Below are 49197 nucleotides of genomic sequence, written 5' to 3' on the forward strand. Positions count from 1 at the left end.
GCGGGCAACAGTGAACTGACTGCGGGCTCGCTGACATTCACCGACCTGCAGAACCACATGGACTATACGGCCAGCTCCGGCAGCATCAGTGGTGGTGCGGGCGGGCAGATGGATGGCTGGGCGCCCAAGCCGGGAACTGCCCGATTTGTCTCTCAAACAACCTGAATCCGTTCTTCAGGCGTACTCGCAAAAGCGAATTGATGACCTCGCACACCAATACAATAGCAAGTCATTGGATCCTAAGGATTTTCAGCTTAATCTTGGTTCAAAGGTCTTGAAGGCCGATGCTCAAGTCAGTACGGGTGCTCCGGTTTATATTGGTGCAAGCACATCCGATGTCATGCTGTATTTCAGACAGCTGACTGGAACTGATCGCATGCCTGTCGCGAAGGTCGTACCTGGAAAGGGTCTTCTTTATACGGCAACCACGAGCTCTGGTGCAAAGATAACTCTTAGAGATTTTTCAACGAGCGCGCAGAAGACTGGTGCTAGTTGGACAATTGATGTGCAGGATAAATCCATAAATAATGGAAAGCGAGTAGAGGTGAAGTTCAAATGAAAGACGGGATTCATTGTGCAGTGGTGACTTCTTCGTTTGGGTTATCAATGGGTGCCGTCTGGCAGCACATGACGATGGAAATGGGAGGTGTTGGGATCTCCGAAAGAAAAGACGCGTTCTTCGAGTTGATGGGTCGTTTGTTGAGGGAAGGGAAAGTGAGGCTTGCAACGGACGGGGTGTTCTTGCAAGGCGACTGGAGGGAGCAGCTGACGCTAATCTCAAACGCTTGGCCCGAAAATCCTGGTGAAGATGATATCGATGGATTCGGCCTCTGGTTCTTGACCGATGCTCCGGCGGGTCTGGTTTGGATCGGCGCAGATGGCCGTGAACAGTGGACGTAGTAGTCCGATTCATGTCGGTGGCGCCCGATGATCCTGACGAATGGGTCAGGGCTTGTAACGACACCGAGCTTTGATGAAGCTTGCTTGAGTCGAAGCCGGTGCCGATCTGGGTTTCGTGCTGCGCGCTCTGGACTCGATCCAGGCCGTACTCCGACGGTGCCGACGGCCTGCGTGGATATCTTCCAGCATCCTACACCGGCTTCGGATTCAGCATCGTCGACCCGCCGGAAGCTGTCGTTGCGGAAGGGATTGAAGCCAAGTGGCAGGTCGGCCTGCTCGGCTCGTTTCATTTCCGCGCGAGCGGGTTTGAAAGTGCCTGGGAGGAAATCTGCCGCTTCATCAATCGTTACGCTGCGGCGTGCGAGTTCCGGTTTGTGCTCTCCTTCCAGTTCGAGAGCATCTATGCGGCAAGGCTCGGGAAGGATCTGGTCTTCCCGGGGCCTGCTGCTCCGTAATGCTGGATGCCGGGGCGGCAGGCCCGGGCCTGATCCCATTCTCGGTACACATGGCGATATGCCTTATGGATATAACGCGTTCGTGGGTTTTCTGATTTCACACCTGTCTGCACAGTTCCAGAGTTTTAGATCGATATAATAATATCGACCCATAAAGTTTCCCCTGCCTGCGCCGCCATCGATCATACGGCCATGATCAAGGGAATTGAGATGCTCGCCTTACGCAACCTTCGAGTGGGATCCCGGCTGGGTGCCGGGTTCGGTTTGCTGCTGCTGTTCATCGTGGCCATCGTTGGCCTCGTGCTGTACGGAAACCACCTGAAGTCCGCCCAGTTCGAGAAAGTGGTGGACGTCAACATGGTGAAGATGCGGCTGTTGAACGACATGCTGGATACCAACAACGCGGTGCTGATGCATCGCCGGCTGATGGTGATCAAGCGCGGTGAGGATTTCGACAAGGATTATCAGAAGGCGCAGGAGCTGTCGCAGACCTACGACGGTATCTGGGCCAAGTACATCAAGATTCCACGCGACGCCACTGGTGATGCCCTGGTGGCGAAAATCGACGCGGCACGCAAGGCCACCGACGCCTCCACCCAGCATCTGCACGAGCGCATGAAGGCCGGTGATTTCAACGGCGCGGCCAAGGAACTGCTCGCCGAGCACGGCTTGGCCACCGCATGGAATGAGGCGATCTCGACCCTGCTGCGGCATCAGGAGACACTGACCGAGCGCAGTCGCGAGGAATACCGTTCAACCGAATCCTGGACCGGCACGTTGTCGATCGTGTTCGGCGCGTTGAGCCTGCTACTGGGCTCGCTGGCCGCGTGGGCCATCACCCGCAGCCTGACCCGCCCGCTGGAAGGTGCGGTGAAGCTGGCCGACGGCATCGCCAACGGGCGGCTGGACAACAGCATCGACGCGTCCGGCAACGATGAGGTGACGCAGCTGCTCAGGTCGATGCAGCGCATGCAGGCGCAGTTGCAGTCGGTGATGGCGGCGCAGGGCGAGCTGGCCCGCCAGCACGACGCGGGCAGCCTCAGCTATCGCATGGACGAGAGTGCTTTTCCTGGCGACTACGGGCGCATGGTGCACGAGACCAATGCGCTGGTCGGCTCGCATGTGCAGGTGCAGAACCGGCTGATCGAAGTAATGAAGCATTACGCCCGCGGTGATCTGTCAGTGGACATGGATCCGTTGCCGGGCGAGAAGGCCGCAATCACCCAGGCCATGGACGAAACCAAGACCAGCCTGTCGGCGATCAACGGTGAGATCCGCCGCCTGGCGACGGCCGCAGCCGCCGGCGACTTCAGCCTGCGCGGCGATGAAGATCGCTTCGCCTATGATTTCCGCGACATGGTGGCCGGGCTCAATCGCCTGATGCAGACCACCGACGAGAACCTGGTGCAGGTGTCGACCCTGCTGCAGGCGATCTCGCGCGGTGACCTCACTGTACGCATGCAGGGCGACTTCCACGGCGTGTTCGCCCGCATGCGTGATGACTGCAACGCCACCGTCGATCAGCTCAAGCAGATTGTCGGCCGTATCCAGTCCAGCGCGTCCAGCATCAACCTGGCGGCAGGCGAGATCGCTTCGGGCAACAACGATCTGTCGCGGCGCACCGAGCAGCAGGCGGCGAACCTGGAAGAGACGGCTGCGTCGATGGAGGAACTGACCTCCACCGTGAAACAGAACGCCGAGCACGCACGCCAGGCCAACCAGCTTGCCATCGGTGCGCATGGCGTCGCCTCACAGGGCGGCGAGGTGGTCGGCCAGGTGGTCACCACCATGTCGGCCATCGAAGCCTCGTCGAAGAAGATCGCCGAGATCATCAGCGTCATCGACGGCATCGCGTTCCAGACCAACATCCTGGCCTTGAACGCGGCGGTGGAAGCTGCTCGTGCCGGCGAGCAGGGCAGGGGCTTTGCGGTGGTGGCCAGTGAGGTGCGCACGCTGGCGCAGCGCTCGGCCGGTGCGGCCAAGGAGATCAAGGGCCTGATCGAGGATTCGGTCGGCAAGGTCGCCGATGGATCGGCGCTGGTTCGTCAGGCCGGCACCACGATGGGCGAGATCGTGGCCTCGGTGCAGCGCGTGACCGACATCATGGCCGATATCTCTGCCGCCTCGCAGGAGCAGAGCTCGGGTATCGAACAGGTGAACCAGGCGGTGGTGCAGATGGACGAGACCACGCAGCAGAATGCGGCGCTGGTGGAAGAAGCCAGCGCGGCGGCACGCTCCATGGAGGAGCAGGCCAACCTGCTGGCCGAGGCGGTGTCGGTGTTCCGCACCGGTGCAGCCGCGGCAGCCGTATCGGTCCCGCGCGCGCTTGCGGCGGTAGCGGCCTCGGTCACGCCGGTGAGACGCCCGGCGGTGCTGTCACCGCGCATCGAGCCGACGTTGGCTGCCAATGCGGGTGGCTGGGAAGAGTTCTAGCAAGGCAGCACGCCGGTAGGGAGACGGCGCCCATCACGATGGCTGATCGTGATGGGCGCGGATTCTCTTCCTGAACGCGCGATGGCCGATGAGGCGGTGGACACGCGCATTTCACTTCCGGTTGCCAACCGCAGGAGGACACTTGCGCCATACCGGAACTCAGGAGATGGCCATGAAGACCTCGACCCGATTGCTTGTGCTGGGCACGCTGCTGGCGGCTTCGTCGGTGGCCGGTGCGCAGACGTATGGGCCGCGCGATGAGGGACGCAAGTTCAATGACGGCAGTCGCGTGGTCTGCAAGAACGTGGAAGTGCAGCGCAACTCGCGCGATCCGAACCGCATCACGGGTACCGCTACCGGCGCAGTGATCGGCGGCCTGCTGGGCAACCAGGTGGGCGGCGGTAACGGCAAGAAGCTTGCAACCGTGGCCGGCGCCGTGGCCGGTGGTGCGGCCGGCCGCCAGATCCAAGGCAACCAGCAGCAGAAGAACGGTGACCGCGTGGTTGAACGTCGCTGCGAACGCGTCTATCGCTGATCGATCGCCGAAGGCCCCCGTTTCCCCTTCCACACCGCAGTACCCGAACGCCGGCCCCACGCCGGCGTTCTTCGCTGCAGGAAAAAGGGTCGGAGGGAATTAAGTCGCCATCCCCCAAACCGGCCGTTTACGACTTAATCCCCTCCGTCCCCTTTTTTGCGAGGAGGCGCCAGGTGGCGAGGCTGCCGTAGAGCAGCAGCAGGACGGTGAGGGTGATCAGTTCGTGGCTGACGTCGGCCAGGCTGGCGTCCATCTGGTTCAGGCGCACCATCAGGTTGATGCCGGAGGTGGTAGGCAGCAGCTGCGCCAGCCAGACCAGCGGTTGCGGCGTCATCACTGCCGGCCACGACAGGTTGGCCAGGAAGAACAGCGGGATCGAGGTGGCGATGATGTACTGGAAGGCGCGTTCGCGGGTGCGGAAGAAGCTGCCGACGAACAGGCCGAAAACCACTGTAGCGGCGATGAACAGGGTGCCGCCCAGCAGCTGGCCCAGTGGGTTCCCGCCGCGCGGATAGTCCTGCACCCAGGCGGTGAACCCGGCGTACCAGAACAGGCCGAACAGGCCGATCAGGCCGAAGCCCATCGCCATGCCGGCCAGGGTCGGCAGGTCGAAGCGCAGGCGCCGGCCGAGTGCAAGACGACGACCACCGAGCAGCACGCCGATGCCCATCAGCAGGGTCTGGTGCACGATCAGCTCGGCCACGCCGGGCACGATGGCGCTGCCATAGCCTTCCTGGGTGTTGTACAGCGGGCGCTGCACCAGGGTGACCGGCGGCGCCTGTGGCGCGCCCATGAAGGCGGCCTGGCCGACCACGGCGTCACGCCCGAACGCGCCCAGTGCGTCGGCCACGCTGCCCAGCACCCAGCTGGCACGGCCCAGGTAGGCGCCGTTGCCGAGCAGCACCAGCTTGGCCGGGTGGCCGCGCAGGATGTCGCGCTCCAGGTTGGCCGGGATCAGCACGATGCCTTCGGCATGGCCGGCTTCCAGCTGCTGACGCGCACTGTCGATGTCCGCCGGTTGCCCGACCACGCGTGCAACGCGGAGTGCATCGAGCTTGCGCAGCAGCTCGCGGCTGGTCGCGCTGTGGTCTTCGTCCACCACCAGCACCGGCAGGTTGCCGGCCACCTGGTGACGGTACGCGGCCGGGTAGAAGAACGAATACAGGATCACCGCGCCGACCATCACAACGATCGCGTAGCGGTCGCACAGCACCGCCATCAGGGTCTGCCGCAGGCTGCGCCACAGTGCGCTCATGCGTCGGCTCCCGCAGGCTGCGAGGCTTCCGGCGTGCGCGCAAAGGCGATCAGGCGCAGGCCGCCAATGCCTCCTGCCACCACCGCCATCAGCAGCAATGTGGCCAACGGCCACACCGAAACCTGCAGCGGCGAACCGATGAACTGCTGCTGGGTCTGCAGCTTGATGTAGGCGCTGAGTGGCAGCAGCTGATGCCAGATGCGGGTGAACAGGGGGCCATCCAGCACCGGGAAGGTAGCGCTGGAGAACGCCAGTGCGGTGCCGATGCTGAGGCCGACCGCGGACAGCGCGGTACCCATGTCGCGGGTGACGCCGACGAAGAACAATGCGTAGGCGGCCGTGGCCAGGTAGAACAGTGGCTGTGCGAGCAGCAACAGGAGCGCGCTGCCGGCCACACCATCGCCGCGCAGCCAGGCCAGGTAACCGATGCCGAGCGCGCCATACAGCGAAAACAACAGGATGTACGGCGTGACCTTGCCCGCAATCACCGACCACGGCGTTCGATCCAGCCAGGCGGGCAGGGTGCCGTCGCGGATCTCGCGGCCGAGGCTGCCGGCCACCGCAAGTGCCAGTACCAGCGACAGCACGGCTGGGAAGATCAGCGGCAGCAGGAACAACTCGTAGCTGCGCGCAGGGTTGTACAGGATGTCCGACTGCACCGCGATCGGTGCCGCACGCAGCTTGCCGGGGCCGACCTGCAGGCCGATGCGTTCGCGCAGCAGGCGTGCGTTCCAGGCCGAGACTGCGTCGCCGATATCGCGCGACGCAGATTGGCCGGTGGTCATGTAGGTGGCGTTGTAATAGGCGAACACCGTGCCCTGGCGTCCACGCAGCGCCTGCCGGGTGACATCGCGCGGCACCAGTACGATGGCAAACACGTCCAGCCTGCGCAGCTGCGAACGCGCGTCCTCCAGGTCCGCCGGCTGGCTGGCGATGCGTACGCCGGGGCTGGCATCGAGCATGCGCAGCAGCAGGCGGCTGTCACTGCTGTGGTCGAGGTCGACCACGGCAATGGGGATGTCGCGCATCACCGACGGCGAGAACATCCACGCCATCACCGCCAGCATCAGCAGGGGCAGCACGGTGACCAGCAGCAGGTCGGCACGGTTGCCGCGCAGCGACTGCAGCTCGCGCCGCCAGGAAGCAGCGAAGCCGTTGCGGTCCGGGCTCAGTGCTGGGGCCATGCGAACAGCACGCTCATGCCGGGGCGGAAGCCCTCGATGCGGCGTACCGGGCGCACCCGCACCTCGAAACTGCGGACGTCGTAGCCGGACGACTGGCGGGTGGTACGCCAGGTCGCATAGTCGCCGGCAGGGTTGATGAAGTAGACCTCGAACTCGCCGTCCAGGCCGAGTGCCGGCACGTTGCCCTGCAGCTTGCTGCCGACCTTCAGGCCCTGCATCTGTGATTCGCGCAGGTTCATCGCCACCCACATGCGATCAATGTCGACCAGGGTGAATACCGGGTAGCCGGCCGGCACCAGCTCGCCCGGGTCGGCCATGCGCTTGTTGATCTCGCCCGCCACCGGCGCGCGTCCTTCGACTTCGGCACGGGCGGCGTTGACTTCGGCCACCGCGCCCTGCGCCTGCTGCACCTGGCCCTGCGCGGCACGCTTGTCCTGCTCGCGTGCGCCGGCCAACGCCATGTCGTACTGCGCGCGCGCGGCACGGGCCAGTTCGCGCGAACTGGTGGCCTGGGCATGCGCTTCATCGCGCTTCTGCCGGGTCATCACCCCTTCGTTGAACAGGTTCTGCACGCGCTGGTACGTGGCTTCGGCCAGCGTCGCACCGGCTTCGGCGCGCTTCCAGTTCGCTTCGGCGGCGCGGATGTCTTCGCTGCGCGCGCCTTCGTCGGCCTTGTCGGCCACCGCCTGTGCGGCGGCCAACGCGCCGTGGGCCTGCTGTTCCTTGGCGGCCACTTCGGGGCTGTCGAGCAGGAACAGCACCTGCCCGGGCTGCACGCGGTCGCCCTCGCGCACCTTCAACTCCGCCACGCGGGCGGTGATCTTGGCGGCCACGTTGATGGTGTCCGCGTCGGCCATGCCCTGGATCTGGTCGGCCGGGCTGCGCCAGGCCAGCCACAGGCCGAGCACCACCGCGACCAGCAGCGCCACTACCAGGATCGGGCCCAGGCGGCGCTTGGCCGGGGGTGTTGTCGCATCGTCGTGCAGCACATCACTCATGGTCGATCACCTCGTCCGCACGGCGCCGGAATTCTTCAAAACGGTCCATCTGTCCACTGACCTCCAGCAACTGTGCCAGCGCAATATCGTATTGGTAGGCGGCCTGTGCGCGCTCTACACGGGCACCGCCCAGGCCGAGCCGCGCGTCGATCACATCCAGCGAGGTGGCCTGGCCCTCGCGGAACGCCAGCTCCTGCAGGCGCAGGTTTTCCTGTGCCTGGGCAATGCTGCTGTCGAGCAGCACGTACTGCTGGCGCGCGGTTTCCAGTTCGTTCCAGGCCTTGCGCACGCCCAGCGCGACCTGGTTCTCGGCCTCGCGCAGGCCCGCTTCGGCCTGGTCCTGCTGCGCGCGCGCGGCGCTGATCTGCGCCGGCCGCGAGTTCGGCGACAGGAAGGTGTACTTCAGGCCGATGCCAAACGCCCAGTCCGGATCGGTCAGCATTTCGTCGCGGCGGCGGAAGTCGTACTGGCCGAAGGCAAAGATCTGCGGTTTCAGCTTGGCCTGCTGCACGCGCACGCCCTGTTCGGCCTGCGCCACCATGGCCCGCAGGCGTGCGATCTGCGGCTGGCGCGCCTGCGCAGTACGCTCGAAGCTGGCCACCGGTTCCAGCGGCACGCGCTGCACGAACAGCGGCGAAACCGGCTGCACCTCGCCACCACTGCGCAGCAGCGTGGCCAGCGCGGCCTTCAGCGTTGCCAGGTCGTTCACCGTCTTCTGGTATTCGCGCTCGGCCTTGTCGCGGGCCACGGTGGCCTGCAGGCGCTGGGCGCGGGTGGCGAAACCCTCGCGTTCCAGCTTCTCCGCATCGGACAGGTGGCGGTTGAGGCCATCGCGCACGTCACGGCGCACGTCCACCGCCTGCTCGGCCAGGCGCTGCCCGAAGTAGGCCTGGGCCAGCTGCACGGTCAGCGATTGACGTTGTGCTTCGCGCTCGGCGCTGGCCTGTTCGTGGGCGGCACTGGCCGCACGCTGCGCGGCCGGAATCACGCCGCCGGTGTACAGCGGCAGCACCGCGGTGACCACTGGACGGGTGCGCCAGTCGCGCTCGGTGAACGACAGCGGCGAATCGATGCCGAAGGCTTCAGCCACCGGCGCCAGTGAGCCCAGCGGCAGAGTGAGCGTCTTCTGGAACTGCAGGCGGCGCACTTCGCCGGTGATCTCCGGCAGGCGCAGCAGCCGGGTGGCGTCCTGCAGGTCCTGCTTGTTGCGAACGGCTGCATCGGCAGCGGCCAGCGCATCGGAGACCTGCTCCAGGCGTTGCCGCGCCTGTTCCCAGTCCAGTGCGGGTGCATCGGCACTGCTCTGCGCTGCCGCCGCAAGCGGCATGCAGGCTGCCAGGGTCAACGCGACTTTCGCGCGGTGCATCCTTGTACGTCGGCCGATCACGCCCATGCCGTCCCAGTGGTAAAGAAGTGCGCAAACGGTAGTGCGCATGGTGTGAAGCCCGGGTCTGCGGTCATCGGTCTTTCCTCAACGAAGGGTGCCGCTGGCCGCAGTACGCAGCGCCTGGGTGATGTGCTGCAGCGTGCTTGAGCGCACGGCGGCATGCTGCCAGTACAACGGCACATCGAGCCAGCGGCGGGGTTCCAGTACCACCACGCGGCCGGCGCGCACAGCGGGCGCGGCCAGGGTTTCCGGGGCCAGGCCCCAGCCGAGTCCGCACGCGGCGGCTTCGACGAAACCGGTGGAGGAGGGCAGGTAGTGTAGCGGCGGCTGCAGCCTCGCGCGGGTCAGGCGACGCACGAAGCGCCACTGCAGTTCATCTTTGCGGTTGAACACCAGCATCGGTGCGCGTGCCAGCGCCGTGGCGTCCATGCCATCGCTGAAGTACTGGCGGGCGAAGCCGGGCGAAGCAATCGCTTGGTAGCGCATGGCGCCGAGAGGATGCACGTTGCAGCCCTTCACCGGCTGGCTTTCGGCGGTGACCGCACCCAGCACGCTGCCGTCGCGCAGCAACCGCAGGGTGTGGTCCTGGTCGTCCATGCGCAGGTCGAACAGGTAGCCATGGCGCTGGTGCAGGTCGGCGATGGCCGGCACGAACCACGTATCGAGCGAATCATCATTGACCGCCAGCGGGATCGGGGTGCGCGCAGCGTCGCTGCTGCCACGCTCGGGTAGCAGCTCGGCCAATGCCTCGGCCTCCAGCGCCTGCATCGGTCGCACCCGGCGCAGCAGCGCCTCACCGGCGGCGGTGGGGCGGCACGGCGCCTGGCGCACCACCAGCACCTGCCCGAGCCGGTCTTCCAGAGCCTTGATCCGCTGCGACAGTGCTGATGGGCTGATCGACAGGCGGCGTGCCGCAGCCTCGAAGCTGCCTTCCTCCAGCACCGCGGCAAACGCGGCCAGTTGCGGGTGTACCAGGTCCATGCCGGTGCCTCTTCAGTTTTCCTGCGCAGGATAAAGAAAAATCAGTTTGTCTAAACAAGGCTGTTGGCCGCACCCTGCGCGTCCCCTCGCTGCCTGGCCTGTCCCGATGTGGATTGCCGCTACCGTCGCCGGCCTCTTCGCGGGCGCCGGCCTGATCATCGCCATCGGCGCACAGAATGCCTTCGTGCTGCGCCAGGGCCTGCAACAACGTCATGTGGGCAGGGTGGTGCTGGCCTGCGCCGGCGCGGATATCGCGTTGATCCTGGCCGGCGTGGGCGGCATGGGCGCGCTGGTGCTGCAGTGGCCGTTGCTGCTGCAGGTGCTGCGCTTCGGTGGTGCGGCCTTCCTGCTCTGGTATGGCCTGCAGGCGGGCCTGCGCGCGTGGCGAGGTGGCAGCGCGCTGGCCGCCGCCGAGGCGCAGGGCGGCAGTGGGCGCCAGGTACTGCTGACCTGCCTGGCCTTCACCTTGCTCAACCCGCATGTCTACCTGGACACGGTGGTGTTGCTCGGCAGCCTGTCGACGCGCTATCCGGGCGATCTGCGCTGGGCCTTTGCCGCCGGTGCGTGCGTGGCCAGTGTGGCCTGGTTCTGTGCACTGGGCTATGGCGCGCGGCTGCTGCAGCCGGTGTTCCGCAGGCCGTCTGCGTGGCGGGTGCTGGATGCAGGCGTGGCGATGTTCATGCTCTGCCTTGCCATGCTGTTGCTGTTGCGTCCGCTCTAGGCGGCATCCACCGCGCACAACGGTGTTTCGCCCGGGCGCAGGGTCAGCACGCGCACGCCGCTGCCGGTGACCGCGACGGTATGCTCGAACTGCGCCGACAGCTTGCCGTCGCGGGTGTAGACCGGCCATTCGTCCGGCTGCTGGCGGATGGCCGGCTTGCCCTGGTTGAGCATCGGCTCGATGGTGAACACCATCCCTTCTTCCAGCACCACGCCGGTGTTGGGATGCCCGTAGTGCAGGATCTGCGGTTCCTCATGCATCTCCTGGCCGATGCCGTGGCCGCAGTACTCCTTCACCACGCTGTAGCCGTGGCTGCGTGCGTGGCGGGCGATGGCGTGGCCGATATCGCCCAGGCGTGCGCCGGGGCGCACCGCGGCGATGCCTTTCCACATCGCCTGGTAGGCGGTCTGCACCAGCCGGCGCGCGGCGTAGTCGACCTCACCGACCAGGTAGGTGGTGCTGGAGTCGGCGATGTAGCCGTTCTTTTCCAGGGTGATGTCGAGGTTGACGATCTGGCCGTTGCGCAGCACGTCGGTGGTGCTGGGCACGCCGTGGCAGATGACGTTGTCGATCGAGGTATTGAGCACGTACGGGAAACCGTACTGGCCCTTGCTGGCCGGCCGCGCCTGCAGCTCATCGACGATCATGCGCTCGACGAATTCGTTGATCTCCATCGTGCTGCGGCCCTGCAGCGGCAGCTGGTCGAGTGCGGCGAACACCTGCGCCAGCAGGCGACCCGATTCGGCCATCAGCGCGATCTCGTCGGGGCGCTTGATGATGCCCATCGGCTCAGACCTGGCCCGGAGGCAACAACGGCGGCTGCACGCCGGCCGCGCGCAGCTCGCTGGCGACGATGTCCTGGAAACTCAGCGTCGGGTTCATCTCGCACAGCATGCCGACCCGGATCCAGAAGTTGGCCTGGGCGTTGATCGAACGGCTGGAGACGGTGCAGGCACGGCGCAGCTGGTCGTGCAGGGTGTCATCGATGTTGACGATGCCCATGGGTGGCCCTCGAGTATGAATATACGAATCGTATATGTTCCGTATATCCATCTCAAGCCGACGTCATTCAGTCCGTGTGGGTGGCGAAGCGCAGCCGGTTGCCATCCGGGTCGCGCAGCAGCATTTCGCGGCTGCCCCATTCGGTGTCATGCGGGGGCTGCTCGATTGGGACGTTGGCGGCACCGAAGGCGCGGTGCAGGCTGTCGACGTCGTCAACGATGAAGTACACCGCGCCGCCGACCTCGCAGTCGCCGCTGTGTTCGGTAAGGAAGATCGTCTGGCCGTCGCGGGTGAGCTGGGCAAACAGTGGGAAGCCGGGTTCGAAGCGATGTTCCCAGTCGACCACGAAGCCCAGCCCCTGCACGTAGAACGGCAGGGTGGTGTCGGCGTGGCGCATGCGCAGTTGCGGGATGACGGTCTGGGGCATGGCGAGGGCTCCTGGGGTAGGCGCCCAGTGTAGTGCCGGCCGCTGGCCGGCATTGGTCTGGTAGATGCCAACCTCGGTTGGCATTGCCGGCCAGCGGCCGGCACTACCGAAGCCACGCCGGCCCGCGGCCGGCATTACCGGCGCGGTCAGCAGGCCGTCGGTACGGCGGCGATTGCCGCCAGCAGTTCGCGGTTCACCTGCTGGTGACGCGCCTGCCAGGCGGGAAGATCATCGGCGCTGATGTCCGGCTGGCCATCCAGCGACGACAGCCAGCGCTTGAAGCGGCTCTGGTAGGTGGCCAGCGACACCTCGCCGGTGATGTCACTGCCGACCAGGCCGCCGGCACGCAGCGCTTCGATCACCACCAGCGCGTCTTCCAGCTGGAATCGGCCCTGGTCCCAGTTGCTGCGCGCGACGTCCTCGGCGAACACGTCCTTGTCGATCGACAGGTAGGCCGGCTGCGGCGACTTGGCCTGTTCGGCAGCGAACGCGGCCACCAGCGCTTCGGGGTGCTCGAAGCGGCGGAACGCGTGGCCCATGCCGAGGCGATGGCCCCAGCTGACATCCACGTCCATGCACCAGTACGTCAAGCGACCGCCCAGCAGCGGGCGCCAGTGGTTCTCCCAGGCATGGCCGAGGCCGATGTCGCTGGAGGTAATGCCGAGCACATGGATGTGCGAGATCTGCGGCAGCTTGCTGGCGGCATTCACCCATGAGCCACAATGCATGCCGAACGGAAAACGCATGTTGTCCGGATGGTTGTCCAGCACTACCAGCTGGAACGGCACCTGTGTGCGCATGCGGCGCAACAGCGGCAGGCTGAGGTGATGGAAGTCGCCACTGCCCAGCATCACGGTGCCGAGCTGCGCGGGCAGCGGCGCCAGCACTTCGGCGGCGAAACGGTGCAGGGTGGCAGTGCTGCAGGCGAAGCGCAGCGGGTCGTGCCACTGCGGCAGGGCCAGGGTCTGCGCCTGGGGCAGCGGCAGCACGCCACCGTCCAGGTCGAGGATCAACGGAGAACGCAACGGCATCGTTCAACCGCCTCCATCGGGTTCGCCCTGCAGGTACGGGGCCAGCCGGCGCAGGGCGGCGCGCAGCAGCGGGGAACGGGCGTGGATCGCGTGCCGGGTGGAGGTGAAGCGGGCGCCCAGTTCGGCCTTGATCCGCGAGTCGGTCCAGCCGGCCACGTAGTGGCTCAGGCCGTGCAGCAGCGCGTACTCGAGGTTGTGCATCCAGCTCACCGCGTACAGGTTGTGCTCGCGTGACTGCGGGTAGGCCAGGCCGATGTACTTGTCCACCAGCTTGCCGGCATGCACGTAGCACAGGTTCCAGCCGATCAGCTGCCCTTGGTGGCGGTACAGGAACATTCGTCCCTGGCCCTGGCTGTCGGCCAGCAGGTACTGGAAATAGGTCAGGTCGAGCTGGTCGAAATGCACCGCGCTCTGCGCATACACGCCCAGGTACAGCGCATACAGCTCGGCCAGCAGCCGTGGGTCGGCCAGGGCCGGATCACCGGTGGCGATGCAGTCGATCTGCAGGTCATCACGCGAACGGAGCTTGCGCCGGATGTTCTTGCGGCGCGAGGGCGACAGGCGGCCGAGGTAGCCATCGAGCGAATCGAAATCGATCGCCACCCAGGCAAGCGGCATGCCTTCCAGTTCAACGAAGCCGCGCGCCAGCAAGGCCTGCAGGAACGCCGCGCTGTGCGCATTGGCCGCGTCGTCCAGCAGCGGTGAATCGATGGCCAGGTCCTTGACCACCAGCAGCCGGGTATCGCCGATCGCGTGACGCGTCACGTCCTCGGCCAGCGCCTCCGGCGCCACGTGCGCCGGCAGCGGGGTGTACTCGGTGCTGGTGGCGCCGACGAATCGGGTCTTCCAGGTGATCCAAGGCCGCCACAGGCGCGACAGCGGCAGGCCGAGCAGCTTGCTGCGCAGCGCGTCGTCCATCGTGGTGGTCAGGTCCAGCGGCGCACGGAAAGTCGGCAGGCCGCTGGGAAGGCGGCCTGCCTCGAATCCGAGCGGCGGATGGGCCAGGAAGCCCTCCAGCAGCGCGGCCGGTTCCAGCGCGGTGCTGGATGCGCGTGACGTCATCTCCATCGGCACGGGAACCGGCAGCCCATCCAGCCTCAGCCCTTGGCCTTGGTCAGCGCCTGGTCGAGCAGGGTGATCGCCAGGTCGATCTCTTCGTAGCTGATGTCCAGCGACGGCGCGAAGGTGATCACGTTCTTGTACCAGCCACCCACGTCGAGCACGAGGCCCATGCGCTTGCCGTCGTGCAGGAGGTCACCGGCCAGGCCGATGTCGACCATGCGGTCCAGCAGTTCCTTGTTCGGGGTGTAGCCGTCGGCCTGGCAGATTTCGGCGCGCAGGGCCAGGCCCAGGCCGTCGACGTCGCCGATTTCCGGGTGGCGCTTCTGCAGGCCACGCAGGCCGTCGAGGAAGTACGCGCCCTTTTCCGGCACGGTGCGCTCGTAGTCCATTTCCTTGCCCAGCTTCAACACTTCCAGGCCCAGGCGGGTGCCCAGCGGGTTGGAGTTGAAGGTGGAGTGGGTGGAACCCGGCGGGAACACGGTCGGGTTGATCAGCTCTTCGCGTGCCCACAGGCCGGACAGCGGGTTCAGGCCGTTGGTCAGCGCCTTGCCGAACACCAGCACGTCCGGGGTCACGCCGAAGTGCTCGATCGACCACAGCTTGCCGGTACGCCAGAAGCCCATCTGGATCTCATCGACCACCATCAGGATGCCGTACTTGTCCAGCACGCGCTTGAGGCCGGTGAAGAAGTTGCGCGGCGGAATGACGTAGCCGCCGGTGCCCTGGATCGGCTCGACGTAGAACGCGGCGTACTCGGCCTGGCCGACCTTGGGGTCCCACACGCCGTTGTACTCGCTTTCGAAAAGGCGCTCGAACTGCCACACGCAGTGGTCGGAATACTCGTCCGGGGTCATGCCCTTCGGGCGACGGAAGGGGTACGGGAACGGGATGAACATCGCGCGCTCGCCGAAGTGGCCGTAGCGGCGGCGGTAGCGGTAGCTGGAGGTGATCGACGAGGCACCCAGGGTGCGGCCGTGGTAGCCGCCTTCGAAGGCGAACATCAGGCTCTTGCCGCCGCGCGCGTTGCGCACGATCTTCAGCGAGTCTTCAATGGCCTGCGCGCCGCCGACATTGAAATGCACGCGACCGTCGAGGCCGAATTTCTCGTGCATGTCCACGGCAATGGTCTTGGCCAGCTGCACGCGGGTCGGATGCAGGTACTGGCTGGCGACCTGCGGCAGGGTGTCGATCTGGTCCTTCAGCGCGTCATTCAGGCGTTTGTTGCTGTAGCCGAAGTTGCAGGCCGAGTACCACATCTGCAGATCGAGGTAGGGCACGCCCGCACCGTCGAACATGTAGCTGCCTTCGCCGCGCTGGAAGATCTTCGGCGGGTCGACGTAGTGGACGGTATCGCCGAAGGAGCTGTAGCGGGCTTCGTCGGCCAGCAGCTGCGCGTCGGAGGCAGCGGCGTCGGCGTTCTTGTCAAAAATGTTCATGCAGTTCGGTTCCGTGAAGGACGTTCGAAAGGGGCGACGGGGGAGCGTGCTTGGAGGGAGTGCTCAGGCGGTGGCCAGCAGCGGGGGCAGTGCGGCGGGCTGCGGGCGGGCGTCGATGCGACGTGGCTGCAGCAGGCTGCCATCGAGCAGGCGCGGCAACAGTGCGACTGCATCGTGGAAGGTGTCGATGGCGGCATGCTCGATGCCGGCATTCGTGCAATGGGTAATCAGGCGGCGCTTGGCGAACACGAAGTCGGCGTCTTCGGACACGCAGAAATCCGAGCTGCCGTCACCGATCATCAGCACGCGCGGTGCTTCGTTGGCGCGCGCCTGCGCGGCGCAGGTGCACTTGCAGGTGCCACTGCGGCAGCCTTCGGCCTGGTAGGGCGACTCCAGTTCCCAATGGTCTTCGCACCAGCGCAGGTGGTTGGCCACCACCGGCAGCTGCGACAGGCCGTGGTTGGCCAGGATGCGGTGGATCGCATAGTCCAGGCCGTCACTGACGATGCGCAGCGGCAGGCCCAGCTGTTCGGCATGGCTGACAAAGGCGGCGAAGCCCGGGTCGATCTGTACCTGGTCCAGGTGCGCGTCGAGCGTGGCCGGGTCCAGCTTCAGCAGCCGCACCTGGCCCTGCATGCATTCACGCGAGCCGATCTTTCCCGCTTTCCACTGGTCTTCCAGTTCCTGCCAGCCCGGCTGGCCGTACTTTTCCAGCAGCGAGTCGATGACATCTTCGAGGCTGATGGTGCCGTCGAAGTCACACAGGATGCTCCAGTGCATGGGCAGGTCCGTCGATGATAGAAACGCCCGGCCCGATGCCGGGGCAGGCTCAATGTAGGCAGGCCGCCTTTCTCGTTCCTTTCCTGTTGAAAGGCTCTTCTGACAGGCTGGGAAAACGTTCAGGAAGGTGCACGGATGAATGCGCGGAGGGCAGGCCACGCGTGCACGTTCGGGTCAGGCGCGGGCCAGGACCTGCAGGATTTCGGCCGTGTCTTCACGGGTCTGCCAGGCGCTGCTGCCCAGGGTCAGCATGCGTGCGGCGAAGTCGCGCGCGTTGGGCATGTCGTCCTGCGGCACGATGCCGCGCAGGTACGTGTAGTCGGGCAGGGCATGGATGAACATGCGGCTGGCGCCGAGACCACGTGGCCACAGGTCTTTCAGCACGGCATCGCGGGCGCGCTGGCTGGGCAGCAGCAGCATCAGCAGTGGCCAGGTGCCACCGCTACCGGCGAGGCCGTCGACCACTTCTACGGCTGGCAGCTGTGCCAGCTGCACGCGCAGCTGCAACGCACGCAGGCGACCGGCCTGCAGGAACGCCGGCAAGCGCCGCGCGGCACGCGCGCCGATGTTCTGCCGCCAGTGGCTGACCCGGTGCTGCGGTATATCAAGCGGGAAAATGTCACCGACCGCTTCTTCCAGATCGTCGCGTTGAAGCGCACTGCGCAATGGATTGCCATACACCAGCGACAGCAGCGAAGGGCGATAGCAGGCAGCAAGGCCGATCAACTGCACGCTGCGCAGCAGCTCCCAGCGCAGGCTGGAGCGAACGTGCTGGACGGCATGTTCGGCCAGCGCAGCACGCAGTTCGTCGTCACGGCTGACCAGCAGGCCGCCTTCGTGCAGGCTCAGGCCCTTGCCGGCGGCCAGGCTGAAGAATCCGATATCGCCGCGCAGGCCGACACTGGTGTTGCCGACCCGTGCGCCGAGTGCCTGTGCGGCATCCTCGATCACCCAGGCGCCGGCGTTGCGGGCGACTTCGCAGGCCAGTTCGACATCGGCGATGCGCCCGCCCAGGTGGGTCGGCAGGATCGCCAGCGTGCGCGCATCGGCCAGACGCCTGAGCTGGCCGGGATCAAAGTCGAAGTGACCACGACGGGTATCGCACAGTTGCACGCGCAGGCCCAGGCTGTGCACCGCGATCGGCACCAGCGGGCAGGTATAGGCCGGCATGATCACGGTGTCGCGCCTTGGCGCGCGCTTGCGCAGCGTACGCAGCGCGATCAGCAGTGCATGCGTGCCGGAACAGGTCAGCTGCAGTGGCGGTGTGCCGAGCTGGCTGGCCAGGACTTCGCGCAGGTCGCCACCACCGGGCAGGAAATCGCTGGCCTGAATCGGCAGGCCAGCGGTAGGTGGCAGTTCGCGCGCGAACAGGCTCATCGCAGCCCGCTCACGACGCGCTTTCGGCGGGACTGTGCGGGTCGTCCGCTTCAGCGCGGCCGAGGCAGACGATGCCGGCCACAATCAGTACCGCACCGAGCAGATGGTGCAGGGTCAGTGGCTCGTTCAACAGCCACGCCGACAGCAGCAGCACGCTGATCACTTCCAGGTGCGAGGCCGCGAACGCCGGGCCGATCGGCGCATGGCGCAGCAGGCTCATCCAGGTGAAGAACGCACCCACGTAGCCGAGGATGGCGCCATACACCCACGGCTGCGACAGCACGCGCAGCAGCCAGGCGGTGTTGGCCTCGACCGGCAGCGCGGCGTCACCGGCGTACTTGAAGCACAGCTGGGCCAGCGTGTCGAAGGCCATCAGCAGCGGGAAACCGATCACATACAGGCGCCTCATGAGCCGCCCCCCACCACCGCCACGCCCGCGGTGACCAGCAGCATGCCGGTCACCCGCAGCGGCGTGAGCTTCTCGCGGAACAGGAAACGACCGGCGATCATCAACGCAACGATGTTGATCGAGCCCAGCAGCACGCCCTTGGACAGCGGCACCAGCGACAGGAACGCAATCCAGGCCACGAACTCGAGCACGTAGCAGGCGATGCCGATCCACAGCCAGGGGCGGCTGAGCATGTGTTTCCAGCGTTGCAGTCCTTCGCCTTCCTGCGGATCGCTGGCGGCGGCCTTGAAGGCGAGCTGGCCACCGGTATCGAGTACCACATTGGCCAGCCACAGCAGGGTGGCGAGTGCCCCCATCTCAGGCCACCGCCTTGAGCACGCCCGTGCGTTCACCGATCTCGGTGAAAAAGCGCGCGCTGCGACGGATCACATCGCGGCGTTCGCGATCGATGGTGATCATGTGGTAGCTGTCTTCCAGCACCACCAGTTCCTTCGGGCCGCTGACCCGCGACATCACCAGCTCGGCGTTGCCCATGCTGGCCACATCGTCTTCGCGGGCGTGCATCACCAGGCACGGTGCGGTGACCTGGTGCAGGTGGCGGCGGGTCCAGTTGCTCAGCGCACGCATCTCGGCCAGCGCATGCCAGGGATTGCCCGGCAGGCCGGCGGCGGCGCTGTCGCCGGACAGCATGGCGGCGCTGACCTGCGCGCGCAGGCGCTCGTCGCGCAGGCCGTACGGCGGTTCTTCCATGAACATGCGGTCGCGGCCGATGTTGAAGCGCTTGAACCACGGCAGCAGGAACGAGAAGCGGGCCACGGCGGGAATGTTCCAGCCGTCGTAACGGAAAGTGGCGCCGTACACGCCCACGCCGGACACCCACTCCGGGCGACGTGCCGCCAACGCCAGCGAGAGTACCGCGCCCATCGACAGTCCACCCACGAACAGCTGGTCGACCTTGCCGCGCAGGGCGGCCGCCGCATCTTCCACGCCCTGGTACCACTGTTCCCAGGTGGTCGCCAGCAGGTCATCCACGGTGCCGCAATGGCCGGGCAGCTGCACGCCGTGCACCGTGAAGCCGGCATTGTTCAAGCCCTTGCCCAGCATGCGCATTTCCGCCGGGGTGCCGGTCAGGCCATGGACCAGCAGCACGCCCTGGGGGCCACCGGGGAGGAAGAAGTCGTGCGATTCGGTCACCTGGCGGCTCCGGGACGGCAGTGGGGATGGCAGGATCGCAAGCGCGATTTTCACCAGCCTTTCAGCGCGCCGGGCCGGGTCAGGGGGCCTTCAGCAGCGGCAGCGTGATGGCGACCTTGAGCCCCCCGCCCGGGCGGTTGAGGAAGCTCAGGCGGCCGCCGAAGTGCTCTACCGCCTCGTGCGCGATGGCCAGGCCGAGGCCGGTGCCGCTGGCAGCGGTGCCCGGCGCCCGGAAGAAGCGCTCGCCCAGCCGTGGCATCACGTCGTCGGGCACGCCGGGGCCGTTGTCTTCCACATAGAGTTCGACATCATTGTCGTCCAGCGCGTGCACGCCCACCGTGACGGTCGCATTGCGGCCGGCATAACGCAGGGCGTTGTCGATCAGGTTGTCCAGCGCCTCCTGCAGCATGGCGCCGTTGCCGAGCACACGCAGCGGATGGGGGCTGCCGCGGTAGCCGAGGTCGATGCCATCGCGGATCGCCTCCGGCACGCGCATGCCAACCCACTGCGGCACCAGCTCGCACAGGTCCAGTGCTTCCACGGTATCGGGCACGGTCTGCGCCCGGCTCAGCGCCAGCAGCTGGGTGCTGACCCGGGCAGTGCGCTGGTTGAGCCGGCGGATGTGCTGCAGCGCCTCGCGCACCGTATCGGGGTCACCGTGTGCCAGCGCCTGGTCCACGTGCAGGGCCATGCCCGCCAGCGGCGAACGCAGCTGGTGCGCGGCATCGGCAATGAAGCGGTTCTGCAGGGTGATCATTTCCGCCTGGCGGGCAAACAGATCGTCGATGGTGCTGATCAGTGGCTGGATCTCCTCCGGTACGTCGGCGTCGGAGATCGGTGCCAGTTCGCCACGGCGCTGCGCCAGGCGGGTCCTCAGCGGCGTGAGGATGCGCAGGCCGTAGGTCACGCCGAACCAGACCAGTGCTGCGGTGCCCAGCGCCAGCATGGTCATCAGCGGGATGATGATCATCAGGATCTCGCGCGCCCGCTGTCGGCGGTCGGCCATGCTCTCGGCCACGGTCACCGCCAGCTGGTCCTGCGGATCGTTCATCGCCTGCGTGCAGACCGTGGCCATGCGCACCTGCTGGCCATTGAGGTTGCCGTCGTACAGCGCCGGATGCACGCCGGTGCAGTCCTGAGAAGGGGCATACGGGCTGAAGTCGGCATTGCCGCTGAGCGTACCCATGCGGCTGCTGTCGACGTTGAAGTAGCGATGGCCGTCGGGGTCGTACTCGATCAGGAAGCGCGCCTGCGGCGACAGGTCGCTGGTCACCGGCATGGTGCTCAGCATCTGCGCGAACGAATGCGTGTCGTCGATCAGGTTGCGGTCGTGGATGCGGTTGGAATAGTCCAGCGCAACGTAGTAGGCCAGGATCGTGTTGAAGGTGAGCAGACCCAGCATCGGCAGCGCCAGGAAGGCGAGCAGGCGCCGGCGCAGGCTGGGCGGTCCACTGATCACGGGGTGCTGTCGTCCTGCACGTCTTCCAGCATGTAGCCCAGCCCGCGCACGGTGCGGATGCCCATGCCGCCGGGCTGCAGCTTGCGGCGCAGGCGGTGCAGGGCGATGTCCAGACCGTTGTCGGTCAGGTCCTGGCCCCAGTCGCACAGCGCTTCCACCAACTGCGCGCGTGACACGATGCGCTCGGCGCGCACTGCCAGTGCCGACAGCAGGCCGAACTCGCGTGCGGTCAGTTCCAGCGACTGGTCGTCGATCCACACCCGATGCCCGGCCAGGTCGATGCGAAGGCGGCCGATGCGCAGGTCCGGGTTGCCATTGCTGGTGACCCGGCGCAGCTGGGCGCGCACGCGCGCTTCGAACTCGTCCAGCGCGAACGGCTTGACCAGGTAGTCATCGGCACCCAGGTCGAGCACACGCACGCGCTCGGCCAGGCCGTCACGGGCGGTCACCACCAGCACTGCGAGGCCATCACCGCGCTGGCGCAGGCGCTGCAGCACGTCGCGGCCATCCAGCTGCGGCAGCCCCAGGTCCAGTACCAGCAGCGCGTACTGCGTCGAGCCCAGTGCAGCATCGGCGTGCGCACCGTTGTCGACGTGGTCGACCACGTGCCCCTGCCGGCGCAGCGAGGCGCACAGGCCGGAGGCGATATCCGGGTCGTCTTCAGCAATCAGAACGCGCATGCGCGGGGCTCCTGTAACGGTCAGGCCCACCGGATGGACGGGGTGGGCCTCTCGGCTGCCGAGGGTAGCCGCAAACCGGCTGCAGGTGGAGCGCGCCGGCACCTCCCGGCACCGTCGCGCTGTCCCTCCATTCAGTCCTGCAGGCCCGGCTCACCCAGCGCCAGCGGCACCCGCGAACCATCCAGCAGGCCACGGCTGAGCTTGCCACCCTCGATGAACAGCAGTTCGCCGTTCTCGCCGTTCTTGATGCTGCTGTCGATGGCGATCACGCGGTCGCCGTGGAAGCTGCTGACGTGCGGCATCGAGGTATGGCCAACCACGATGCGCTTGAGCTGCAGGCGGTCGAGCACAGCCTGCACACCCGCGGTGTCGAGGCGGCCATCGAAATAGCCGCGGTACCAGATCGGGCTGGTCTTGCCGTCATACAGCGGTGCGGTGGCCGGGTCGGCCTTCACTTCGGCCTTGGGCAGGCCCAGCGAGGCCTGGTAGGCCGCGTTGGTGCGTGCCGGGTCCAGCGCCAGCTGCACCGCCTCGGGCGAGATGCCGCCGTGCAGGAACAGGGTATCGCCGATCTTCAGCAGCACCGGGCGGGTGCGCAGCCACTGGCCGATCACCGAGTCGGCGCCATACAGTTGCGGGTAGCTGCGGCCGAGCAGCTGGGCGCTGCGCAGGTATTTCGGGTTGACGTAGCGCAGGTCGTCGTACAGCACCATGGTCTCGTGGTTGCCGAGCACGAAGTGCACCGCGCCGCCGGCGGCGGCCGCCTGCTGCTGCAGGCCATACAGCAGCCAGAAGGCTTCGGTTACCTGCGGGCCGCGGTCGAACACATCGCCGGCGATGACCAGGGTGTCCTTGCCCAGCGCCCAGCGGTCCTGTGCGTCGATGACCTTGTGGGCACGCAGCAGGCGCACCAGCAGCCCGTACTGGCCGTGGATGTCGGACAGCGCCACGATGCGCGGCACGGCCGGCAGCACGGAGACCGAAGGTGCATTCGGGGCGGCCACGTGCACGCTGTGTTCGTAGCCGCAACGCGGGGCGATGTCGGCGCCTGCGGCCTGCGTGGCAAGTGTGTGCGACTCGACCTTGTCGTCGCAGATCCAACTGGCCTGCAGCTGGTTGCCCTGGCGGAACACATAGGGGCCATCGGCCTGCACGTGGTCGGCGGGCGCGGCAACCTCACGGGCCTGCGTGGTTGCTGTGGCGCAGGCCAGCAGCGGCAACAGCAGGGCGGTCAGCAGGGAAGGGCGACAGCGCGACATCGGCGGCATCCAGCGGCGGAAACATCCGATGCTAACCGGCGCGGGCGTCCGTCGGTGTGCGCGAATGGGCGGATCAGGTGTCGCGCCCGTCGCCCTTGAGCTTGCGCACGCGGGTGGCAGTGGGCTGAAGCGGCTGGCCATCGCGCCCGCGCGGCTGCATGTAGGGCAGCGGCCGCCGCGTCGCCAATTCGATCAGCTGCGAATGGGCTTCGCCTGCACCGAAGCGATGGCGCTCCCCCCACTGGCGCAGTGCGACCAGCAGCGGGAACAGTTCCAGGCCTGCGGCGGTGAGCACGTACTCCTGGTAGGCCGATCCATCGGAGGCTGGCTGCAGCTGCAGGATGCCGGCCTCGACCAGCCGGCGCAGGCGGTCGCTGAGGATGTTGCGCGCCGCGCCGAGGCTGCGCTGGAAATCACCGAAGCGGGTGATGCCGTCGAACGCGTCGCGGATCACCAGCAATGCCCAGCGGTCACCGAGCAGGTCGGCACTGCGGGCTACAGGACAGGGGCTGTCGGCGTGCATGCTGGGTATCTCCGAATGTGGTTGCAGTTTAAAACCAATGGCGATAGCCTGCATCTGGTTTCAAATTGCAACCAAAAATGAGTGCCGCATCTATTCCCCGCCCGTTGCTGGTCCTGCTTGCGGTTGCCGCAGGCGCCAGCGTCGCCAACGTCTACTACGCGCAGCCGCTGCTGGATCAGCTTGCACGCGCCTTTGCGCTGGACCGGGCCGTGGCCGGCGCAGTGCTGGCTGCCACCCAGGCCGGCAGCGTGCTGGCGTTGCTTGGCCTGCTGCCGCTGGCGGACCGCGGCGACCGGCGACGCCTGCTGCGGCTGCAGTTGATCGCGCTGGTGCTGGCCCTGTTGTGGCTGGCGGCGTCACGCACGGCGAGCTGGCTGTTGTCGGGCATGCTGCTGGCAGGCTTGCTGGGCACCGCGCTGACCCAAGGCCTGATTGCCTATACCGCCATGCTGGCACCGCCCGAGCAGCGCGGTCGCGTGGTTGGTGTGGTGCAGGGCGGCGTGTTCATCGGCCTGCTGCTGGCGCGCGTGGTGTCCGGTACGGTGGCGGCGGCCTTTGGCTGGCAGAGGGTCTACCTGCTGTCAGCGGTGGTGATGGCGGCGTTGGCGGCGCTGCTGTGGCGGCGCCTGCCCGCAGTACCGGTGCCGTCGGTCCCTCCACGCTGGCGCGAGCTGCTGGGCTCGATGCTGGGCATGCTGCGCCGCGATCGAACGCTGCGCGAGCGCGGGCCGCTGGCATTGCTGCTGTTTGCCGGCCTCAATGTGTTCTGGGCGGCGGCACCCTTGCCGCTGTCGGCACCGCCGCTGCACTGGTCAACCGCAGCCATCGGCGCGCTCGGCCTGGCCGGCGTGGTCGGTGCGCTGATGGCGGCGCGGGTCGGACACTGGATGGACCGTGGTTTCGCGCATCGGGTCAGCCTCGGCGCGCTGTTGTTGATGCTGGTCGCGTGGTGGCCGCTGCTGGGCCTGCCGCATTCGCTGTCCCTGCTGTTGCTGGGTGTGGTCGTGCTCGACCTGGGCGGCCAGGCACTGCATGTCTCGAACCAGGCATCGTTGCTGCGTGCACCGGCAGAACAGCATGGGCGCCTGGTGGCGTTGTACATGCTGTTCTATGCGGTGGGCAGCGGTGCGGGAGCGGCGGCGGGGCCCTGGATGCAGGTGCGGCATGGCTGGCCTGCCGTGTGCCTGCTGGGGGCAGGCATCGCGTTGCTGGCGCTGCTGTGGTGGGCAGCATGGCGGGTGGCGGCGTTCAATGCATCGGCTGGCGCGCGAACCGGTAGAGTCGACTGTTAGTCGACTGCTCTTCGTTCCGACGGCGAAAAATCCCGCGCTGCGCGCGATAGTCGACCAGCGGTCGACTCTACCTGTCCTGCCGTCATCGCTGCAGTGCACGCCGCCCCGGGGCTTCCTGCAGGTCCGCGCTGGCCACCACCACGCGGTTGCGGCCGCTGCGCTTGGCCTCGTACATCGCGGCGTCGGCACGTGCCATCAACCGCTCGTAGTCCGGATGACCATCGTGACCGGCCACGCCGATGCTGGCGGTCAGCTCCAGCACCTGGCCATTGGCCAGTGCTACCGGTGATTGTGCGATCTGTCGGCGCAGGCTCTCGGCGATCACGGTCGCCTGCGACTCGCTGGCGGCCACCAGCACCACCACGAATTCTTCGCCGCCATAGCGGAACAGGTAGTCGCTGCCACGCGTGAGCTGGCCGAGCAGGCCGGCCACGTGCTGCAACGCACGGTCGCCGGCATCGTGGCCATGGCCGTCGTTGATTGCCTTGAAATGATCCAGGTCGAGCAGCAGCAGCGAGAACGGTGTGCGGTTGCGCGTGGCCAGCTCGATCTCCCTGCGCAGCACGGTGGGCAGGAAGCGACGGTTGAGCAGGTTGGTCAGCGCGTCGCTGCCGGCATCCAGTTCGCCGATGCGCTCGAACAGCAGCGTCATCAGGGTGCGGATGGCGGCCAGGTCCTCGCGGATGGCCGGCAGCACCGCCAGTCGCTGCGCCGGAGCATCGCCACTCGCGCGCTGCAGGTGGCCGTCAATGCGGGCCATCAACTGGCCCACCTGCTGCGTTTCGCTGCTTTCGCCGAAGCTGGGGATGCCCTTGTGGGTGAACCACAGGCCGAACTCCGAGGTGGCCAGGCTGGCGTTGTCGCTGGCCTGCACGTGGCCGGCGAGGGCGTAGAGCAGGGCGTTCTCCCAGTCCAGCAGCAATGCGCGCTGGCGCTCGCGTTCGGTACCGACGTTCTGTACCAGCGAGAACAGCCGGTAGGCGGCGTCGGCACGGGTGGAGCGCTCGCGCGCATGGGTGTAGGCCAGGGTCATGCCTTCCATGGCGATGTCCATGATCGCGCTGAGGCAGGCGATGGCGGCGAACGCGGTCGCGCTGTCGGGCGCGTCGTCGCGCAGGCGCACGAACAGCTCGTGCTTGAGCACGCGCGCACCGCGCGTCACCAGGTCGACCGGGATGCCGACCCGTGCGTGTACGTCGCCGATCACCCGCTGCGAGGCGACCGTGGTGGCGATGCCAGCGGTGTCGGTGGTCAGCAGCTGTACCAGCCAGCGCTGCATGGCCGGCTGCAGGCGCTGCTTGACCTGGTCGTGGGACAGGAAGCGGCGTGCGCGCCCGTCCTGCAGCAGCACTTCGTAAAAGCGCTGGGCCAGCGCGGGTGGGGCATCGGAGGCAGCGGCCTTGAGCAGCGCGGTGGCGGCAGGGCCGGCCTGTAGCAGGCATTGCTGCCAGGCCTCGGCCAGCGGCTGGCTGGCATCGTCCAGTTGGGGTGGTTCCACGTCGATCTCTGACTGCGTACGGCAAACCACGGGTATCGGCCGCGGCGGCATACGGTTGATGGCGGGGTAGCCCGCCAGTTTACGCGCGGTGCAGGCTTGCACGGTGCGCAAAGCACATCGACGCCGCTGCGGCAATGAGTGAACGCATTTGAGAATCACTCGCATTGATGGGAGAATGCGCGCACGGAGCGGGCTGCAGGTGCCTGCAGGACGGCTCCGCCTCCCCCCTCGTCGTTGCCTCAAGCCCTTTGCCAGAGGCCCCGCAGCCCTGCCAGAAGGTCCTGATCATGTCTCCTGCCGTTGTCCATTCACCGCGCCCGCTGGCGCTTGCCGTCGCCGCCCTGCTGGCGGGCAGCGCCTTGACCGCCCAGGCCGAAACCGACGCCACCGATATCGACACGGTGCACGTCACCGCCTCGCAGATCGCGCGCCAGGCACTGGGTACCTCGACCATCACCGCCGAGGATATCGCCCGGCGGCCGCCAGCCAACGACATCGCCGAGCTGTTGCGGACCATGCCGGGCGTCAACCTGACCGGCAACAGCGCCTCGGGCCAGTACGGCAACAACCGCCAGATCGACCTGCGTGGCATGGGCCCGGAAAACACCCTGATCCTGGTCGATGGCAAGCGCATCGGCGCACGCGATGCCGTGCGCATGGGGCGCAGCGGCGAGCGCAATACCCGCGGTGACACCAACTGGGTGCCGGCGGAAATGATCGAGCGCATCGAAGTGCTGCGCGGCCCGGCGGCGGCACGCTATGGCTCCGGTGCCTCCGGCGGCGTGGTCAACATCATCACCAAGCGCCCGACCGGCGACCTGACCGGTGCGGTGGACCTGTATGGGCTGGTGCCCGAACACAGCGCCGAAGGTGGCAGCGAACGCGTCGGCCTGCAGCTGAGTGGGCCGATGACCGACACCCTGTCGTTCCGCCTGTACGGCAATCTCAACAAGACCGACGCGGACTCGCTGGAGCTCAACCGCCAGTACGCTACCAACCCCAACGCGGTGCCGCCGGCCGGCCGCGAGGGCGTCAAGAACCGCGATGTCAACGCGCTGCTGCGCTGGGACGTGACCGCCAACCAGGTGGTGGAGTTCGAAGCCGGCACCAGCCGCCAGGGCAACATCTACGCTGGTGATCGCGCGGTCAGCACCACCGGTACCTCGACCGGCGTTGACCTGGCGGCACTGGCCGAGGGCGAAGCGGAGACCAACCGCATGTACCGCAACACCGGCGCGATCACCCATCGTGGCCGCTGGGGCGACGTGACCTCGCGGGTGACAGCTGCGGTGGAGGCGGTGAACAACTCACGCATCAACGAAGGCCTGGCCGGTGGCCCGGAAGGCAGCTTCAACGGCACCGACTGGTCGACCTCGCGACTGCGCAACTACCAGCTGGACGGCGAAGTGAGCTTCCCGACCACGCTGGGTGGTGCCGAGAACATCTGGACGCTTGGCTTTGAATACCTGGACAGCCGCCTGACCGACCCGTACTCGATGAGCCAGTCCAGCAGCAGCGGCGGCGGCATCCCGGGGCTGTCGGCCGATCGTGCGCGGGGCAAGGCCGATGCGCAGACCACCGCCGTGTTCGTCGAAGACAACATCTACCTGGGTGAGCGCTGGATCGTTACCCCGGGCCTGCGCTTCGACCACCACAGCCAGTTCGGCAACAACACCAGCCCCAGCCTCAACGCGCAGTTCCGCATCAACGGCGACTGGGTGGTGAAGGGCGGCATCGCCCGGGCGTTCAAGGCGCCGAACCTGTACCAGTCGAATCCGGACTATCTGTATTACACCCGTGGCAATGGCTGCCCGAATGCACTGCCGAGCCTGGGCGCCGGCTGCTACATGCGCGGCAATGCGGACCTGAAGGCGGAAACCAGCCTGAACAAGGAACTCGGCATCGAGTGGGCACCGCAGAGCGGCTGGCAGGCCTCGTTGACGTACTTCCATAACGACTACAAGGACAAGATCCAGGCCGGCTACACCCAGATCGGCCTGACTGCCGACACCAGGGGCCGCATCTTCCGCTGGGAGAACGCGCCGAAGGCGATCGTGCAGGGGCTGGAAGGCAACCTGGTGATCCCGCTGCTGGGCGAGCAGGGCAACCGCCTGAAGTGGAGCAACAACTTCACCTACATGGTGGAGAACGAGAACAAGCGCACCGGCCAGCCGCTGTCGGTGATTCCAAAGTACACCGTCAACACGATGCTGGACTGGCAGGCCACCGACAAGCTGTCGCTGCTGCTGACCGGCACGTTCTACGGCAAGCAGAAGCCGGCCACCACCAACATCAACAATGATCCGCGCTGCACCGGCAGCTGCGACCCATCGATCGCACTGCAGGATCGCGGTGCGTACAACATCTGGGGCGTGAGCGCGCGCTACAGGGTGACCGAGACGGTCAGCTTCGGCTTCGGCGTGAACAACCTGGCCGACAAGCGCCTGTTCCGCGAGGCCAACAGCAGCGATGCCGGCGCGGCGACCTACAACGAGCCGGGCCGCGCGTACTGGGCCAGCCTGCGCTTCGGGTTCTGACCCGATGAGGCCTGCGCCGGGGCGTTCCCCGGCGCAGCCTGAAGGCTACTTCACCTGCCGGCAATCGCGCAGGTGGACGCCACCGGTGTCCATCTTGTCGACCACGCCTTCCAGTTTCACCCAGTCGTTCTCGCGCAGGGTGGCGCCCAGCGCCATCTGGTCCGGCGCAAGCGCACAGTGCACGGTGAAGTTGGCATTGTTGTCGTCGTTCGACTGGCGTCCGCCGATGCCACCGATGCCCTTCATCTTGGTGACCAGATAGCCCACCTCGAAGGTCTTGGCAAAGCGGTTGGGCTGGGCGGTGTAGACCTGGCCATCGATGATGAAACGACGGCCGAAATACTTGACGAGCAACGGCTGGTACATCGCATCGGTATCCGGCGGGGTGCTGGTGCCGGAGAACAGCGCCCTGAGCGGTGCGGTGTTGATTTCCCGCTGCAGCCGCTTGGCGTCCTTGCCCATTTCGGTGGACATGCCGACCGCAGTGGCCTGGATCGGCTTGTCGAAACCGCTGGAGACACGCACGGCTTCCGCGATCGCCTCGACTTCGGGGCCGGTCTTGAGCTTGTCCAGCCAGCCACACAGCGCGCTGCGTGCGTCCTCTTCCTTGGCGGTCTGCCCGCGTGACAGCTTGGTGCCGACCACCACGTTGCCGCCATTGGAGGCGGTGATGATGCTGACCAGCGGCATCTTGGTGTCGGTCTGCAGCACGTACATCTGGCCTTCGGTCTCGGTGATGACATCACCGCTGACGAAGTTGTTGCCTTCGTCGAGTGCCGCCTTGCGCAGCTGGCCCAGCGCACTGCGGGGCTTCAGGCCGGGAAGGGTGACCTCGGAGGTGAAGAACTGGCCATTGCGGGGGTCGCCTACCGCCTGGAAGTTCTGCTGGCAGGTCTTGGCCGAGGCGCTTGCGGCCGCGCCCAGCGCGCAGGCCACGGCGACGGCGACCCAGGGGGTCTTGGTAGTCCACATGTTCCGGATTCCTTGTGCTTGGGTGTCCATTGCGGGCAGCAACGCCGAAGCGATCCCGCTGCCCGTTCCCCATCCAGAGGGGATGTGGTCATCATAGTGTGGCCCGGCACGGGCGCAAGCTGCGGCGAGCCGCGACGTGCAGTCTGCAATGTTATAAACACCGTGATAGTTTCCCCACGGCCGCCGGCGTAGCCTGCCTCCATCGCAAAGGAGCTGTTGCCATGGGCCACGACCACGATCACCTGCCATCCGAGATCCGCCACGAGAAACCCTTGTGGTGGGCGCTCGGCCTGACCTCCACCTTCCTCGTCGTCGAAGTGGTGGGCGCGTTCTGGACCAACAGCCTGGCGCTGTTGTCCGACGCGGCACACATGGCCACCGACGCGCTGGCGCTGATGATCGCGCTGGTCGCGGTGCGGCTGAGCCGGCGCCCGCCGGATGCGCGTCGCACCTACGGCTATGCGCGCCTGGAAGCGCTGGGCGCGATGATCAACGGCGCGATGCTGTTCGTGGTTGCCGGCTACATCCTCTGGGAAGCCGTCGGGCGCTTCAGCAAGCCGCAGGAGATCGCCTCCACCGGCATGCTGGTGATCGCCTCGGCCGGCCTGGTCATCAACCTGATCTCGATGCGCCTGCTGCAGGCCGGCAGCGGCGAGAGTCTCAACGTGAAGGGCGCCTACCTGGAAGTGTGGGCGGACATGCTCGGCTCGGTGGCGGTGATTGCGGGTGCGGTGCTGATCCAGTTCACCGGCTGGAAGCCGATCGATCCGATCCTGGCGGTGCTGATCGGCTTGTGGGTGTTGCCGCGCACCTGGGTGCTGATGCGCGAGGCGATCAACGTGCTGCTGGAAGGCGTGCCCAAGGGCATGGACGTGGCCAAGGTGCGCGACAGCCTGTCCAGCCACGCCGCGGTAATGGACGTGCATGACCTGCACGTGTGGGCGCTGGCCTCCAGCACACCGGCGCTGACCGCGCATGTCGTGATGCGCGACGGCACCGAAGCCGATGCGCTGCGCCGTGAGCTGAGCGGGCGCCTGCACGATGACTTCGGCATCGAGCACGTGACACTGCAGCTTGAAGCGGACCACTGCGGCGAGGCCTGTGGTGAGCCGGCGCCGGTGAAGGGCGGCGAGCACGAGGGCCATGAAGGTCATGACCACGGCGAAGACGCACAAGGGCATCGCGGCCACGTGCATCGTTGAATGGGATGTGCCGTCACGCGGATCGGGTGAAACCGGCCGGGCAAAACCGCATGGATGAAACCGCTTGGACGAAACCGACCGGGCGAAACCGCCTTGGTAGAGTCGGCTGTCAGTCGACTGCTCTCCGGCGAGGCTGCGACGAAGCCCGCGCTGCGCGCGTTAGTCGACTGACAGTCGACTCTACCCTGTCGTCCCGACGCGACCGTGCAGGCTGCATCCGTCGAGAACAGCGAAGGTCATTCGTCCCGTCGCGAGGCCAGCCGATCCGCCAGCCGGGTCGGCTCCGGCAGCCGGTAACCGCGCAGGGTGCGCTGCACCCAGGCCAGCGCGGTATCGGCACTGACCCGATGGCCGCCGGCCACGAACAGCGGCTTGCAGCGCAGCTTGCTGCGCAGCACCCAACCCAATTGCTCATCGCCATCGAGCAGCGGCGTATGCGCGCCGGCCTCGGCGCCCGGTTCGTCGAAGCGGCCGACCAGTTTCGACTTGGCCACACCGATGCTCGGCAGGTCGGTGACCACGCCCAAGTGCGCGGCCACGCCCAGCCGGCGTGGATGGCTGATGCCGTGGCCATCGACGAACACCAGTTCCGGCGTGCGTGGCAGCAGCGCCAGTGCGGCCAGCAGAGCTGGCAACTCGCGGAAGCTGAGCAGGCCGGGGATGTACGGCATCACCGTGGGAATGCGCGCTATTTCCTGCGCCACGGGCTGCAGTGTCTTCGCGTCCAGCAGCACCGCTGCAGCGCGGGTGATGGCGCCGTTGTCCTCGAAACCGACATCCAGCCCGGCCAGCCAGCGCACGTTGCGTGGCAGGCGGTCCTGGCGTTCCACGCGGCCGGCCAGTTGCAGCTGTTGCGCGCGGGCGGCGGTGACGCTGCCTTCCCAGCGCCCGGGGTCGATCACCGTATTCATTGGCTGCAGCATCGCATGCGCGGCGCCACGGCACGGTGAGCGGCCGCCGGGGCTACAATGGCGGCCTGCCTTTCCTCGCGTTGGAGACCCTGCAGTGACCCGTAAACTCGTACTGTTGCGCCATGGCCAGAGCCAGTGGAACCTGGACAACCGCTTCACCGGCTGGGTCGACGTCGACCTGACCGAGCAGGGACGCCGGGAAGCGGCCGCCGCCGGTCGCCTGATGCGCGAGGAAGGCCTGCAGTTCGACGTCGCCCATACCTCCGTACTGAAGCGCGCCATCCACACCCTTCAGGGTGCGCTGGCCGAGCTGGAGCAGGACTGGCTGCCGGCGAACAAGTCCTGGCGCCTCAACGAGCGGCACTACGGCGGCCTGCAGGGGCTGGACAAGGCCGAGACCGCGGCCAAGCACGGCGAAGAGCAGGTCAAGGTCTGGCGTCGTTCGTACGACATCCCGCCGCCGCCGATGGAACTGGAAGATCCGGGCCACCCGATCCATGACCGCCGTTACGCCGGTCTGGACCGCAACGCGCTGCCGGGCACCGAGTCGCTGGCCACCACCCTGGATCGCGTGCTGCCGTACTGGCACGACGCGATCGCGCCGCAGCTGAAGGACGGCAAGACCGTGCTGGTCACCGCCCACGGCAACTCGCTGCGCGCGCTGTACAAGTACCTCAACAATGTCTCGCGCGAGGAAATCCTCGAGCTGAACATCCCGACCGGCATCCCGCTGCTGTTCGAACTGAACGACGACCTGACGGTGCAGTCGTTCCGCTACCTGGGCGACCCGGAAGCGGCGCGCAAGGCTGCTGAAGCCGTGGCCAACCAGGGCAAGGCGAAATAAGTAGATACCCACCGTTGGTGGGTATTCTTCTGCTGGGTGTGTGCGGACCGTTGGTCCGCACACACCCGCTTGCGACCACGGGCGTTCCCCCTGTGACCTTTGGCCGGTCCCTGTCGTGGGCCTCCCCGGCTACCCTGTGAAATTACCCGCAGGAGAGCCTCATGAACGTCCGCAACCTGGTCCCGCTGGGCCTGACCATCGCCATCGCTGCCTCGCTGGCGGCCTGTGGCAAGAACGAAACCGCACCGGCGGCCGGTGCCGACGCCAAGCCGGCCTTCGACCTGTCGCAGATCAAGACGCCGCTGATCTCGCTCAACAGCGCCGACCTCGATCCGGCCATCTCGGCCTGTACCGACCTCAATGGCTTCGTCAACAGCAAGTGGCTGAAGGCCAACCCGGTGCCGGGTGACCAGACCACCTGGGGCAGCTTCGAGATCCTGCGCGAGCGCTCGTTGGAAGTGCAGCACGCGTTGGTGCAGCAGGCCGCCGCCAGCCAGGCCAAGGCCGGCTCGGTGGAAGCCAAGATCGGTGACATCTGGAAGACCGGCAATGACGAAGCCAAGATCGAATCCGCCGGCCTCGCGCCGCTGCAGCCGCAGCTGGACAAGATCACCGCGCTGAACGATACCGCCGCCATCACCCAGTACCTGCGCGACAGCCAGGCCGAGGGCAAGGGCGTGCTGTTCTCGCTGTTTGCCAATGCTGATTACAAGGATTCGGCCAACGTCATCGCCTACGTCGGCCAGGGCGGCCTGGGCCTGCCGGAGAAGGGCTACTACTTCGACGATGCGCAGGCCAAGATCCGCGACGCCTACGTGGCCTACATCGCGCAGGTGCTGACTCTGTCCGGCGTGGACGCCGCGCAGGCCGCCGAGCAGGCCAAGGCCGTGATGGCCTTTGAGACCCGCCTGGCCAAGGCCTCGATGTCGCGCATCGAAATGCGTGACCCGGCCAAGCGCTACAACCCGCTCAGCGCCGCAGACGCCGACAAGCTGACCCCGAACTTCAGCTGGACCGCGCTGTTCGACACCCTGAAGGTGCCGGCCGCACAGAAGTTCTCGCTGGCCCAGCCGGGCTTCTTCGGTGAAATGGACAAGATGCTGGCCGATGTGCCGGCCAGCACCTGGCAGGCCTACCTGCGCTTCCACACCATCGACGACGCCTCGCCGTACCTGAGCAGCCAGTTCGAGAAGGCCAACTTCGAGTTCTATGGCAAGACCCTGCGCGGCCAGCAGGAAATGCAGCCGCGCTGGAAGCGCGTGCTGGAGTCGGTCAACGGTGGCATGGGTGAAGCCCTTGGCCAGCTGTACGTCGACGCCGTGTTCCCGGCCGAGTCGAAGGTGGCCATGCAGCACCTGGTGGAGAACCTGTCGCAGGCGCTGAAGGCGCGCCTGGAGCAGCTGCCGTGGATGGGCGAAGAAACCAAGAAGAAGGCGCTGGAAAAGTGGGCCAGCTTCACCCCGAAGATCGGTTACCCGGACAAGTGGCGTGACTGGGCGGGCCTGCAGACCAACGGCGACAGCTACCTGGGCAACATGCAGGCAGCGCGTGCGTTCAACTACCGCTACATGTTGGACAAGATCGGCAAGCCGGTGGACAAGACCGAGTGGGGCATGACCCCGCAGACGGTCAACGCCTACTACAACGCCACCAAGAACGAGATCGTGTTCCCGGCGGCGATCCTGCAGGCGCCGTTCTTCGACGCCAAGGCCGATCCGGCGCTGAACTACGGCGGCATCGGTGCAGTCATCGGCCACGAAATGATGCACGGCTACGACGACTCGGGCAGCCAGTTCGCCGCCAACGGCAATTTCGACAACTGGTGGACCGACGCCGACCGCAAGGCCTTCACCGAGCGTACCGACCAGCTGGTTGCACAGTTCGATGGCTACGAGTCGGTGCCGGGCGTGTTCGTGAAGGGCAAGCTGACCCTGGGCGAGAACATCGGCGACCTGGGTGGCCTGACCGTGGCCTACGACGCACTGCAGATGGCGCTGAAGGAAGACCCGAAGGCGAATGTGGAAGTGGATGGCCACAGCCAGGACCAGCGCTTCTTCATGAACTGGGCCACCGTGTGGCGCCGCAACTTCACCGACGGTGAGCTGCGCGTACGCCTGAACACCGACCCGCATGCGCCGGCCAACTTCCGAGCCAACGGTGCACCGTCGAACATGCCGTCCTTCGCTGCGGCGTTCCAGTGCAAGGCAGGCGACGCGATGGTGCGTGCCGACGACAAGCGCGTGGTGATCTGGTAACCGATCACCCGTGATGCGTGATGCGAAAGGCCCGGCGAACGCCGGGCCTTTTGTTTGCCGGCACGATGACACCGGATCGGTAGAGTCGACTGTTAGTCGACTATCGCGCGCAGCGCGGGATTTCTCGATCTGGACGAAGAGCAGTCGACTAACAGTCGACTCTACCGGCGGGTCGTTTCACGTGCCGGGAGTCGACCAACCGGTTCGACGGAGTCCGCTTGGTAGAGTCGACCGTTGGTCGACTATCGCGCGCAGCGCGGGATTTTTTCGATCCGAGGAGCAGTCGACTAACAGTCGACTCTACCGCCGGGTCGTTTCACGTGCGGGGAGATCTCAGGCCAGCTCAGGTTCCTGCGCCAGCAGGCGATGGAAGCGTTGCAGAACGTAAGGGTCGATCAGACCACCGGATTGCTCGTCAATGATGCGCAGTGCCGTCTCGTGTTCCATCGCGGCACGGTAGGGACGCACGCTGGTCATCGCGTCATAGGCATCCGCAACGGTGACGATGCGTGAGCCCAACGGAATGCTCTCGCCGCGCAGCCCATCGGGATAGCCACTGCCATCGAACGCTTCGTGATGGGCGCGGATCAGCCGCGCAACCGGTGCCGCATCGCTGCGGCCGGTGGCCAAGAAGATGTGTTCACCGCGCACCGGATGCTCGCGCATGATCGCGCGCTCCTCATCCGTATGCCGGCGCGGGGCCAGCAGCACCTCATCGGGAATGCCGATCTTGCCGATGTCATGGAAGCGCGCGGCCAGGCCGATCTGCGCACTGGCCTCGTCATCCAGATCGCAGTGCGTGGCCAGGCGCTGCGCGAGCAGGCCAACGCGGTCGCAATGGTGGCGGGTGTAAGCGTCGCGCATCTGCAGCGACATCGAGAGGGCATCGATCAGGCAGGCCTGTGCATGCAGCAGGTCGGGGGCGGGTACGGCGTCAGGAAACATGGTCATCCGCCCGCACCGGGTGGGGACCGGTGCGGGGTATTCGGGGGCGATCAACCCGGGGCGAGGGTGGTCAGAAGGGCGCGGGCCGCGTTGAAGCGGTCCTCCGGCAACGGCAGCGGATGCTTGATGCGAAGCTTGTCGGGCCCTTCCATGGCATAGAGGTTTGGCTGTTTCTGGATCAGCTGGATCACCGCCATCGGATCGATGTTCGGCTTGGACTCAAACACGATGCGGCCACCGTTCTCACCCAGGTCCAGCTTGCGGATGCCCAGCGCGTTGGCTTTCAGCTTCAGCTCGGCGATGGCGAACAGGTGCTTGGCCGCATCCGGCAGCAGGCCGAAGCGATCGATCATCTCCACCTGCAGTTCGCGCAGCGCATCGCTGTCGCGCGCGCTGGAAATACGCTTGTACAGGGTCAGGCGGGTATGCACGTCCGGCAGGTAGTCTTCCGGGATCAATGCCGGCACATGCAGTTCGACCTCGGCACCACGCACTTCCTCGCCGGCATCCAGGTCGGGCAGCTTGCCCTGCTTGATGCTGCGTACCGCGCGCTCCAGTAGCTCGGTGTACAGGCTGAAGCCGACCTCGGCCATCTGCCCGCTCTGGTCCTCGCCGAGCAGTTCGCCGGCACCGCGGATCTCCAGATCGTGCGTGGCCAGGGTGAAGCCGGCGCCCAACTCGTCCATCGAGGCGATCGCTTCCAGGCGCTTCTCAGCGTCGGGGGTGATCGCGCGGCGGTCGGGGGTGATCAGGTAGGCGTAGGCACGGTGGTGCGAACGGCCCACGCGCCCACGCAGCTGGTGCAGCTGGGCCAGGCCGAAGCGGTCGGCGCGGTTGATGATGATGGTGTTGGCGTTGGGGATGTCGATGCCCGATTCGATGATCGTGGTCGACAGCAGCACGTTGAAGCGCTGCTTCTGGAAGTCCAGCATCACCTTTTCCAGCTCGCGCTCGGGCATCTGCCCGTGGGCGATGCCGATGCGCGCTTCCGGCACCAGCTCGGACAGCTCGCGCTGCATGCGGCCGATGCTTTCCACGTCGTTGTGCAGGAAGTACAGCTGGCCGCCACGTGCCAGCTCGCGCTGGAAGGCTTCGCGCAGCAGCGCGTTGTCCCACTGGGTGATGAAGGTCTGCACCGCCAGCCGGTTCGGCGGCGGCGTGGCGATGATCGACAGGTCGCGCAGGCCGGCCATGGCCATGTTCAAGGTGCGCGGGATCGGCGTGGCGGTCAGGGTCAGCAGGTGCACGTTGGCGCGCAGCGCCTTCAGGGCTTCCTTCTGGCGCACGCCGAAACGCTGCTCTTCGTCGACGATGACCATGCCCAGGTCCTTGAACTTCACGTCGGGCTGCAGCAGGCGATGGGTGCCGACGATGACGTCGATGGTGCCGGCGGCGACCTTTTCCAGCTCGGCCTTGATCTCCTTGGTGCTCTTGAAGCGCGACAGCACCTCGACCTTCAGCGGGTAATCGGCGAAGCGGTCGCGGAAGTTGCGGTAATGCTGTTCGGCCAGCAGCGTGGTCGGCACCAGCACGGCCACCTGCTTGCCGGCACTGGCGGCGGCGAATGCCGCACGCACCGCCACCTCGGTCTTGCCGAAACCGACGTCGCCGCAGACCACACGGTCCATCGGCTGGCTGCTGGCGAGGTCGCGCAGGGTGGCGTCGATGGCGGCCAGCTGATCGGGGGTTTCCTCGAACGGGAATCCGGCTGCGAACGGCTCGTACATCGCACGGTCCACCTGCAGTGCCAGGCCGGCACGCGCCTGGCGACGGGCCTGGATCTCCAGCAGTTCGGCAGCGACGTCGCGCACCTTTTCGGCGGCCTTGCGCTTGGCCTTGCTCCACTGCTCGCCACCGAGCGAATGCAGCGGCGCGGTTTCCGCTGAAGCGCCGGAGTAGCGGCTGATCAGGTGCAGCTGGGCGACCGGCACATACAGGCGGTCGCCCTTGGCGTATTCGATTTCGAGGAACTCGCCGGGCATGCCGCCGACGTCCATCGCGATCAGGCCACGGTAGCGGCCGACACCATGGTCCTCGTGCACGATCGGTGCACCCTCGGTCAGTTCGCCGAGGTCGCGGATGATCGCTTCCGGCTCGCGGCCGGCACGGCGCGTGCGGCGGGTGCTGCCGGCGCGCTCGGGGAACAGCTGGCGCTCGGTCAGCACCGCGATGCGCGGATCGTCCAGTGCGAAGCCATCTTCCAGCGGTGCCACCGCGATCGCGAAGCGCGCATCGTCGGCGAGGAAGCTGGGCAGGTCGGCCACCACCGGCGGCTTCAGCTCGGCGGCCTGCAGCACTTCCAGCAGGGCCTCGCGACGTCCGGGCGAATCGGCGGCGATCAGTACCCGGCCCGGATAGTGGCCGAGGAAGGATTTCAGCGCGTCGCCAGCGGGGGCCTCGCGCGCGGCCACCGGCAGCGGCGGCAGCGGCTGGTCACCCAGCGCATGGGCATCGGCGATGCGCGCGTGGTCAGCCGACCACACCTCGATGCGCGGGGCATCGTTCAGGCGCTCGCGCAGCAGCTCCGGCGACAGGTACAACGCCGAAGGCGGCAGCAGCGGGCGCTCCACATCATGGCGGCGCTGCTCATAGCGGTCCGCGGTCTGCGCCCAGAACGCGACGGACGCTTCATACGCACCGGTACAGACCACCGGCAGGCTGCCGTCGGGCAGGTAGTCGAACAGGGTCGCGGTGCGTTCGAAGAACAGCGGCAGGTAGTACTCGACGCCGGCCGGGACCAGCCCGGACTTCAGATCCTGGTACAGCGAACTGCGCCGGGTATCCACATCGAAACGCTCGCGCAGCGTGGCCAGCACGCGTGCGATGCTGGCCTCGTCCATCGGCACTTCGCGGCCGGGCAGCATGTGCACCGCCTCGACCTTGTCCAGCGAACGCTGGCTTTCTGGATCGAAGGCACGGATCGAGTCGATGTCCTCGTCCAGTAGTTCTACCCGCAGCGGCTCGTCGGCGCCCATCGGGAACACGTCGAGCAGGCCGCCGCGCACCGCGAAGTCACCCGGGTCCATCACCTGCGGCACGTTGCGGTAGCCGGCGCTTTCCAGGCGACGCTTCTCGGCTTCCAGGTCCAGGCGCTGGCCGACTTTCAGGTCGAAGCTGCCACCGATCACATAGCTGCGCGGGGCCAGCTGCTGCAGCAGGGTCTGCACCGGCACGATCACCAGGCCGCGCTTCAGCGCCGGCAGGCGGTGCAGGGCGGACAAGCGCTGCGAGATGATGTCCGGATGCGGGCTGAAGCGGTCGTACGGCAGGGTTTCCCAGTCCGGGAAGGCGACCACAGGCAGGGCCGGGTCACCGCCAAGCAGGGTCTGCAGGTCGGCTTCGAGCTGGTTGGCACCGTGGTTGTCACGGGCGATCACCAGCAGCGGGGCGTCATGCGCACGCGCGGACTGGGCCAGGTACCAGGCCAGGGCGGTCGGCGAGGCGGGGGCGCGCCACCAGGCGCGGAGCTGGCCGGCGCGCGGCAGCGGCGGGGCGGGGTATGAGGTACGCGACATGGACCCCGGATTTTAGCAGAAGCCCGATCGAAGCCCGGTGGGTCGTGCCGGCCGTTTGCCGACGGCCTCACGTGCCGTTGGGGGAACACAATGCCGGCCAGCGGCCGGCACTACCGGGAGGCATGGCCGGGCAGGGCCCGGCGCATCCGTCAGTTGTCCAGCTCCAGCACCATCCGCACCAGGCCTTCGGCACCGGTCGGGTGCGGCACCGGCTTGAAGCCCAGCGAGGCGGCCAGCTGCTTCATCGGCTCGTTCTCGGCGGCAACGTCGCCGTACAGGCGGTCGAGGTACTTGCCGCGGCCCCACTTCACCAGCTTGCGCATCAGCTGCCGGCCCAGGCCCTGGCCAATGAGGAAGCGGCTGATCAGGATCGCGTACTCGGCTTCACGGGTACCGGGGATGATCGAGGCCCGGGCGACCGCGCCGACCACCGCTTCGCCAGCGGGCAGGGACTCGGCTGCGACCAGGGTGATCTCGGTCTTGGGATTGGGGTGGGTCAGGCGCTGGGTGGTTTCCGGCGACAGCTCGGTCACCGCCTGCAGGAAACGATCACGGATTTCTTCCGGCCCGAACAGGCTGAACGCCGCTTGCAGCGGTGCGCCATCTTCCGGGCGGATGGGGCGGATCAGCAGCTCGTGGCCGCTGGGAGCCTTGAAGATCTCATGCCAGGGCGGCATGCGGTTGCGAGTGGCCATACCGGGTGATTCCTTGGTGGTCCATCGATTGTGGCATCACCGGGGCTGCATTCCGTGAACGAAAGGCTCACGGCGGTACAGCCTCGTGAAGGCCGTTATTCGGGGGCTTTGAGCCAATCCAGGCGGGTGCTGGCTCCCGGTTCGCCCAGGTGCTGGCGCAGCGCCGGCAGGGCCGGGCCGACCACCCGGTCGAACTGCCACGGCGGGTTGAGCAGCAGCATGCCGCTGCCGTTGAGGCGCAGCGGCGAGTCGTCCGGGCGCACCAGGAACTCGATCGTCATCGCCGACTTGACCGGCAGGGCAGTGGCCTTGCGCAGGAAATGCAGGATGGTGCGGCGCTGCTTGATCGGGAACCAGACCGCACAGGTGGCCTGCGGCCAGCGTGCCAGGGTCTCGGCCAGGGCAGCCAGGATGTTCTGGTATTCGGCGTCCTGCGCCTCGTACGGCGGATCGATCAGCACCAGGCCACGACCGATCTTGCTGCCGTTGAACTTCGGCGGCAGCAGCGAGCGCAGCAGGGCATAGCCATCGCCAGCGCGCACATCGACGCGGCTGTCATGGGCAAACAGGGCCTTCAGCGTGGCCGTTTCGGCTTCCTGCAGCTCGCAGACCGCCATGCGGTCCTGAGCACGCATCGCCTGTGCGCTCAGCAGCGGCGAGCCCGGGTAGTTGGTCAGCGCGCCCACCGGGTTGTCGGCCTGGACCGCCTTCAGGTAGCGCTCGACTACCTCCGGCAGCTTGGGCTGGGCCATCAGCCGCATGATCCCGGATTCGGCCTCGAGGGTCTTGCGGCTCTCTTCGCTGGCCAGCAGGTAGCGGCCGGCACCGCCGTGGGTGTCGAGCACGAAGAACGGGCTGTCCTTGCGCTTGAAGCTGTCGATCAGGGCCAGCTGCACGATGTGCTTGAGCACATCGGCGTGGTTGCCGGCATGGAAGGCGTGGCGATAGTTCATGGGCGGCAGTGTACGGGGCGGCGGCCGCAGCGGCTATGCTGCGCGCCATGACAGCTCCCGTTGCCCATGTCCTGGTAGTCGAGGACGAAGCCGCCATCGCCGAAACCGTGCTCTATGCGCTGCGCAGCGAGGGCTATGCCGCCAGCCACTGCCTGTTGGGCGGGGAGGCGCTGCAGCGGCTGCAGGCCGGGGATATCGACGTGGTGGTGCTGGACGTGGGCCTGCCCGACCTGGGCGGCTTCGAGGTCTGCCGACGGCTGCGCGCGCAGCCCGGGCCGGTGGCGCAGCTGCCGGTGATCTTCCTGACCGCCCGCAATGATGAAGTGGACCGCGTGCTCGGCCTGGAGCTGGGCGCCGACGACTACATGACCAAGCCGTTCTCGCCGCGCGAGCTGGTGGCGCGGGTGCGTGCACGCCTGCGCCGTGCGGCGCCGGTCATCGCAGCGCCCGGCGCCGATGCAGGCTGGCAGGAACATGGCGCGTTCGCCATCGACCGCGAAGGCCGGCGCATCCGCTTCCGTGGCCAGGCACTGGATCTGACCCGCTACGAGTACGCGCTGCTGGAGGCGCTGCTGCAGCGACCCGGTGCCATCCTCAGCCGTGCCCAGCTGATGGACCGTGGCTGGGACAGCAGCGCCGACAGTGCCGACCGCACCGTCGATACCCATGTAAAGACGCTGCGTGCCAAGCTGCGCGCGGCCGGTGCCAGCGACGACCCGATCCGCACCCACCGTGGCCTTGGCTACGCGCTGGAGGTCTAGCCGATGCGCCTGGTGCTGAAGCTGTTCCTGGGCTTCTTCCTGATCACCGGCATCGCGGCCTTCTTCGTGATGCGCGTGTTCGTCAACGAAGTGAAGCCTGGTGTGCGCCAGGCGATGGAATCGACCCTGGTCGATGCGGCCAACGTGCTGGCCGAGATGGCCGCCGCCGACGTCAAGGACGGCACCATCCGCAGCGGCAGCTTCACCCGCAACCTGGCCAAGGCACGGCAGCGCGACCTGAAGGCAATGGTCTGGCGTTTCCCGAAGCGCTCGCTGGATTACCGGGTGACCATCACCGATGCCAAGGGCATCGTCATCTACGACTCGCTGGGCCGTGACCTTGGCCGCGACAATTCGCGCTGGAATGATGTCTACCGCACCCTGCGTGGCGAGTACGGTGCCCGTTCCAGCCCCGAAATTCCGGGCGAGGAAGGCGATACGGTGATGCATGTGGCGGCGCCCGTATACGACCCGGCCGATGGCCGCACCCTGATCGGCGTGCTCAGCCTGGCCCAGCCCAACCGCAGCATTGATCCGTTCATCGCTGCCAGCCAGCGCGCCATCATCGAGCGCGGTGCCTGGCTCATCGGATTGTCGGCGCTGGTCGGCGTGCTGGTGACGATGTGGCTGACCACTGGCCTCGGCCAGCTCAGCCGCTATGCACGCGCGGTCAGCGCGGGCGAACCGGTGCCACCACCACGGCGCCGTCGCGACGAGATCGGCGATCTCGGCCAGGCGCTGGAAACGATGCGCCGCAAGCTTGAAGGCAAGGCCTACGTCGAGCAGTACGTGCAGTCGCTGACGCACGAGATGAAGAGCCCGCTGGCGGCGATCCGCGGTGCCGCCGAACTGCTGCAGGAGCCGTTGCCCGAAGCGGACCGCGTGCATTTCGCGCGCAGCATTGTCGATCAGCAGGAGCGGCTGACCGAGACCATCGACAAGCTGCTGGCGCTGGCCGAAGTGGAACAGCACGGCTGGCTGCAGACCCGCGACCCGATTGCATTGCCGGCATTGCTGGCCGATGCGGCCGCGGCCGCGCAGGTGCGTGCACAGGCGGCCGGCGTGCAGGTCCGCATCGGCAACGTGCCCGACCTGCCGGTGCAGGGCGACGCCTACCTGCTGCGGCAGGCGCTGCACAACCTGATCGACAACGCGATTGCCTTCTCGCCGTCCGGCGCGGAGATTGCGCTGCGGGCCGAGGTGGACGGGCAGGGCGTGCGCCTGCAGGTGGCCGACCGCGGCGCCGGCATCCCGGACTATGCGCGCGAACGGGTGTTCGAACGCTTCTATTCGCTGGCGCGCCCCGGCAGCGGGCGGCGCAGTTCCGGCCTGGGCCTGCCGTTCGTGCGGGAAGTCGCGCGCCTGCACGATGGGCGCGCCAGTGTCGATGCACGCGACGGCGGCGGTACCGTAGCCAGCCTGTGGTTGCCGCTGGGTACACCGGGCCAGCGCCCGCGCCGCTGACTTCACACTCGCTTCAAATTCGCCACAAACCCTGCTCACTGCAGCGGTCCATCCTGCAGTCCTCTCCAACGAGGATGGACCATGAAATCCCTGAAGATGCTGCTGCGGTTCGCCATTGTCGGCGGGCTGATCCTGCTGCTGCTGATCCCGCTGACGATGATCCGCGGGGTCATCAACGAACGCAGTGCGTACCGCGATGAGGCCTTCTCGCGGGTGGCCGACAGCCGCGCCGGTGCGCAGCAGCTGGTCGGGCCGGTGCGGGTGGTGCCGTGGGTGGAGCGCAAGCAGGTTGAACTGGTCGATCCGCTGGGCGTCAAGAAGACCGAGGTGCAGGTCACCGAGGGGCACTGGTTGCAGATGCCGGCGTCGCTGGAGGTGGGCGGTGAGATGCTGCCGAGCCAGCGTGAGGTCGGGCTGTTCAAGGTGCCAGTCTACAGCTGGAACGGCCAGATGAAGGCGACGTTCGCCGAAGACGACTATCCGGTGAAGGCCGGCCGCAGTTACGGCCAGCCGTATGTAGCCGTGGGCATTTCCGATGTGCGTGGCCTGGTCGGTACGCCGAATCTGCGCGTGGATGGCAAGCAGCTGCGGCTGCTGCCCGGCGTGGGCGCGGCCAGCGAAGTCGGACGCGGTCTGCATGCACCGGTGACCGGGTTTGCCGAAGACCACGGCGGCACGCTGGCCGCCAGCACCGTGGAGCTGGAACTGCGCCTGGACGGCAGCCGCATGCTGTCGGTGGTGCCGGTGGGCGACGATACGCATATCGCGCTGCGTTCGAGCTGGCCGCACCCGTCGTTCAGCGGGGCGTTCCTGCCCAATGAGCGACGCGTTGATGCACAGGGTTTCGATGCGCGCTGGGCCGTGTCCTCGCTGGCCTCCGACGCACAGCGACAGCTGCGCAATGACGGTTCGGTCGATTCGCAGGCGGTGACGGTATCGCTGGTCGATCCAGTCGATGCTTACACCCAGGCCGATCGCGCCTCGAAGTACGGCGTGCTGTTCGTGCTGCTCACCTTCGTCGGCTTCATCCTGTTCGAACTGATCAAGTCGCTGCGTATCCACCCGCTGCAGTACCTGATGGTGGGCCTGGCGTTGGCGATCTTCTTCCTGTTGCTGATCAGCCTGTCCGAGCACATCGCGTTCTGGAAGGCCTACCTGGTATCGGCGGTGGCCTGTATCGGCCTGCAGGCGGTGTACCTGGCCAACGTGCTGGGCCACTGGAAGCGCGGCCTCGGCTTCGCTGCGCTGCTGACCGTGCTGTACGGCGCGCTGTATGGCCTGCTGGTGTCGGAGAACAACGCGCTGCTGATGGGTTCGCTGCTGCTGTTCGTGATCCTGGCGCTGGCGATGTGGGTGACGCGCCGGGTCGACTGGTACGCGCTTGGCGCGGAACTGAAGTAAGGAGTACGTCATGGGCTGGCGCCAGGGATTGCGGCAACGGGCACGGCAGGGCATTCCGGCCCTGCTGGAAGTGAATGCACTGCTGCAGGCACATGGCGTGCTGGCGGCCCTGCCGGGGGCACGGATCGCCCCCGGCCTGGTCCGCTTCCAGCTGGCTGCGGTGACCTGCGAGGGATTGCAGGGGCAGGGACTGCGCTGGCTGCAGGACGCGCGGCAGGGACGCGGCGCGGTGGCCGGCCGGGTGCCGCGCTACCGGCCATGGAAGGCCGGGGCGGAGGCGCTGGCCGAGATCGGCATCGGCGGCCTGCCGGATGACTGGCCGGCACACGCGTCGGTGTATGGCTGCAGCAGCATCGATCGGCGGCATTGGTTGTTGTTGCTGCCGGAGCGGGCGCAGTTGTGGTTGGGGTGGAGTGGGTGATCGGGTTGTTCATCCACGCATGGCGTGGATCTACTGGCGGGAACCCAGCCCTCTGGTGGGTGCGAGCTGACCGGTCACCTGTGGGTGCGAACCTTGGTTCGCATGCTCCTGCCCATGACCGATGGGACGGTATCGGCGCGCCCCTGCTGGCTAGACTCGATGGGTTGATGATCGAGCCGAAGGGCAGGGGTGCGATGTGTTGAAGTGGGGCGTGCTGGCCGTAGCGCTGGCGATGGGTGGCAATGCAATGGCGCAGCAGCGCGAGTCGGTGGACCTGGACATGGTCAGCCGCATCCGCCAGGAGGCCTTCCACCGTTCGCAGGTGATGGATACCTTCAGCTACCTCACCGAACGCATCGGCCCGCGCCTGACCAATTCGCCGGCGATGGGCCGCGCCAACGCGTGGACCCGCGGCAAGTTCAGCGAATGGAAGCTGGACAACGTGCACGACGAAGCCTTCGATGACTTCGGCCGTGGCTGGGAGTTCACCTCGGCCAGCGTGGAAATGCTGGGTGACCGCGTGCAGCCGCTGCATGCGCTGCCCAAGGCCTGGACGCCAGGCACCAAGGGACCGGTTGAGGGCGAGCTGGTGCACGTGGAGATCAAGAAGCCCGAGGACATCGAAAAGTATCGCGGCAAGCTGCGCGGCAAGATCCTGCTGCTGGGCGAGGCGCGCGAGTACAAGCGCGGCACCGAGCCGGACTCGCACCGGCATGACGCCACCTCGCTGGAGGGCCTGCAGGAATTCACCCTGCCCAAGGACGTCGCCGCCGAGCGGGCCAAGCGGGTGAAGGAATACAAGGAACGCCAGGAGCTGGCCGCCAAGGTCAACGCCTTCTTCGTCGAAGAGGGCGCGCTGGCCGCGATCAGCATCAGCAGCTGGGACAACGGCATCATCCGCGTCGCCGGCGGCGGTTCGCGCAAGGCCGGCGAATCGGTGGGCATCCCGGAACTGGCGATGATCGCCGAGCACTTCAATCCGCTGGTGCGCGCGCTGGATGCCAAGCAGCCGGTACGCCTGCGCGTGGATGTAGCCGCGCGCTTCACCGACGAGGCTGACCAGCCCGGCTACAACACGCTGGCCGAGATCCGCGGCAGCAGCAGGCCCGACGAAGTGGTGATGATCGGCGCTCACCTGGATTCCTGGCACAGCGGCACCGGCGCGGCTGACAACGCGGCCGGCGTGGCGGTGATGATGGAGGCGATGCGCATCCTCAAGGCCACCGGCGCCAAGCCGAAGCGCACCATCCGCGTGGCGTTGTGGAGCGGTGAGGAGCAGGGCCTGATCGGCTCGCAGGCCTATGTGGCCAAGCACTTCGGTCGTTTCCCGGAACCCACCGACCCGGCCCAGAAGGCGCTGCCGGCCTCGCTGCGCGAGCCGACCGGTGCATTGCAGAAGACCCGCGACTACAGCAAGTTCCAGGTCTACTTCAACATGGACAACGGCTCGGGCCGCTTCCGGGGCATCTACGCGCAGGAAAACCTGGCGGCGATGCCGATCTTCGAAGCCTGGCTGGCGCCGTTCCATGACGTGGGCGCCACCACCGTGGCCACCCGCAACACCGGCAGTACTGACCACATCAGCTTCGACCGCATCGGCCTTCCGGGCTTCCAGTTCATCCAGGACCGGCTGGACTACTTCACCAACGTCCACCACAGCCACCTGGATACCTGGGACCACGCCGAGCCGGAAGACCTGAAACAGGCCGCCGCCATCGTCGCCTCGTTCGCCTACAACGCCGCCATGCGCGAGCAGTCCTTCCCGCGCAAGGCTGAACCGCAGCCCTGAAAAACCTGGCGGGAGGGGCGGGATGCGTCCGCCCCTCCTTGCCTTTCCGGGGCTGGTGGTAAAATCGGGGGATTCCCGTTCCTCGAGCCGTCCATGACCTGCCGCACCCGCTTCGCCCCCAGTCCCACCGGCTACCTGCACATCGGTGGTGCCCGCACTGCGCTGTACTGCTGGCTGGAGGCCCGCCACCGTGGCGGCGAGTTCGTGCTGCGCATCGAGGACACCGATCGTGAACGCAGCACCCAGGGCGCGATCGACGCCATCCTGGAGGCGATGGAGTGGCTGGGCCTGGACTACGACGAGGGCCCGATCTACCAGACCGACCGCGTCGCCCGCTATCTGGAAGTGGCCGAGCAGCTGGTGGCCGACGGCAAGGCGTACTACGCCTACGAGACCCGCGAAGAGCTGGATGCGATGCGCGAGGCCGCCATGGCCAGGCAGGAAAAGCCGCGTTACAACGGCGCTGCACGCGAACTGGGCCTGCCGTACAGGGACGACCCGAACCGCGTCATCCGCTTCAAGAACCCGCTGGAAGGTACGGTGGTGTTCGACGACCTGATCAAGGGCCGCATCGAGATCGCCAACAGCGAGCTGGATGACATGGTCATCTTCCGCCCGGACGGCTACCCCACCTACAACTTCGCGGTGGTGGTGGACGACTGGGACATGGGCATCACCGAGGTCATCCGCGGTGACGACCACATCAACAACACCCCGCGCCAGATCAACCTGTACGAAGGCATCGGTGCGCCGGTGCCGAAGTTCGGCCACATGCCGATGATCCTGGACGAGCAGGGGGCCAAGCTGTCCAAGCGCACCGGCGCGGCCGACGTGATGCAGTACAAGGACGCCGGCTACCTGCCCGATGCGCTGCTGAGCTACCTGGCCCGGCTGGGCTGGTCGCACGGTGACCAGGAGCTGTTCAGCCGCCAGGAACTGATCGACCTGTTCGACGTGAAGGACTGCAATTCCAAGGCCTCGCGCCTGGACATGGCCAAGCTGGGCTGGGTCAACCAGCACTTCCTGAAGACCGAGGACGTGGCCGCCATCGTGCCGCACCTGGTCTACCAGCTGCAGAAGCTGGGCCTGGACGTGGCCGCCGGCCCGGCCCCGGAGGACGTGGTGATCGCCCTGCGTGAGCGCGTGCAGACCCTGAAGGAAATGGCCGAAAAGGCCGTGATCTGGTACCAGCCGCTGACCGAGTACGACGAAGCGGCGGTGGCCAAGCACTTCAAGGCCGGTGCCGAGGTGGCGCTGGGCAAGGCCCGCGAGCTGCTGGCCGCCCTGCCGGAATGGACCGCCGAGTCGGTGGGCGTCGCCCTGCACGACGCGGCCGCAGCGCTGGAAATCGGCATGGGCAAGGTTGCCCAGCCGCTGCGCGTGGCCATCACCGGCACCCAGGTCAGTCCTGACATTTCCCATACCGTTTACCTGGCCGGCCGCGAGCAGGCCTTGAAACGCATTGATGTGGCCATCACCAAGGTAGCAACGGCCTGAGGCATCCTTGCCAGGCCCGAACCGGAGAACACGCATGCCCGCCAAGACCGCCACTGCCTGTACCGCCCCGCACCACCACGTCCACGACGCATCGGACTTCGTGGCGGTGGTCGAGCGCGTCTCGCGCGAACGCGGGCTGCGCCTGACCCCGATCCGCGCCAACGTGCTGAAGCTGATCGCCGAGGCCGGCAAGCCGGTCAAGGCGTACGAGCTGCTGGAGTGGGTGCGCAACGGCAAGGGCGTGGGTGCTGATGCCCCGCCCACCGTGTACCGCGCCCTCGACTTCCTGATGGCCAATGGCTTCGTGCACAAGCTGGAATCGGTGAATGCCTTCGTGGCCTGCCACCATCCCAGCAGCGCCACGCATTCGGTGCCGTTCCTGATCTGCAACAGCTGCCACAGCGCGGTGGAGCTGGAAGACCGCGAGATCGTCACCCAGCTGGAGAAGCGCGCCAAGGAGCTGGGTTTCCAGCCGCAGGCGCAGACCCTGGAAGTGCACGGGCTCTGCGCGCGCTGCGCAGGTTGATCGTGTCGGCGGTAGAGTCGGTCGGCGGTAGAGTCGACTGTTAGTCGACTGCTCTTCCGTGAAGCCCACGAGCACCCCGCGCTGCGCGATAGTCGACTAACTGTGTAAACCCACCACGTTGTTCAGCAGGACTCTGGAAATAGGTGGCTGGCCACCGATCCCCATGTGAGGGCGGTGCCAGTTGTAGTGGTGCAGCCATTGGGTCAGCACGGAATTGCGCTGGTCCGAGGA

46 protein-coding genes are annotated in these 49197 nt (G+C 66.8%); 18 read left to right on the forward strand and 28 right to left on the reverse strand.

All coding sequences use genetic code 11. The features are described 5' to 3' along the window. Positions 1 to 145: 145 nt before the first annotated feature. The 5 genes from AC5P5X_RS19595 (at position 146) to AC5P5X_RS19615 (ending at position 4323) form a co-directional block, all read left to right on the forward strand. A complete protein-coding gene (locus AC5P5X_RS19595) occupies positions 146 to 559 on the forward strand; it encodes a hypothetical protein (protein ID WP_141097972.1) in 414 nt (137 codons plus the stop codon). Beyond that, positions 556 to 900 (forward strand): DUF596 domain-containing protein, encoded by a 345-nt coding sequence (locus tag AC5P5X_RS19600; RefSeq protein WP_024958502.1) that lies wholly within the window; start codon positions 556 to 558, stop codon positions 898 to 900. The genes AC5P5X_RS19595 and AC5P5X_RS19600 overlap by 4 nt, the downstream gene beginning before the upstream one ends. Positions 901 to 980: 80 nt before the next feature. Beyond that, positions 981 to 1355, forward strand: a complete 375-nt coding sequence (locus AC5P5X_RS19605; RefSeq protein WP_227843825.1) for a hypothetical protein — start codon at positions 981 to 983, stop codon at positions 1353 to 1355. A gap of 210 nt (positions 1356 to 1565) precedes the next feature. Further along, entirely contained in the window at positions 1566 to 3788 is a 2223-nt protein-coding gene (locus AC5P5X_RS19610; protein ID WP_012479546.1) for a methyl-accepting chemotaxis protein, read from the forward strand. 166 nt (positions 3789 to 3954) lie between these two features. After that, positions 3955 to 4323: a glycine zipper 2TM domain-containing protein gene (locus tag AC5P5X_RS19615; RefSeq protein ID WP_032965667.1), complete on the forward strand. Its 369-nt coding sequence runs from the start codon at positions 3955 to 3957 to the stop codon at positions 4321 to 4323. Positions 4324 to 4450: 127 nt separating this feature from the next. On the opposite strand, the gene AC5P5X_RS19620 is transcribed toward AC5P5X_RS19615, so the two are convergent. From AC5P5X_RS19620 to AC5P5X_RS19640, 5 genes are all read right to left on the reverse strand, one after another. After that, positions 4451 to 5578 carry an ABC transporter permease gene (locus AC5P5X_RS19620; RefSeq protein WP_043035551.1) on the reverse strand — a complete coding sequence of 376 codons (1128 nt, stop codon included), beginning with the start codon at positions 5576 to 5578 and terminating at the stop codon, positions 4451 to 4453. After that, entirely contained in the window at positions 5575 to 6762 is a 1188-nt protein-coding gene (locus tag AC5P5X_RS19625; protein WP_099498138.1) for an ABC transporter permease, read from the reverse strand. The genes AC5P5X_RS19620 and AC5P5X_RS19625 overlap by 4 nt, the downstream gene beginning before the upstream one ends. Further along, positions 6747 to 7760 (reverse strand): HlyD family secretion protein, encoded by a 1014-nt coding sequence (locus tag AC5P5X_RS19630; RefSeq protein WP_005408651.1) that lies wholly within the window; start codon positions 7758 to 7760, stop codon positions 6747 to 6749. The genes AC5P5X_RS19625 and AC5P5X_RS19630 overlap by 16 nt, the downstream gene beginning before the upstream one ends. Further along, on the reverse strand, positions 7753 to 9153 hold the full coding sequence (locus AC5P5X_RS19635; protein ID WP_044569690.1) for a TolC family protein: 1401 nt from the start codon (positions 9151 to 9153) through the stop codon (positions 7753 to 7755). The genes AC5P5X_RS19630 and AC5P5X_RS19635 overlap by 8 nt, the downstream gene beginning before the upstream one ends. A 78-nt stretch (positions 9154 to 9231) precedes the next feature. After that, positions 9232 to 10128 carry a LysR family transcriptional regulator ArgP gene (locus tag AC5P5X_RS19640; protein ID WP_012479551.1) on the reverse strand — a complete coding sequence of 299 codons (897 nt, stop codon included), beginning with the start codon at positions 10126 to 10128 and terminating at the stop codon, positions 9232 to 9234. A 106-nt stretch (positions 10129 to 10234) separates the two neighbouring features. Here AC5P5X_RS19640 and AC5P5X_RS19645 point away from each other — a divergent pair, with 106 nt between their 5' ends. Beyond that, a complete protein-coding gene (locus AC5P5X_RS19645; RefSeq protein WP_012479552.1) occupies positions 10235 to 10849 on the forward strand; it encodes a LysE/ArgO family amino acid transporter in 615 nt (204 codons plus the stop codon). On the opposite strand, the gene map is transcribed toward AC5P5X_RS19645, so the two are convergent. The 15 genes from map to AC5P5X_RS19720 form a co-directional block, all read right to left on the reverse strand. Next, positions 10846 to 11628 carry a type I methionyl aminopeptidase gene (map, locus tag AC5P5X_RS19650; RefSeq protein WP_171956620.1) on the reverse strand — a complete coding sequence of 261 codons (783 nt, stop codon included), beginning with the start codon at positions 11626 to 11628 and terminating at the stop codon, positions 10846 to 10848. The two genes, AC5P5X_RS19645 and map, sit on opposite strands and share 4 nt — an antisense overlap. Before the next feature lie 10 nt (positions 11629 to 11638). Then, positions 11639 to 11851 (reverse strand): ParD-like family protein, encoded by a 213-nt coding sequence (locus tag AC5P5X_RS19655; RefSeq protein ID WP_005408659.1) that lies wholly within the window; start codon positions 11849 to 11851, stop codon positions 11639 to 11641. Between the two features lie 67 nt (positions 11852 to 11918). Further along, on the reverse strand, positions 11919 to 12278 hold the full coding sequence (locus AC5P5X_RS19660) for a bleomycin resistance protein (protein ID WP_024958234.1): 360 nt from the start codon (positions 12276 to 12278) through the stop codon (positions 11919 to 11921). Positions 12279 to 12424: 146 nt separating this feature from the next. Then, entirely contained in the window at positions 12425 to 13309 is an 885-nt protein-coding gene (locus AC5P5X_RS19665) for an arginase family protein (protein WP_111189506.1), read from the reverse strand. A gap of 3 nt (positions 13310 to 13312) precedes the next feature. Then, complete coding sequence (locus tag AC5P5X_RS19670; RefSeq protein WP_111189507.1) at positions 13313 to 14377, reverse strand: GNAT family N-acetyltransferase; 1065 nt, start codon at positions 14375 to 14377, stop codon at positions 13313 to 13315. A gap of 29 nt (positions 14378 to 14406) precedes the next feature. Next, complete coding sequence (locus AC5P5X_RS19675) at positions 14407 to 15807, reverse strand: aspartate aminotransferase family protein (protein ID WP_005408663.1); 1401 nt, start codon at positions 15805 to 15807, stop codon at positions 14407 to 14409. A 63-nt stretch (positions 15808 to 15870) separates the two neighbouring features. Continuing rightward, complete coding sequence (locus tag AC5P5X_RS19680; RefSeq protein ID WP_111189508.1) at positions 15871 to 16587, reverse strand: MtnX-like HAD-IB family phosphatase; 717 nt, start codon at positions 16585 to 16587, stop codon at positions 15871 to 15873. Between the two features lie 174 nt (positions 16588 to 16761). After that, positions 16762 to 17964 carry a DegT/DnrJ/EryC1/StrS family aminotransferase gene (locus tag AC5P5X_RS19685; RefSeq protein WP_111117906.1) on the reverse strand — a complete coding sequence of 401 codons (1203 nt, stop codon included), beginning with the start codon at positions 17962 to 17964 and terminating at the stop codon, positions 16762 to 16764. A gap of 10 nt (positions 17965 to 17974) precedes the next feature. Continuing rightward, entirely contained in the window at positions 17975 to 18373 is a 399-nt protein-coding gene (locus AC5P5X_RS19690; RefSeq protein ID WP_005408666.1) for a DMT family transporter, read from the reverse strand. Next, positions 18370 to 18729, reverse strand: a complete 360-nt coding sequence (locus tag AC5P5X_RS19695; RefSeq protein WP_111117907.1) for an EamA family transporter — start codon at positions 18727 to 18729, stop codon at positions 18370 to 18372. The genes AC5P5X_RS19690 and AC5P5X_RS19695 overlap by 4 nt, the downstream gene beginning before the upstream one ends. Before the next feature lies 1 nt (position 18730). Next, positions 18731 to 19567: an alpha/beta hydrolase gene (locus AC5P5X_RS19700; RefSeq protein ID WP_005412675.1), complete on the reverse strand. Its 837-nt coding sequence runs from the start codon at positions 19565 to 19567 to the stop codon at positions 18731 to 18733. Between the two features lie 79 nt (positions 19568 to 19646). Then, positions 19647 to 21026, reverse strand: a complete 1380-nt coding sequence (locus tag AC5P5X_RS19705) for a sensor histidine kinase (RefSeq protein WP_005412674.1) — start codon at positions 21024 to 21026, stop codon at positions 19647 to 19649. Next, positions 21023 to 21706, reverse strand: a complete 684-nt coding sequence (locus AC5P5X_RS19710; RefSeq protein ID WP_076739576.1) for a response regulator — start codon at positions 21704 to 21706, stop codon at positions 21023 to 21025. The genes AC5P5X_RS19705 and AC5P5X_RS19710 overlap by 4 nt, the downstream gene beginning before the upstream one ends. Positions 21707 to 21837: 131 nt before the next feature. Further along, a complete protein-coding gene (locus tag AC5P5X_RS19715; protein ID WP_062606839.1) occupies positions 21838 to 22965 on the reverse strand; it encodes a metallophosphoesterase in 1128 nt (375 codons plus the stop codon). 73 nt (positions 22966 to 23038) lie between these two features. Then, complete coding sequence (locus AC5P5X_RS19720) at positions 23039 to 23488, reverse strand: winged helix-turn-helix transcriptional regulator (RefSeq protein ID WP_062606841.1); 450 nt, start codon at positions 23486 to 23488, stop codon at positions 23039 to 23041. Between the two features lie 77 nt (positions 23489 to 23565). On the opposite strand from AC5P5X_RS19720, the gene AC5P5X_RS19725 reads away from it, so the two are divergent. Further along, a complete protein-coding gene (locus tag AC5P5X_RS19725; RefSeq protein WP_111189509.1) occupies positions 23566 to 24780 on the forward strand; it encodes an MFS transporter in 1215 nt (404 codons plus the stop codon). 82 nt (positions 24781 to 24862) lie between these two features. Here AC5P5X_RS19725 and AC5P5X_RS19730 read toward each other — a convergent pair whose 3' ends face one another. Beyond that, positions 24863 to 26278 carry a GGDEF domain-containing protein gene (locus AC5P5X_RS19730; RefSeq protein ID WP_043035559.1) on the reverse strand — a complete coding sequence of 472 codons (1416 nt, stop codon included), beginning with the start codon at positions 26276 to 26278 and terminating at the stop codon, positions 24863 to 24865. Between the two features lie 287 nt (positions 26279 to 26565). On the opposite strand from AC5P5X_RS19730, the gene AC5P5X_RS19735 reads away from it, so the two are divergent. Then, entirely contained in the window at positions 26566 to 28815 is a 2250-nt protein-coding gene (locus AC5P5X_RS19735; protein ID WP_099524886.1) for a TonB-dependent siderophore receptor, read from the forward strand. 45 nt (positions 28816 to 28860) lie between these two features. Here the strand turns inward: AC5P5X_RS19735 and AC5P5X_RS19740 are convergent, their stop codons facing one another. Then, positions 28861 to 29787, reverse strand: coding sequence for a hypothetical protein (locus AC5P5X_RS19740; RefSeq protein ID WP_111189510.1), 927 nt, complete (start codon positions 29785 to 29787; stop codon positions 28861 to 28863). 221 nt (positions 29788 to 30008) lie between these two features. Between AC5P5X_RS19740 and AC5P5X_RS19745 the strand changes: the two genes are divergently transcribed. Beyond that, complete coding sequence (locus tag AC5P5X_RS19745; protein WP_049404787.1) at positions 30009 to 30989, forward strand: cation diffusion facilitator family transporter; 981 nt, start codon at positions 30009 to 30011, stop codon at positions 30987 to 30989. 236 nt (positions 30990 to 31225) lie between these two features. Here the strand turns inward: AC5P5X_RS19745 and nfi are convergent, their stop codons facing one another. Then, entirely contained in the window at positions 31226 to 31900 is a 675-nt protein-coding gene (nfi, locus tag AC5P5X_RS19750; RefSeq protein ID WP_111189511.1) for a deoxyribonuclease V, read from the reverse strand. A 94-nt stretch (positions 31901 to 31994) separates the two neighbouring features. On the opposite strand from nfi, the gene gpmA reads away from it, so the two are divergent. After that, positions 31995 to 32744, forward strand: coding sequence for a 2,3-diphosphoglycerate-dependent phosphoglycerate mutase (gene gpmA / locus AC5P5X_RS19755; RefSeq protein WP_012479568.1), 750 nt, complete (start codon positions 31995 to 31997; stop codon positions 32742 to 32744). A 161-nt stretch (positions 32745 to 32905) separates the two neighbouring features. After that, positions 32906 to 34999, forward strand: coding sequence for a M13 family metallopeptidase (locus tag AC5P5X_RS19760; RefSeq protein ID WP_005412666.1), 2094 nt, complete (start codon positions 32906 to 32908; stop codon positions 34997 to 34999). A 333-nt stretch (positions 35000 to 35332) separates the two neighbouring features. On the opposite strand, the gene AC5P5X_RS19765 is transcribed toward AC5P5X_RS19760, so the two are convergent. The 4 genes from AC5P5X_RS19765 to AC5P5X_RS19780 all read right to left on the reverse strand — a co-directional run bounded on the left by AC5P5X_RS19765 (position 35333) and on the right by AC5P5X_RS19780 (position 41107). Next, the gene (locus tag AC5P5X_RS19765; protein ID WP_005412694.1) at positions 35333 to 35950 is read right to left on the reverse strand and encodes an HD-GYP domain-containing protein; all 618 of its coding nucleotides are present in this window, start codon (positions 35948 to 35950) and stop codon (positions 35333 to 35335) included. Positions 35951 to 35994: 44 nt separating this feature from the next. Continuing rightward, entirely contained in the window at positions 35995 to 39459 is a 3465-nt protein-coding gene (gene mfd, locus AC5P5X_RS19770) for a transcription-repair coupling factor (RefSeq protein ID WP_111189512.1), read from the reverse strand. A gap of 149 nt (positions 39460 to 39608) precedes the next feature. Further along, positions 39609 to 40154 carry a GNAT family N-acetyltransferase gene (locus AC5P5X_RS19775; RefSeq protein ID WP_004150340.1) on the reverse strand — a complete coding sequence of 182 codons (546 nt, stop codon included), beginning with the start codon at positions 40152 to 40154 and terminating at the stop codon, positions 39609 to 39611. Positions 40155 to 40249: 95 nt separating this feature from the next. Then, positions 40250 to 41107, reverse strand: coding sequence for a 23S rRNA (adenine(2030)-N(6))-methyltransferase RlmJ (locus AC5P5X_RS19780; RefSeq protein WP_005408683.1), 858 nt, complete (start codon positions 41105 to 41107; stop codon positions 40250 to 40252). Positions 41108 to 41142: 35 nt separating this feature from the next. On the opposite strand from AC5P5X_RS19780, the gene creB reads away from it, so the two are divergent. The 7 genes from creB to AC5P5X_RS19815 all read left to right on the forward strand — a co-directional run bounded on the left by creB (position 41143) and on the right by AC5P5X_RS19815 (position 48966). Continuing rightward, entirely contained in the window at positions 41143 to 41868 is a 726-nt protein-coding gene (gene creB / locus AC5P5X_RS19785; RefSeq protein WP_080354850.1) for a two-component system response regulator CreB, read from the forward strand. Positions 41869 to 41871: 3 nt separating this feature from the next. Continuing rightward, on the forward strand, positions 41872 to 43332 hold the full coding sequence (creC, locus tag AC5P5X_RS19790) for a two-component system sensor histidine kinase CreC (protein ID WP_111189513.1): 1461 nt from the start codon (positions 41872 to 41874) through the stop codon (positions 43330 to 43332). A gap of 81 nt (positions 43333 to 43413) precedes the next feature. Beyond that, positions 43414 to 44733 (forward strand): cell envelope integrity protein CreD, encoded by a 1320-nt coding sequence (gene creD / locus AC5P5X_RS19795; RefSeq protein WP_111189514.1) that lies wholly within the window; start codon positions 43414 to 43416, stop codon positions 44731 to 44733. 10 nt (positions 44734 to 44743) lie between these two features. Continuing rightward, positions 44744 to 45154, forward strand: coding sequence for a hypothetical protein (locus tag AC5P5X_RS19800; RefSeq protein WP_049411313.1), 411 nt, complete (start codon positions 44744 to 44746; stop codon positions 45152 to 45154). 196 nt (positions 45155 to 45350) lie between these two features. Further along, positions 45351 to 46943, forward strand: coding sequence for a M28 family metallopeptidase (locus AC5P5X_RS19805; protein ID WP_111189515.1), 1593 nt, complete (start codon positions 45351 to 45353; stop codon positions 46941 to 46943). A 93-nt stretch (positions 46944 to 47036) separates the two neighbouring features. Continuing rightward, positions 47037 to 48440, forward strand: coding sequence for a glutamate--tRNA ligase (gene gltX, locus AC5P5X_RS19810; protein WP_111189516.1), 1404 nt, complete (start codon positions 47037 to 47039; stop codon positions 48438 to 48440). Between the two features lie 34 nt (positions 48441 to 48474). Then, positions 48475 to 48966, forward strand: coding sequence for a Fur family transcriptional regulator (locus AC5P5X_RS19815; RefSeq protein ID WP_111189517.1), 492 nt, complete (start codon positions 48475 to 48477; stop codon positions 48964 to 48966). A 96-nt stretch (positions 48967 to 49062) separates the two neighbouring features. Here AC5P5X_RS19815 and AC5P5X_RS19820 read toward each other — a convergent pair. Further along, positions 49063 to 49197 (reverse strand): integrase core domain-containing protein (locus AC5P5X_RS19820; RefSeq protein ID WP_224481892.1); only part of this gene is annotated, 135 nt, incomplete at its 5' end.

The organism is Stenotrophomonas sp. YJH_SMC_91, from assembly GCF_059368495.1.

What these genes read in the sequence shown, in the direction of transcription:
- AC5P5X_RS19685 (WP_111117906.1), bottom strand. Translation starts at nt 17,964, where the DNA reads ATGAGCCTGTTCGCGCGCGAACTGCCACCTACCGCTGGCCTGCCGATT.
- creB (WP_080354850.1), top strand. Translation starts at nt 41,143, where the DNA reads ATGCTGCGCGCCATGACAGCTCCCGTTGCCCATGTCCTGGTAGTCGAG.
- creC (WP_111189513.1), top strand. Translation starts at nt 41,872, where the DNA reads ATGCGCCTGGTGCTGAAGCTGTTCCTGGGCTTCTTCCTGATCACCGGC.
- AC5P5X_RS19645 (WP_012479552.1), top strand. Translation starts at nt 10,235, where the DNA reads ATGTGGATTGCCGCTACCGTCGCCGGCCTCTTCGCGGGCGCCGGCCTG.
- AC5P5X_RS19675 (WP_005408663.1), bottom strand. Translation starts at nt 15,807, where the DNA reads ATGAACATTTTTGACAAGAACGCCGACGCCGCTGCCTCCGACGCGCAG.
- AC5P5X_RS19630 (WP_005408651.1), bottom strand. Translation starts at nt 7,760, where the DNA reads ATGAGTGATGTGCTGCACGACGATGCGACAACACCCCCGGCCAAGCGC.
- AC5P5X_RS19715 (WP_062606839.1), bottom strand. Translation starts at nt 22,965, where the DNA reads ATGTCGCGCTGTCGCCCTTCCCTGCTGACCGCCCTGCTGTTGCCGCTG.
- AC5P5X_RS19655 (WP_005408659.1), bottom strand. Translation starts at nt 11,851, where the DNA reads ATGGGCATCGTCAACATCGATGACACCCTGCACGACCAGCTGCGCCGT.
- AC5P5X_RS19680 (WP_111189508.1), bottom strand. Translation starts at nt 16,587, where the DNA reads ATGCACTGGAGCATCCTGTGTGACTTCGACGGCACCATCAGCCTCGAA.
- AC5P5X_RS19800 (WP_049411313.1), top strand. Translation starts at nt 44,744, where the DNA reads ATGGGCTGGCGCCAGGGATTGCGGCAACGGGCACGGCAGGGCATTCCG.
- AC5P5X_RS19725 (WP_111189509.1), top strand. Translation starts at nt 23,566, where the DNA reads ATGAGTGCCGCATCTATTCCCCGCCCGTTGCTGGTCCTGCTTGCGGTT.
- AC5P5X_RS19640 (WP_012479551.1), bottom strand. Translation starts at nt 10,128, where the DNA reads ATGGACCTGGTACACCCGCAACTGGCCGCGTTTGCCGCGGTGCTGGAG.
- AC5P5X_RS19760 (WP_005412666.1), top strand. Translation starts at nt 32,906, where the DNA reads ATGAACGTCCGCAACCTGGTCCCGCTGGGCCTGACCATCGCCATCGCT.
- AC5P5X_RS19695 (WP_111117907.1), bottom strand. Translation starts at nt 18,729, where the DNA reads ATGGGGGCACTCGCCACCCTGCTGTGGCTGGCCAATGTGGTACTCGAT.
- nfi (WP_111189511.1), bottom strand. Translation starts at nt 31,900, where the DNA reads ATGAATACGGTGATCGACCCCGGGCGCTGGGAAGGCAGCGTCACCGCC.
- AC5P5X_RS19815 (WP_111189517.1), top strand. Translation starts at nt 48,475, where the DNA reads ATGCCCGCCAAGACCGCCACTGCCTGTACCGCCCCGCACCACCACGTC.
- AC5P5X_RS19780 (WP_005408683.1), bottom strand. Translation starts at nt 41,107, where the DNA reads ATGAACTATCGCCACGCCTTCCATGCCGGCAACCACGCCGATGTGCTC.
- AC5P5X_RS19620 (WP_043035551.1), bottom strand. Translation starts at nt 5,578, where the DNA reads ATGAGCGCACTGTGGCGCAGCCTGCGGCAGACCCTGATGGCGGTGCTG.
- AC5P5X_RS19625 (WP_099498138.1), bottom strand. Translation starts at nt 6,762, where the DNA reads ATGGCCCCAGCACTGAGCCCGGACCGCAACGGCTTCGCTGCTTCCTGG.
- AC5P5X_RS19635 (WP_044569690.1), bottom strand. Translation starts at nt 9,153, where the DNA reads ATGGGCGTGATCGGCCGACGTACAAGGATGCACCGCGCGAAAGTCGCG.
- creD (WP_111189514.1), top strand. Translation starts at nt 43,414, where the DNA reads ATGAAATCCCTGAAGATGCTGCTGCGGTTCGCCATTGTCGGCGGGCTG.
- AC5P5X_RS19745 (WP_049404787.1), top strand. Translation starts at nt 30,009, where the DNA reads ATGGGCCACGACCACGATCACCTGCCATCCGAGATCCGCCACGAGAAA.
- AC5P5X_RS19615 (WP_032965667.1), top strand. Translation starts at nt 3,955, where the DNA reads ATGGCCATGAAGACCTCGACCCGATTGCTTGTGCTGGGCACGCTGCTG.
- AC5P5X_RS19610 (WP_012479546.1), top strand. Translation starts at nt 1,566, where the DNA reads ATGCTCGCCTTACGCAACCTTCGAGTGGGATCCCGGCTGGGTGCCGGG.
- AC5P5X_RS19740 (WP_111189510.1), bottom strand. Translation starts at nt 29,787, where the DNA reads ATGTGGACTACCAAGACCCCCTGGGTCGCCGTCGCCGTGGCCTGCGCG.
- AC5P5X_RS19735 (WP_099524886.1), top strand. Translation starts at nt 26,566, where the DNA reads ATGTCTCCTGCCGTTGTCCATTCACCGCGCCCGCTGGCGCTTGCCGTC.
- AC5P5X_RS19665 (WP_111189506.1), bottom strand. Translation starts at nt 13,309, where the DNA reads ATGCCGTTGCGTTCTCCGTTGATCCTCGACCTGGACGGTGGCGTGCTG.
- AC5P5X_RS19670 (WP_111189507.1), bottom strand. Translation starts at nt 14,377, where the DNA reads ATGGAGATGACGTCACGCGCATCCAGCACCGCGCTGGAACCGGCCGCG.
- AC5P5X_RS19600 (WP_024958502.1), top strand. Translation starts at nt 556, where the DNA reads ATGAAAGACGGGATTCATTGTGCAGTGGTGACTTCTTCGTTTGGGTTA.
- AC5P5X_RS19710 (WP_076739576.1), bottom strand. Translation starts at nt 21,706, where the DNA reads ATGCGCGTTCTGATTGCTGAAGACGACCCGGATATCGCCTCCGGCCTG.
- AC5P5X_RS19765 (WP_005412694.1), bottom strand. Translation starts at nt 35,950, where the DNA reads ATGACCATGTTTCCTGACGCCGTACCCGCCCCCGACCTGCTGCATGCA.
- AC5P5X_RS19690 (WP_005408666.1), bottom strand. Translation starts at nt 18,373, where the DNA reads ATGAGGCGCCTGTATGTGATCGGTTTCCCGCTGCTGATGGCCTTCGAC.
- AC5P5X_RS19660 (WP_024958234.1), bottom strand. Translation starts at nt 12,278, where the DNA reads ATGCCCCAGACCGTCATCCCGCAACTGCGCATGCGCCACGCCGACACC.
- gltX (WP_111189516.1), top strand. Translation starts at nt 47,037, where the DNA reads ATGACCTGCCGCACCCGCTTCGCCCCCAGTCCCACCGGCTACCTGCAC.
- AC5P5X_RS19775 (WP_004150340.1), bottom strand. Translation starts at nt 40,154, where the DNA reads ATGGCCACTCGCAACCGCATGCCGCCCTGGCATGAGATCTTCAAGGCT.
- AC5P5X_RS19720 (WP_062606841.1), bottom strand. Translation starts at nt 23,488, where the DNA reads ATGCACGCCGACAGCCCCTGTCCTGTAGCCCGCAGTGCCGACCTGCTC.
- mfd (WP_111189512.1), bottom strand. Translation starts at nt 39,459, where the DNA reads ATGTCGCGTACCTCATACCCCGCCCCGCCGCTGCCGCGCGCCGGCCAG.